Source organism: Flavitalea flava, assembly GCF_054461575.1.
The window spans coordinates 692,058-749,728 of record NZ_JBTLQH010000001.1; the positions used below are offsets into that span (position 1 = coordinate 692,058).

A 57,671-nucleotide genomic window follows, 5' to 3' on the forward strand; every position below is an offset into this window, starting at 1 on the left:
GCTGGTTTATTAGGATTAAGCAAATTCCAAGTGACGGATTTCTATGTCGGTATACATTATTTTGTTCCAAAAAAGATCAAAACACCAAACATTTTACTAATACATTTAAATGCACTTTTATGAAAACAAAATCGATCATCCTTATGTCAACAATATTGGCGGGGCTTACATTTGCCGGCAACTGGTCAGCTGATACATCAAAAGCTAAAATTATGTTTAGTGTAAAAGGGCCTTTTGGAACAGTTCATGGAAGTTTTTCCGGGTTGAAGACGACCATCCAATTTAATGAAAAAGATTTAACGGGTAGTTCTATTTCGGCGAGCATTGAGGCAACAACAGTAAGCACGGGGATAGGTTTGCGTAACAGTGATCTTCGCAAAAAAGAAGAATGGTTGAATGCCGAAAAATTTCCTCAGATTAGTTTTCATTCTAAAAAAATTGAAAAAAAAGCCACTGGTTATTCAGCCCTGGGTGACTTAACGCTGAAAGGGATCACCAAGCCCATAGAAATTCCTTTTTCTTTTAGCGCTGATGGAGCTTCCGGTCTTTTTAAAGGACAATTTACCATTAATCGGCACGATTATAACCTGGGCAAATCGGGTGGATCTGTGGGAGAAATCATAACCATTAACCTACAGGTACCTGTGACGAAAAAAGGCTAAGCATTTCCCTCTTTCGTCATGACTATCTAATGCAATGTCACGGAAACAGTATTCAAGTTTTACCTGGAATAATTAAATATAATTGTGGTAGCCTGACCAGCCGATCACTCGGGAGACCCCTTGGGCATTTTTTACATCTGGTTCCTTCTTTTATTATGACATATTTCAAATCATTTAAATAGATTCTTCACAAAAGAAAGCCTTCAGATTACGCTGAAGGCTTTTCTTCTCCTCTATTAAAACCAAAATATACCTGCCATTAGTAATTTTTTTTATTCCTATTTTTTTACTTTCATTTTTGCACCTGCAACTCTCCTTTTTTTAGCATTATTGTTTTCCGATCTTTCTTTGTTAAAAATCTATAGTTGTCTAAGTTTTACTTCTGCATCAATACGAATTATTGGTTGAATGGTTGTATTTCATTTTATCGGTCTTTTCCTGCCTTTGGCTCCCGTAATAATTAACCTGCATTATTCCATTTTTTTCATTTTCATTTTTTTCGTTTTTCCATTCATGTACATACAATCTCCTTCTTTCAGCATCATGGTTTTACCATTTTTCATTTTACAAGTACCGTCTTTCATCACCATGGTGCCATTCGTCATAGTCATGTCATGATCCATAACCATTGTTTTTCCGGCTTTCATTTCCATCATCTTCCCGTCCTTCATCATCACGCAATCTTTCATTTTGTGGGACATCGTGTCCATTTTGTTGTCCTGCGCAAAAATTCCGGCACTTAGTAGTAAGGAAACAATAAAAATTTGAATCTTTTTCATAACATGAATTTATAGATCAGCCAAATAGATAACTGGCGACCCAAGTTATTAAAATAAAAAATTACAGTTTGATAAAGGGTCCGGCAATAGTCTTCTCAAAAAATGAAAGGTAGGCGCCTTACTTCCCATTAAATTCCCGGATTGGGGAAGGTTTTCCTTGGAACATCGTTAAATGCTGTTTAAAGGATGTAATAAATTATATATTCCTTCTTATAACATAAATTATTATGCCATGACGAGGGAAATACTCTTATTCATAGACTAACCCAAAATGATTAACAATTTTGCAGAATCAAATAATATTTTTAATCCGACTACATCAAACGACTGGAGAGGTTAGGGGAATTCGTTTTTTATCTGTGTCACCCAGATTATGGGATGGGCGGAAAGAATTGAAAGGACAAGTTAGGCGGTTTTTTTAAGATTATTTTGAAGGTCGAAGATAAAGGAAGAACGTCTGAGTGATTTTTGTCGATCTCTTACCAGTCACCCGCAATTCCTCCAGAAAGTAGAAAAGCACCGAATAATATTATATAAATTAATTAATTATATATATTTATAATAAACTATGTGTAAGGAGGCACCCACTAATATTCAATATAATTTTAGTATATTTAGTGACTTTATAAAATTATGCTATCACCCAAAAAAAAAGATAAGGTTCCTTCAACCTTTGCTCAGGATTTCCCCGTTGTAGGAATAGGAGGATCAGCAGGAGGGCTTGAAGCCTTCAAAAGGTTCCTGAAGGCTATCCCTGAATATACTGGAATGGCGTATGTACTTGTTCAGCATTTGAACCCTTCGCATGACAGCCTTTTACCTGATATTCTTTCCAGGGTAACGAATATACCCGTTTACGAGATTACAGATAATATTAATCTTGCTCCGGACATAATCTATATCATTCCAGAAAATAAAATTCTTACTGCGGTGGATGGGGTTCTTAAGCTCGCTCCCCGTAATAAAACAATAGCCAATCATGCCATTGATGTTTTCTTTATTTCCCTGGCTGAAGTCCATCGGAGTTTTGCGGTGGGTGTAGTGCTTTCAGGTATTGGTTCCGATGGAACATTAGGATTAAAGGCCATTAAGGAGCATGGTGGAATTACCTATGTGCAGGATCAGGAATCGGCGGCTTATGGAGACATGCCACAAAGTGCAATCAATGCCGGATTGGTTGACTTTGTTTTGCCTCCGGAAAAAATAACGGAACATTTACTGCAAATTAAAAATAACTTCAGAATCGCCGATACACAGGTTCCTGAAGAAAATGTAAATAAAGACGAAGAGTTCATATTCAGGCAAATTCTTTCGCTGCTTCGTCAGAGAAACGGGGTTGATTTCTCCTATTACAAACAACCTACCATTCGAAGGCGTATTGCAAGAAGAATTGGATTGCGCAAAAGCGAAAACCTTACAAGTTATTTAAAACTGCTAAGAAGCGATTTATCCGAACAAGATGCCCTATTTAAAGATGTACTTATTCCTGTTACTTCTTTCTTCCGTGACCCGAAAACTTTTAAAATAATATGTGAAAGTGTTTTGCCGGAGCTTTTCAAAAATACCTCTAGTACTGAACCCATTCGAATTTGGGTTGCAGGTTGCTCTACGGGAGAAGAAGCCTATTCTATCGCTATTTGCTTGCACGAATATTTAGGAGACAGGTTCTCAGGAAATCAAATTCAAATTTTTGCTACAGATATATCCGAGAATGCTATTGCGAAGGCGAGAGCAGGCATTTACACTAAAGGAGATGTACTATCCCTTTCAGAAGCACGGTTAATAAAGTATTTTACAAAAACCAATGGCAGTTATCAGATTAATAAAGTGATTCGGGATAAGTGTGTTTTTGCAGTCCAGAATTTCTTAAAAGACCCTCCATTTCCCCGGCTGGATTTGATAAGCTGTCGAAATGTGCTTATTTATATGGATTCATTTTTGCAGAAGAAAGCACTTACCACCTTCCATTATGCTCTTAAGGAAAATAGATTTCTTTTACTGGGCAAATCTGAGACCATTGGCGTTGTTTCGGAATTATATGCGCCAATATTCAAACATGAAAAAATTTATTCCCGAAAACCGGTGACCGGACGATATATTTTTTCTGAAGATGAAAGTGAAAAAGTGACGGTCGCTGGAAAAATAAAATCGACTTCAAAGCCTGAAATATTGATTTCCGATTTTCGAAAGAATGCCGAAAGTGTTTTACTGTCTAAATACACTCCTGCCGCTGTGATCGTGAATGAACAAATGGATATCGTTCATATTCATAGAACTGTAGCTCCCTTTCTTGAACCTTCACCAGGAAAGCCTACTTTCAACCTCCTTAAAATGGCCCATGAAGGATTAGGTTTCGAATTGCGTAATGCGTTGCACAAAGCGAAGGAGGGTAATGTCACAGTTATTAAAGAAGGAATTCCTATTAAGAGTAATGGAAAGCCAACTTCCGTTACCATTGAAATTATTCCCCTTAGGAACATTCCTGAGCCACATTTTTTAATTCTTTTTCGTGAGTTTACTCTTCCCAATGTTGAAGAGGTTATTGAACCAGGAGGAGATGAGTCACCAGCTCAACTAAAATTGAAGGAAGCCCTGCAGCGAATTCAAGATTTAGAAAAGGAAATGGCCCAAACACGGGAAGACATGCGCAGTATCACCGAAGAACAGGAAGCAAGCAATGAGGAATTGCAAAGTGCGAATGAAGAACTGCTTAGTAGTGGTGAAGAATTGCAAAGCCTAAATGAGGAGATGGAAACATCCAAGGAAGAGTTGCAATCTACTAACGAAGAATTAATTATTGTAAATCAGGAATTATTAGACAAGCAGGACCAACTGTATGCAGAACGCCTTTATTCTGAAAGCATTGTAGCTACGATTCGGGGGCCACTGCTGGTTCTTGATAAAGCGTTGCGCATAAAATCAGCTAACCCTGCTTTTTATAAACAATTTAATATTTCCGAGCGGGAAACTGAAGGGAAGCTACTCTATGAATTACAAAATCATCAATGGGATGATAATGTATTGCGGGCACTTTTGGAAAAGGTGCTTCCTCAACGAACTCACTTAAACGACTTTGAAATTATTCTTCCATTTTATCCACAGGGTGAGCGAACGATGCTTTTAAACGCAAGGCAAATTCATAATGAAAGAAATAAGGCACCCTTAATCCTATTGGCTATTGAAGATATTACGGAAAGAAAAACAGCAGAAAAAAAACTTGAATTAGCTTTCGAAGAAGTAAAGGAAAAAAATATAAAAATTAATAAGCAGACAGAAGATAGTGCCAAACATTTTCGTTTTATTGCTGAAGCAATGCCGCAGAAAGTTTGGACTGCTGAGGAGAATGGAAACATGGACTATTTTAATAATCAGTGGCTGGAATATACACATCGGAGCTTTGAGGAATTGAAGGGCTGGGGATGGAAGGGGATCATCCATCCAGAAGATTGGGAGGCCAATTTGAAAATATGGCAACACTCCATTAATACTGGCGATGATTTTCAATTGGAACATCGATTGCTCCGACATGACGGAGTATACCGCTGGCATTTAAGCCGTGGTTTACCACAACGGGATGGAAATGGAAAATTAATGATGTGGATAGGAACCAACACCGACATTAATGAACAGAAAGTGAAAGAACAGACCAAGGATGAATTTATTAGCATTGCAAGCCATGAAATGAAAACCCCTCTTTCTATTGCTAAAGCCTATCTTCAATTGCTTGAACGGTGCCTTGACAAGAACGATAATGATTCAAATATCTATATAAAGAAGGCGAGTGAATCAGTTAATAGACTTAATAATCTGATAAATGAATTATTAGATGTTAGTAAAATTCAATATGGTAAATTAAATTATAATATTACTACTTTTAATTTCAATGATTTACTGGACAGTACCATTGAAAACATGCAATATTCTTCCCCACAGCATCCCATAATAAAAACAGGCCAGGTAAAGCAGGAAGTTAAAGGAGATAAGGACAGATTAGGGCAAGTGGTGATTAATCTGGTATCTAATGCCATTAAGTACTCGCCGCTGGGAGAAAAGGTATTTATACATGTAATGGAAAATAAGGACGAGATTCTAGTATCGATAAAAGATAGTGGGGTAGGGATTTCCAAGCAAAATATTGGGAAAATATTTGATAAGTATTATAGAGTAGAAGACCATGCCAACCAATCTCAGGGTTTAGGTATCGGTTTATTTATTTCCTTCGAAATCATACAACGGCATCATGGTAAAATTTGGGTAGAAAGTGACCTGGGAAAAGGGAGTATCTTTTATTTCTCATTACCAGTATGAAGAACTTGGATACCTTAAAGTGAGCATGTTTTCAGTGCTTTTTTATGCAATAATTTTAAAATGAGTAAAACCATTATAATTTATGATGATGATCAGGAGATGTTATTGCTTTGCCGGGCAATTTTAAAGGAAACCAAATATTTAATAGAAACCATTTCAACTTGTGGTAATATTTTAAGGGACATTGATATCATTAAACCTCATATTATTTTGATGGATCTATGGATACCTCAGACTGGAGGAGAGAAGGCCACTGTTCTTGTAAAGGGGAATCCAAAAACCAGGCATATTCCAATTATTTTATTTTCCGTTAATGCGGAAATAAAGGAGATTTCTATTAGATCCAAAGCTGACGGATATATAGAAAAGCCATTTGACATTGCCTCATTTAAAGAAGTTATTGAAAGATATATTTTGTAAAAAATGATTATGGAACCGAAATTCATTGTTGTTGTTGGTACTTCAGCAGGAGGAATGAATGCGTTGATAGAATTAGTCGCGCAATTTAAAGAAGACCTGGAAGTGTCCGTCTTTATTGTCATGCACTTATCAAGAGCCAGTATCAGCGATTTTCTTTTTCATCGCCTCCAACCTCATACTGCCTTAAAATGTGAAGTACCAAAGGATGGAGCAAGGATAGAAAAGGGACATATTTATGTGGCAGCACCTAATCAACATTTATTGGTAAAAAGAGACACTATTATTCTTGGAAGAGGCCCGGAAGAAAACCGGTGGAGACCTTCCATTGATGTATTGTTTCGATCCGCTGCTGCTTCCTATAACACAAAAGTTATTGGGATAGTACTAACAGGTTCCCTGGATGACGGAACAACAGGTATGTTAGCTATTAAAAGAAGTGGGGGCGTTTCTATTGTTCAAGATCCCAATGAAGCGGAATATCCGGACATGCCTTTATCGGTCCTCAATAACATGGAAGTTGATTATTGCGTTCCTCTTACAAAAATCGGAAATATCATTTATGAAATAGCTAAAATAGAGCCCAATGAGATTCAGGCTCCTTCGGATGTTATTATTGAATCCGACATTGCTGAAAGAGTAGTGGTTAATTATGAAAATGTTCGGAAAATCGGGGAAAAAAGCATTTACGCTTGTCCTGACTGCGGGGGCGGATTATGGGCAATCAATAAACAAACAGGGAAAACTGACCGTTATCGATGCCATATCGGGCATTCCTATTCAGAAAACGATTTGATAATCAAACAGGGTCAAATATTGGAAACGACTTTATGGACAGCTTTACGAATTATGGAAGAGCGAAGAAATTTGCTGAAAAAAATGCAGGAGGATAGTCAAAAAAAAGGGTTAATTAAAATGGCCGCAACCTTTCAGGAAAAAGGGGAAGGCATACAATTTCATGTTGATAAAATGAAAGAAATACTGTACGCGACACAAGACACTCTGTAAAAATATTTCCATACATATACAGGAAGGCAGCTCGATTTTATAAATTCCTTCTCGTCCACCGACAATCTTTCAAGTATATCCATTGGAATAAAATTTAAAAAGGTTAAAATTCTGAATTTAAAATTTAGAATATCTTGATTTTAAACTGACAAAATTTTAATTGAACAACTATGTCAGAAATGGATTTTCAAAAGATTCATGTGTCATTTATGTGTCAATTGGGGTGGGAGAAAGCGGGGGAAGAGAGCTCAAAAAGGACACGAAAAAAAGTAATAAGCACTTAAAAAACAATGACTTATAAGAGGATACTTGTGTCCAGGAATGGATTACCTCCGGGCTCCGCCCTTCGGTGATCCTCAGTGGTTGGTCTTACCCAAAGGCCCCCGCGCCTTCGGCGCTCAGGTTTTTGCATTTGTACACTTAGGAGAGTAAATTCTCCACGTTCCCAAATGCAAAAACCCCGACTTTCGTCGGGGCCTTTGTGCCCAGGAATGGATTCGAACCATCACATAGTTTCCTACGCTGCGACCTGAACACAGTGCGTCTACCAATTTCGCCACCTGGGCATTTTATCTGATCCGGGAACCCGTCTGCCGAAGCAGGAAGGGTGTCCTTTCTCATTCAGGGCTGCAAATATAGCAAAAGATAAAATTGAACCCCAATAAAAGTTAAAAAATTATTCCGGAAGTTTTTCGATGGGCAGTTCTGCCGGAGATACAGTGGGTTTTCTCCCTTGCCAGCCGATCATCAGTACGCCAGCGATAACCAGTACGGTTCCTGCAACCTGCTCGGCAAATATGGGGTCACCCAGGATAAAATGGGCCTGAAGAATGGTGGAGACAGGGCCGATACTGGTGACGATAGCCGCATTATTAGGTCCTATCCGTTTCATCCCCGCCGAAAGCATAAAGGAGGGGATAACCGTAGCCAGCAATGCCAGGAGAATGGCATAGATCCAAAGACCGTTGGAGGTCAGGGAAAGGTGATAGTCTCCCCTGTAAGTTCCGCGGATAAAAAAGTGGAGCAGGATTCCTCCTGTCGCGACCAGCATACTATACGTGGTGAATTTGGAGGCTCCCAGCACAGGGATCATCCTGCCTGCCCCGGCCAGGTAAATGGCGTAGGTAATGGCGCAAAGAAAGATCAGCAGACTTCCCCAGAAAAAATGGGGATTGCCGGTGTCTACTCTTAATTCCCCGAAATAAGCGATCCCGATCCCCACATAGGTCAATAACAGGGCCCAGATCTGGATTTTATTGATACGCTCCTTAAATAGAACGGAATTGATCAAAACAGCAAGACTGGGATAAATAAAGAGGATCAGTCGTTCCAAGCCCGCTGAAATATATTGTAACCCCAAAAAGTCAAAATAACTGCTCAGGTAATAACCCAATATGCCCATTAATACTACGCCACCCCATTGCCGTCGGTTCATAGTGACATTCCCTTCTTTCCGAAAGCTCCAAAAGGCCGCCGCCACATAAAACGGCAGCGAAAATAACATCCGCAGCGTAAGCAGGGTCAGGGGATCGGTCGAAGTTGCGTGGAATGCCTTTTTGATGATGATGGCCTTGGTAGAAAAAAGGATCGCTCCTGTAAAAGATATGAGGAAACCTTGCAGCATTATATTTTTCCGGACAACAGGTTTTGGCATATATAATCAGGCAAAGGCTATCATAAAAAATTACAGGAGCGACTATAGTGTTGCGACAATTTTATACTATCCTTTTTTCAAACCGCTACGTTAAAATCGCGCAAGGCGTCATTCAGGCTGGTTTTCAGATCGGTACTCGGTTTCCGTTTGCCGATGATCAGGGCACAGCTCACATTATAATCCCCTGCCGGGAATTTTTTCAGATAACTGCCGGGGATCACTACGCTTCTTGCCGGGACCCTTCCTTTATATTCGATGGGCTCCGGTCCGCTAACGTCGATAATTTTGGTGGATTGGGTCAGTACTACATTCGCACCCAGCACTACTTCTTTCTCCAGCATCACTCCCTCGACTACAATGCTGCGGCTGCCCAGAAAACACCCGTCTTCGATAATGACAGGGGAAGCCTGGAGAGGTTCCAATACCCCGCCGATACCAACCCCGCCGCTCAGATGCACCCCCTTGCCGATCTGGGCACAACTTCCCACCGTGGCCCAGGTGTCCACCATGGTTCCTTCATCCACATAGGCCCCGATATTCACATAGCTGGGCATCAGGACGACATTTTTGGCCAGGAAAGCTCCGTACCTGGCCACAGCATGCGGCACTGCACGAACTCCCAGATCCTTATAGTTTTTCTTTAATAACATCTTATCGTAAAATTCAAAAGGAGCAAGATCCCAGGTCTGCATGGGCTGTATCCCGAAATACAGGAGAATGGCCTGTTTGACCCATTCATTGACCTGCCATCCGCCTTCGGAAGGGGCAGCCACCCGCAAACGGCCTTTGTCGACTTCCTCGATTACCGTCCTCACCGCATCCGCATACCGGGCATCCTTTACCAGCTCCCGGTTGCCCCAGGCCTCTGCAATCAGTTGTTTTAATTCCATGTCTTTTTTTGGCAAACTTACTACATGAACCTCAATTGCCTGTATTTTTGATCATGGAACCGAACAAGGAGACCCCTGATTTTCAAATGGATATTGAACAGAGTTTAAAGGTATTACAGGCCGGCGGTCTCCTGCTTTATCCCACCGATACCATTTGGGGGATTGGCTGTGACGCCACCAATGCGGAAGCTGTCAGTAAAGTATATGCTCTTAAACAACGCAAGGAAGCCAAAAGCCTTATCGTACTGATGGCCGACGAACGGGACATAATAAAATATACGAGCCAGCCCGATCTGCGCATCTTCGATTTCCTGCACACCGTTCAGAAACCTACGACCGTAATTTATGATGGTCCGGTCGGCATAGCGGATAACCTGGTAAATACGGACGGCACGATCGGCATACGCCTGGTGAGCGAACCCTTCTGCAAACACCTTATCAAACGATTTCGCAAACCCATCGTTTCGACTTCTGCTAATCTTTCCGGACAACCCGCTCCCGCCTTTTTCGACGCCATAGATCCTGAGATTCGTCAGAAAGTGGATTATGTCGTGCAATACCGCCAGGACGACCGGTCTCCCAAAGAACCCTCTGCCATTGTAAAATGGAACAAGGATGCAACGATAACCGTCATCAGGTCGTAAAGAGCTATGAGCAGCTTGGAGATGTCAGGAACAGGCACGAAGGCTATGTTATCCTAAATTGCTCATTTTAATGTAGGTTTGCAACCAGATAAAAATCAACGTGCAAAAATTCCTGGTCATACAAACGGCGTTTATTGGTGATGTGGTTTTAGCAACCGCCATCATTGAAAAATTGCACGCTTTTTTTCCGGATGCGCAAATAGATTTTCTCCTGCGTAAGGGAAATGAAGATTTGTTGAAAGGACATCCTTTTCTACATGAAACATTGATTTGGGATAAAAAGAAAGGCAAACTCCGGAATTTATGGAAAATGGGCGGGCGCATCCGCCGGACAAAATATGATAAGGTGATCAACGTGCAAAGGTTTGCCGCTACCGGTTTGCTGACGGCTTTTTCCGGAGCAAAACAAACCATCGGTTTTGACAAAAATCCCCTCAGCTGGTTGTTCACGAAAAAGGTAGCCCATATCGTTAGTTATAATCCGGGGAATACTACCAATAACCATCCCGCCCACGAAATAGAGCGTAACCAGCAATTGATCAGCGGGTTTACGGATCTGGTCCCGGTCAAACCAAGATTATATCCATCGGCTGCCGATTATGACAAAGTGCTGGAGTATCGCCGGGGCACCTATATTACCGTATCGCCGGCATCGGTCTGGTTCACCAAACAATACCCCAAAGAAAAATGGGTCAGTTTTATAGATAAGGTGGATCCCGGAACCGGGGTTTATCTGCTGGGGGCGCCTTCGGATAAAGAACTCACGGAGTTTATCCGTTCCGGTACCAGCCATCCTTCCATAACCGACCTGAGTGGTCGGCTTTCTTTTCTTCAGTCGGCAGCATTGATGGAAGGCTCGGTGATGAATTATGTCAACGATTCGGCTCCCATGCATTTTGCGTCTTCGGTCAACGCGCCGGTAACGGCCGTATACTGTTCGACTATCCCGGCCTTTGGTTTCGGCCCCCTGTCGGATCTTAGTCGTATTGTGGAAATCAAAGAACCGCTGGATTGCAGACCCTGTGGCCTTCATGGCTATAAAACCTGCCCGCTGGGGCATTTTCATTGCGCAACTAAAATTACGGACGAACAACTGCTGTCTGCTATGGAGGATTTCCTACATTTGCCCTTGGTAACCTAAAAAATTTCGGCCTGTACCATATATGGATATCAATTGCTCAGAGAAAGAATTGAAGGTATTCGAAAAGATCGCTCAGGCTGCAGCCGGATTGGGGGTGCCCTGTTTTTTGATCGGTGGGTTCGTTCGTGACAAACTCATCGGACGTGCTACCAAAGATGCGGATATCGTATGTGTGGGAGATGGTATTGAACTGGCCCGGAAAGTGGCGGAAGCCTTTCATCCAAGGCCATCCGTAGCCTTCTTTAAAAATTTTGGTACGGCGCAGATAAAAGTGGAAGATTGGGAATTGGAATTTGTAGGTGCCCGGAAAGAGAGCTATCGGCAGGATTCCCGCAAACCTACGGTCGCCGAAGGTACCATCGAAGACGATCAGCTCCGCCGGGATTTTACCATCAATGCGATGGCGATCAGTCTGAATGAAGGAGATTACGGAAGATTGATCGATCCGTTCGATGGAAGATTGGATTTGGAGCAAAAATTGATCCGTACACCCCTGGACCCGCTTTCGACCTTCAGTGACGATCCGTTGCGGATGATGAGGGCTATCCGTTTTGCCACGCAACTTGATTTCACTATTTCGGAGCCGACCTTCCAGGCGATTATGGAAGACGCCCCCAGGATATCCATCGTTTCGCAGGAGAGGATCACCGATGAACTGAATAAGATCATTCTGAGTCCAAAACCCTCCATAGGTTTTGATCTTTTATATAAGAGCGGGCTGCTTGCTCTCATTTTTCCGCAAATGGTCGAACTGGCCGGTGCGGAATATATTGATGGCATGGGGCATAAAGATAATTTTTATCATACCCTGCAGGTGCTGGATAATATCAGCCGGAATACCGATGACCTGTGGCTGCGCTGGGCCGCTATTTTGCATGATATAGCCAAACCGGCTACCAAAAAGTTTGAAAAAGACCACGGATGGACTTTCCATGGTCACGAAGTGGTAGGCGGAAGAATGGTGCCCGGGATCTTTGCCCGGCTCAAATTGCCGCAAAACGATAAAATGAGGTTCGTACGGAAATTGGTAGAATTGCATTTGCGCCCTATCGGCCTGACCAAAGAAAATATTACTGACTCGGCCATCCGCCGTTTGCTGTTCGATGCAGGCGACGATATCGAGGCGCTGATGACCTTATGCAATGCCGATATAACCTCGAAGAACAAACAAAAGGTCCGACGTTTTCTGGAGAATTTTGAGATGGTGCGGTCCCGGCTGAAAGAAGTGGAGGAAAAGGACCGTATCCGTAACTGGCAGCCGCCGATAACGGGAGAAATGATCATGGAAATATTCGGATTACCACCCGGAAGAGTAGTGGGGGATTTGAAGACGGCTATCCGGGAAGCGATCCTGGATGGTGAGATCGAAAATAACTATGAGGCCGCTCATAAATATATGATGAAAAAAGCCGCCGATCTGAATCTGGGACCCTTGAAGTAAACCATGCATTAACCAGTGAAGCAGAATTGGTGAATTTGTGTATCTTGTGAACTCTAAATTGCATATTAGTCATGGCGATATTGAAATTCAGGGTCTATTTTGAAGAAGACGATAGCATTTACCGGGATGTGGCCATTAAGCACACCCAGAACTTCCTGCAATTGCATGAAGCGATTCTTAAGTCATATGAGTTTGACTATAAGCATCAGGCAACTTTTTTTCGGAGTAACGACAATTGGCAGCGGGGTAGGGAGATTTCCCTGGAGAAATATGATAAATCCTACAAAGTAGACCCTCTGATCATGGAAGCCACGACCATCGGCTCCGAGATCCGGGATCCAAACCAGAAATTCGTCTATTTGTATGATTTCGTAAAGAACTGGGGTTTTCTGGTGGAGCTGATCAACGTTTCCAAAGAAGAGAGTGGCAAACTGACCTATCCAACGATGGTAAAATCCGAAGGCATTCCGCCTTCCCAATATGGGACTAAGGGATTGGTTGGTGACAAACTCACTGAAATCGAGGAAAAATATGATCTGACCAGGGGCACCGTAGGTTTTGGGGTAAAGGAGCAGGACGGAACGGATGCACCGGCTGAAGAAACAAGTGAGGAGGAAACAGAGGAAGAAACAGGTGACGAACCGCTAACAGAACTGTAGCGCTCTTAACAAGTTGGACAAACAGAATGTCATAATTATATTGGGGCCAACGGCTGTGGGCAAAACTGCTGCAGCCATCAGGCTGGCCCGGGAACTGCACACCGAAATCATCTCCGCAGATTCCCGTCAATGTTTTACAGAATTAACCATTGGTGTGGCCAAACCCTCTCCGGAGGATTTGGCGGCTGTTCATCATTATTTTATCAATTCCCATTCCGTACAGGAAAAGGTGAATGCAGCCTTATTCGAAGAACTCTCCCTGAAATGGACAGCGTCTATTTTCCAAAAACAACCGGCAGCCGTCATGGTCGGAGGAACCGGTCTCTATATCAATGCGTTCTGTGAAGGGCTGGATGAAATGCCTGTTATCGATCCTGGTATCCGGGCAGGTATTCTGGATCTCTATGAGCGGGATGGTATAAAGGCCCTTCAGGAACAGATGGAACAGCATGATCCTGGTTTTTACCGCACCGGGGAGATCCTGAACCCCAGGCGACTGATGCGGGCCCTGGAAGTAAAATTATCAACAGGAAGATCTATTCTTTCCTTCCGTACCCGGGAAAAAAAGGAAAGACCCTTCCATATCAAAAAGATCGGTCTGACCCTTCCAAAAGAGCAATTGCATCAGCGGATCCATGACCGGGTGGATCAGATGATGGAACAGGGGCTGCTGGAAGAAGTAAAAAATTTAATTCCCTACCGGGACTATAATGCCTTACGGACCGTCGGTTACAGTGAACTGTTCGATTACCTGGATGGCAGGTTCTCCCTGGACCTCGCCGTCGAAACGATCAAAAAGAATACCCGTCATTATGCCAAACGTCAAATGACCTGGTTCAGGAAGGACCCCTCCATTATATGGCTCGACGCCAACGATCCCGACCTACTCCTGAAAGAATTAACCCTTTCATAATATTGTCATAACACAGATTCGTCCAACTTTTGCGAATAAATAATCTTGCCTTTGACAACGCATTTGCACAAGTTGACAGCCAGGGAATTCGGGAGTGATTTTTTATGGGGGGTGGCAATGGCCGCCGCGCAAAACGAAGGCGCTTATAACAGTTATGGCAGAGGGCTGTCCATCTGGGACAATTTTTCCCGCCGGCAGGGAAAAATAAAAGGAGCGGGCAAACCTTCCATAGCCTGTGATTTTTACCATCGATATAAGGATGATCTGTTACTTACCAGGGCGCTTGGTTTCAAGGTCTTTCGGTTTTCTATTTCCTGGTCCCGGATCTTGCCGGAGGGCATCGGCCGGGTGAATAAAGAGGGCATCGCTTTTTACCACCGGGTGATCGCCGAATGCCTGCAACTGGGGCTAATACCATATGTAACACTTTATCATTGGGATCTTCCGGCAGCTTTGGAAAAAGAAGGAGGATGGGCCAGTCATTTAATGCTGAAATGGTTTAGCCGTTATGTCACCCTTTGCGCAGAAGAATTCGGTCCCGTAGTTAAGAACTGGATAGTGCTGAACGAGCCTTTTGGTTTTACCAGCCTGGGTTATATGTTGGGCAAACATGCCCCTGGCAGGATAGGGATGACCCCTTTTATGTCCGCTGTCCATCACGCAGCCCTGGCGCAGGCCGAAGGCGGCCGCATTCTCCGGCTGTTGGTAAAGGATGCGCATATAGGAACCAGTTTTTCCTGTTCTGAGGTTATAGCCCATACGAATTCTCCGGAAGATCTGGCTGCTGCCAAACGGTTGGACATCCTGCTAAACCGGTTGTTTATCGAACCGGCCTTGGGCAGGGGATATCCTCGTGAAGATTTTAAATTCCTGGAAAAATTGGAACTGCATAATAAAAGCTGGAAGTATACGGAGCGGATGACCTTCAATTTCGATTTTATCGGGATCCAGAATTATTTTCCTGTAGTGGTCAGGCATAACTCCCTGATACCAATCGTGCAGGCTTCGGAGGTAAAAGCCGTTACCCGGAAAGTGCCCCATACGGCCATGGGATGGGAGATCAATCCGGATAGCTTTTACCGGATTCTCAAACGTTTTTGGTTATACGGCGGAGTGAAGGAAATAATCGTCAGCGAAAGCGGTTCTGCATTTAAGGACGAACTGATTAATGGGATAATTGATGATGCCGAGCGGATCGATTATTTTCAGCAATACCTCTATGCCATGCTAAGGGCAAAAAAAGAAGGGGTGAATATAAAAGGTTATTTCGCCTGGACCCTTATGGACAATTTTGAATGGTCCGAAGGGTATAAGGCCCGTTTTGGACTGATCCATGTGGACTTTAATACGCAATTACGGACGATAAAAAATTCCGGATACTGGTTTAGAGACTGGTTAAACGGTAAAAAATAGTTTAATAAAAACTTAACAAAGTTTTTGTAATTTATTAAGAAGTTATATAACTTAGCCTAAATTTAGTAGAACTAACTGTAGGTTAAGTACAAACTATGCTTGAGAAAAGGTTATCTCATAAAAGTAGCGTTCTAAAACACCTCTATTTTGCAGGATCTCTTTCCTGCGCCGAACTGAGCGACCAGCTCGGCAAAAGCCTTCCTTTTACAACCAGCCTTTTAAATGACCTGATGGATGAGGGAACCGTGGTGGAAAGCGGCCATGCGCCTTCAACAGGCGGACGCCGGCCCATAAAATTTTCCCTCCGGGAAGATATCATGTACATCGTATCGGTGGCCATGGACCAGTTCATAACCCGGATCGTAGTGGTCAACATGCAGAACAAACAGGTAACGGAAATAGAAAAATTCGAACTTCCCTTATCGAAGAGTTCTGATGGACTTGCCTTGCTGGCCGAAAAAATCGACCAGGTCATTCAGGCCTCCGGAATTCCTAAAGAAAAAATAGCCGGGATTGGAATTGGGATGCCTGGTTTTGTAGATGCCATTTTAGGGCTCAATTATTCCTTTCTGGAATTAACCAGTGGTTCTATCACCGAATATATAGAGAGCAGGGTAAAATTGCCCGTATTTATCGATAATGATTCCAGTTTGATTGCCCTTGCAGAACTTAGATTTGGCGCGGCCCGTAATAAAAGAACGGCCATGGTGATCAATATTGGCTGGGGAATAGGTCTGGGTTTGATCCTGAATTCGGAGTTATTCAGGGGCGAAAACGGTTTTGCCGGCGAATTCAGCCATTTGCCGCTGTTCCTGAACGGAAAATTGTGCAGTTGCGGAAAAAGAGGTTGCCTGGAAACGGAGTCCTCCTTGTTGGTCGTGTTGGAAAAGGCAAGGGAAGGCCTCAGGACCGGAAGACAAACTATAATAAAGGAGTTATCCACGGAACATTTCGAACAGGCCATAGGAACCGTCATTGCTGCGGCTGGTAACGGCGACCAGTTCTCCATTGAGTTATTATCCGAAGCGGGGTATAATATCGGCAGGGGTGTGGCCGTCCTGATTCATCTCCTTAATCCTAAGCTGGTTATCCTGAGCGGAAGAGGGGCTTCACCAGGTATAATCTGGCAGACTCCGATTCAACAGGCCCTTAACGATCATTGTATTCCCCGGCTTGCCGCGAATACCAGCATACGAATATCGGAACTGGGGTATACCGGCGAAATTATCGGTGCAGCAGCCCTTGTCATGGAAAATATTGATCAGTTTACCAGAAGGAAATTCTGCTAAACGGTTGGCCTTTGCAGCGTTAGGATGGGAATGGTTGCCTTGTATTAAGATAATTGATAATGCAACGAACATGGTTAAATTCGCATCAGGTCTTTTCACAAAACTAAACTGAAATAACATGAGCACTCCTTTTCTGACCAGTATAATTTATCCGCCTTAGGTTGATAATTAAAGGACCGCCTCCAATTTGCACTTGGCTGCGGTCCGAATCGTTCAAATAACCCGATTTAAGAATTAATTTAAACTTTCCAAATCTATGCATTTGTCTGCAAATCCGTGCAGTGAGGCCGAGCGCTGCACGAAAAAAGTAGTTATTACTCCTTATTTAACTTTTACTAACAAGGAGACCTTTCTAAAACTTTCTCTTATCGTATTTCTTCTGGGGGGTAGCCATGCGCTTCTGGCAGCTAACCCCGGCTTCATTAATCCGGCGAAGGCAGTCTTTTCTCCTGCTGTTAATCCTTCTGCTTTCGCCGATACCGTTATCCGGGGCAAAGTAGTCGACGAAAAAGGCGAGGCCCTGGCCGGTGTAACCGTAAGGGTCAAGGGACGCAATAAGGTCACGCTTACGGACCCCTCCGGTAATTTCTCTCTTTCGGTACCCGAAAGAAAGGTGGTCCTGGTCATTTCTTATGTTGGCTTTTCTAGCCAGGAGCTGTCGGCTGATGCGGGAACTACTTCCAATGTGGTCCTGAAATCGGGATCTAAAAGCATGGACGAAGTGGTCGTCACCGGGTTTGGCGTTAGAAAAGAAAGCCGCAAGCTCAGCTATTCCGTTTCAACCGTTAAAGGAGATGAAATTGCGCATACCAATACGCCTAATCCCATTAATGCTTTGCAGGGGAAGGTCCCGGGCTTATACATGAGCAATGTGGCAGGCGGTCCGCAGACTTCCAGCAGGATCTTGCTTCGTGGTATTTCCGATATTTCCCCCGGCGCGAATAACCAGCCTTTGTTCGTTATTGACGGAGTCCTGTTGCAACCGGATATCACCAATACCGGCGCTCAATATGGTAATGACCAGGATTTCGGTAATCAATTGAAGAACCTCAATGCAGACGATATCGAATCGATCTCCGTATTAAAAGGTTCTTCCGCCACTTCCTTATATGGTTCCGCTGCACAGAACGGGGTAATTCTCGTTACTACTAAAAAGGGTGTGACCAGGAGAGGATTAGGTGTTTCCATTACCCAGCAAATGACCATGGAACATCCTTATGGCGGTGCGGATTTTCAAAATGAATTCGGTGCAGGCGCCAATCCGGCCTATTTTAATGCCAATGACATCACCTCCAATGTAATCGACGACGGAGGGAAGGCAAGTGCTTCCGGATTAGTAAGTTTTGGTCATAAATTCGACGGTACTATGGTTACGGATATCGATGGCCGTAATGTACCCTGGGTGGCTCATCCCCATAATTACCTGGATGTTTATCGTAACGGCCTGACTTCGAATACCAATGTGGCGTTGGATGGCGGCAATGAGACCAGCACTTTCCGCGTATCCTGGTCCGGGATGTCGGCCAAGGCCATCACGCCGACCAACCAGTTCGACAGGAATAATTTTAATTTCAAGGCAACCCATAAAGTAGGGAAAATATTGGATATCGATGCCGGTATCAATTATTCCTTCAGCAATACGAATAACCCACAAGCGCAGAACAGCAGTTCCCGCAGTTTGTTTAACGCTTTCGTCTACCAGGTTCCGCGCAGTTATGATGCCGCCTATTACAAGACACATTTTACAGACCCGGTGGATGGAGGATTGAACATTACCGAAAGTAACAAATACGGCAATGCCGGTAATGGTTATAGTTTGAGTTATTTCCTCTACAAACTATACTATTGGAACAATAGTTTGAACGAAAATTCTCTTCGGGCAAATATAGATATCACGGTTCATATTACTCCCTGGCTGAGGTTCCTGATGAGGGGCAACTTGTTTAATACGTATAGTACGCAGGAACAAAAATATTGGGGAGACGGGAAGGGCTTTACAGGAAATGTAGGGCTGAGCGATGATTTCTCCAATCAATACCAGAAGGATAAGTTTAATAACAAAAGTTATCGTGTGCAGGGCTTGCTGACCGCAGACAGAAAGCTGGGCAGGGATTTCGATGCGACATTCAGTGTCGGTGGCGAGATCTTTAATAAAGGTACCGATGGCGAATACGCGCATATCACGGGTTTGCAGTCTCCCGGCCTTTTTACCCTGGGGAACTATGCCGATTATGCGAAGACCAGCTTTGGTCAGTATGATGGTAATAAATACCGGAATACTTCTTTTTATGCGTTTGGCGACATAGGTTATAAAGATCAGGTATATCTGAACTTCAGCGAAAGGATGGAGTATTCCTCTTCCCTCGTTTTCCCGAATGGAACGGGTAACAATATTTACCAGTATCCCGGTGTAGGACTTTCCTGGCTGATGCATAAAACCTTAAATCTGCCTTCTTATATTTCCTATGCAAAACTCAGAGGTTCTTTTGCCAATACAGGTAAGGATATTCTTCCCTGGATCATTGCCAGCAATTTTAATGCATATAGTTATATCGGATCCTATGCCAACAATGGTAACGTCCTGAATCAATATGGTTTTGCCAGCAACCAGATCATCGATCAGAACCTGAAGCCGCAAAGGACAGCAGAGTTTGAAGCTGGTCTTGACCTTAAGTTCCTTAAAAACCGTATCAATCTGGATGCAACTGTTTTCAGCAAAACAACGAGCGAACAAATTGCCACAAAATCGCTTGACAATGCCTCAGGCGCTGGTTCTTTCTATACCAATATCGGTAAACTGCGTAACCGGGGTATTGAGATCGGTTTGAACGTGGTTCCGGTCAGAACAAAGGATTTTGAATGGAGCTCTACCATCAATTTCACCAAATATGCCAATAAGATCCTTTCTTATGCATCTACGCAGCCCTATATAGCGCTGGAAAGCCAGTATTTTACGGAAGTGAGAGCTTATGTAGGTTCTGCTTATGGCGATATCTATTCCAATAATTCCTTTACTCCATTCCAGGCCTTTGACGGCAGCGGAAATAAAACGGCGGATGCCAATAATGGCAAACCGGTGATCTATAACTCCGGAGGAACCTGGAGATACCAGCCGGTACGTTTTGCCGGAGGTAATTATAGCAGTGCTGCAAGAAAATTAGGGAACATTAATCCTGACTTTTTATGGAGCTGGTCCAACACCTTCAGCTACAAAAATTTCTTTGCTGGTTATATGATCGACGGCCGGGTAGGTGGCAAACAATTGTCCTTCACCTACAAATATGGTACGGGAATCGGAGCCTTAAAATCATCCTTATCTGGAAGGGATAAGGAACATGGCGGAGTTTCCTATACAGGACCTGATGCAAATGGAATCCAGGGCACCTGGAATGACGGGATAATTATGGACGGTGTTTTTGGTCAGGGCCAATCCACCGTGGTTAACGGTTCGACAGTTGATCTGAGTGGCCTGACCTTCAAGGATGCGGTATCAAAAGGTTATGTTAACCCGGTACCTGCTTCTCAGTATTATTATCAGGCTTATGGCAGCTGGAGCCGGGGTATTGCCGATCTGAGCACTTTTGATAATACCTGGGTTTCTTTAAGGGAAGTCAGCATCGGTTATAATATGCCCCGATCGATCACTCAAAAGATCAGGATCGAGAATCTGCGTTTAAGCCTTGTTGGCAGAAACCTCCTTTACATTTACAATGGGATGCCAGCGCATGTGAATCCGGAAAGTATTTTTAACAACCGTGCCAGTTCAGCTTTCGATTTTGGAGCTGGCCCAACTACCCGAAGCCTGGGTGTAAGCCTTAACGCTAATTTCTAAACAGCAAAAATGAAAAAAATTATGAGAAGTATATATTTCATTGGATGCTTGGGAATACTCAGCCTGTTCCAGCTATCCTGTACCAAATCAGACCTGGCTAAGATCAATACCAAACCCGGGGTTCTGCCCTTTGCTCCGCCGGAAGGATTGTTCCTGACTGCTACTCTTGTCACGCAGAGCAGCGTGGAATACTTTTATGACCTCAACCGGTTTATGTTTCCTATATCTCAGATTTTTACGAATAATGCAAAAGGGGTATCGGTTACTACGTTTACCGAATCGAGTCCGATAACTTACCGGTATAATAATTTTTTCGCGACATCCAATGATCCAAAGGTTCCAACCGGGATCGGTAATTATTTAACGGATGCCGAAAGACAATTTGATACTTTGCCTGCGGCTTATCAGGGGGCAAGACTATCCTGGAAACCAATCTTTCATATACTCAAGGCTTATTACGGGTTTTATGTTTCCGATGTATACGGCACTATTGCCTATAGCCAGGCATTTAAGGCAAAGGACGGTCTCACCCGCCCGGTTTACGATCCTCAGCAAGCCTTGTTCGATACGCTGGACAATCAATTAAAGTTGGCCGTTATAGATCTGAAAGCCGCATCAGCCGCTTCGGGTCAAACGCTTCTGGCTAATTATGATCTGTATTTTGGCGCTAAAAGTGATGAATTAACCAAATGGATAAGAGCTGCCAACTCCCTACGACTTAAAATAGCCATGCGTCTGATGAAAAGGGACCCGGCTAAATTGGCAGCGGTTGCCGCAGAAGTGATTGCGGATCCGGTAGGACTGATGTTCAGCAACGATGACAGCTGGCTCTTCCAGCCGAATAACACCTACACAGGTGGTTCAGGGGGTAACTGGGATCCATTCAGCAGCGGCGGCGGTGGAAAAGGAATAAAGGGAACAATTGATTTTATGTGGAATAATGCCGATCCCCGCATGCCTCTTTTTTATCAGCAAAATAATTATACTCAGGATAATATTAACGCTGCAATAGATTCAAACAAATTAGCTCCGGGTACCATTTCTCCGGCCCGTCGTTATGTGGGTTCCTATGCCAGCCCTGATGCGGCAAACGCAACAGTCAATAGCAGGCTGCAGTCAACGATCTTTGTAAAAGGTTCTCTGACACTGGATACCTTATCTTCTATCCAGGACAGGTTGATCTCCCCTGGAAACAGCAAGGGCACAGGAAATGGAACTGGCAGCGCTACCTTTATCCTGATTTCCTATGCCGATGTATGTTTCATGCGCGCAGAACTGGCGGCCCGTGGTATCACGTCGGATATTGCAGAAGATTGGTATAAGGCAGGTGTAACCGCATCCATTTCCATGTATGATAATATTGCAGCATTAGCGCAGGTTTATGATTATAAATCTGTTGATCCGGTTAAAATAACAGCTTACCTGGATTCTCCTGCCGTGAAATTTAATTCAGGCAAAGCTTTGGAGCAGATTACCACCCAGGCCTATATCAATTACTTTTTGCAGCCCAACGAAGCCTGGGCGCTCCTGAAAAGGACAGGTATGCCGAATGCATCCACCACCCTGGTGTATGAGACCTTTATGATCAACGGATCACCAGCACCTTATCCCCGGCGTGCAACGCTGAATATCCCTTCAGAAGCCGATGATAATTACGCGAATGAAAAAGCAGCTCTCGACGGTATGGTCGCAAATCCTGATTTCGGCGTGCCAGGTGACAATACCGGCAGAGTCTGGTGGGACAAGAAATAGTACACTGCGATACACATGAGATAATATAGGAAAGGGGAACTTTTCGCAACCCGTTCAGGAGACTCCCGGTAATTTACCGGGAGCCTCCTTTTCCTTTTAAAAGCCTAAATTAGTAACCTGGTTGGTATTTTAATTTTTATACGGATGAAACGGATATGTTATTTACTCTGCCTGGTCATCCCGGTGCTGGTCTTCGGCCAATCCTCCGGTCAATCTTCCGGCCAAATGGCCTGTGCACCGCCACCCCGTATCGGGTCATTAACCGGCCAACTGGCCGGTTTACAGCCTGCCAACCGTAGTATTCCCTCGCCTTCCTCCCTTACCCTGTCCGATCTGCACCATAAAAAGACCTCTCCCCGGCTAACCGGTGAACAGCAGTATTATGTCTTTGTATTCCTTTCTCCTGAATGCCCGCTTTGTCAGAACTATACCACCTTGTTGAACAAACTTTTTGACCGGTACGATGGTCAGATCGCCTTTTATGGGATCATTCCCGGTAAAAGCTATACTGCTGAGGTAGTGGAAAAATTCAGAACGGACTATTCTGTAAAATTCGATCTTTTATTCGACCCTGCATTTCTGTTGACCCGCATGGTAAAAGCCACCACCACACCGGAAGTGTTTTTGATCAGTAAAAAGAACGAGATTATTTATTCCGGATTGATTGATAATTGGGCAGCCTCTCTGGGAGTAAAAAGAACAGTGGTCACCGAACATTATCTGGCTGAAGGGATCGATTCCTCGCTTCGCCATTTATCGTTAAAAACTAAAATGACCCGACCTGTCGGTTGCCTGATCAATAACTATTGAACCTGTTATGAAAAAAAATAATTCTCCTTTCCATCATTTACCTTTCTTTACTTACTCCTTTGCCCGCCTGCTTTTGCTGACCGGGTTTCTTTGGTTGGCGACCCTTGTAAAAACGCAAGCTGTGAACGCTCAGAACCCTGCCTATACCTACAATGATATTGCTCCCCTTATTGAAGCTAAATGTGCTGTCTGTCATCATCCCGGTACAAGCGCGCCTTTTGACCTGCTGACTTATGAAGATGTTGCCAAACGTTCTTCTTTCATCAGGCGTGTCATTAACGAACGGTTCATGCCGCCATGGAAAGCCGATCCGCATTATGTATCCTTTCGCAATGAACGGATATTGACCACGGAAGAGATCCAAAAGATCACCCAATGGGTGGATGCGGGCGCTCCCCGGGGAAATGCGCCAAAGACTCCGGCAAACAAAACTCCTTTTATCGCAGGTACCCGTTTCAACCGGGCTCCCGATCTGATCCTGTCCCTCAGGAAAGCATTCTTGGTAAAGGGTGATCGCCAGGAACGTTTCCTGGTCTTTCGGATTCCGTATGAAGTAGATGAGGAGAAAAATGTGGAAGCGATTGAATTTACTTCGGACAATTACAAACTGCTTCATCACGCCAACTTTGGATTTCATCAGACCTATTCTTCTTCCAGTCACCTGGAAATTCCGGATAGCGTCGATCTGATCAATGATCCGGGAAAATATGCCAATTATAATTTGTTATCCGGCCGACTGGTCTATTATTCAGGATGGATACCCGGCACTACTTATGAGTCTTATCCTAAAAATATGGGCTGGGTATTGCCCAAACGAGGAATGGTGCTGCTCTATATGCATTATGCGCCCACTTCCGTTGATGCCAGTGTGAATGGAGAGATCCACCTTTTTTTCCGGAAGGAGCCCATTGAAAGAACGATCAGCGTGGTCAATATCGGTACAGGAGGAAAAGGGGATATTACTCCGCCCCTGCTTATCCCACCCGATTCCGTAATGACGGTAAAGGCCACGATACTAACCAGGGTAGATCAATCTCTGTTGTTTGCCTGGCCCCATATGCATTTGTTGGGCAAATCCTTTAAGGCCTATGCTGTTACTCCTTTAAAAGATACAATACCCCTGATCTTCATTCCCTCCTGGGATTTTAACTGGCAGGATATTTATCAATACCGGAATTTGTTGAAGGTACCCGCCTCTTCGGTGATTACGATAGAAGCCACTTATGATAATACCCGGAATAATCCGCGCAATCCTTTTAATCCTCCGAGGACAATCACTTCCGATCAGCATGCGATCATGAAGACTACCGATGAAATGCTTAACCTTTTACTGATCTATGTACCTTATCAGGCCGGAGACGAAAAGTTACCCCTGGAATAAGAAGTAACAGACCTGGATTATCCGTTCCTATTTGGAACCCAGGTCGGGCCGCATAAAAAGGATTTCCGACCAGCTATGATCCAGATGATCCCTGATACTTTGCATATAGGATTCATAGGACCCGGTTCCGTTCTCCGTTTCATACCGGTCCTTAAAGGGTTTGCGAAATCCTTTTTCCCGCTCCATTAACCCCTGTTTGTAGCGGGTGACCAATAGGTATTGCGAAGGCCCGGAGGAACTGGAGGCATAGACAGCTACGGATTGGTTACCGGATGTCCATACTTTTTTTATCTGTTTGATCAGGTCTTCGACTTTATCTCCCCAACCTGGTTTGGGAAATACATGGGTGATGGCGATTTTATCCGCATAGTCCGTTAACTGGACCGTACTTAATTCTTCCTGGTACTCCGCATAGGTGGCCGAATACCTTTCGGTAAGCGTAGGCGCTACATTCTTCACCCAATCATTCATATGTTCAACCCCGAGATTTCCCCTTTTGTCAATTTGGTCCCAGCTATTTGGGCCCTCATTGATCTGGTAGCCTCCGGCATCCGGTCCGGACTGAATTTGTAAAACCCTCCATTTCCAATCCCCGGTATGATATTTTTGGGCATGATTGGACAGGGCTTTTTCAAACTCCAGCATTTTATCCATTTTGGGAAAATACCTTTCAGCACTCACGACATTTTTCACCTGGCTAAGTCCCGTTAATGGAAGCAATAACCAGATAATAAGAAGCTTTCTCATTTTTTACTATTTTAAACAATGAAGAAATAAAGAATCCAGGTATATCGGTCAGATAAGGATCAACCTAAGGATATGCGTAAGGATAGGTAGTGTGTGTGGCTTTGTTTCGGAGGGATGACGCTACTTTAAGGTAGACATAATGCACCCATAACCCTTTAATGTAAAGTAATGGAGAAAGATTGGGCCCAAGTGGGGTGTGACTGAATGAGAAACGTTTCTTACCAGAGGGCATGAGATTAGCTGGAACAGGAATATGTATAGGAGACGGAAAAATAAATAGGGGAAGGAATAAATCCAAACCTAAGATACATTTAGTTTTTTAATAATACAAATTTAAATAAGAAACCCCTGGTTCCATACCGGCCTCGCGCAGATTATACAGAACCAGGGGCTATTGCGAACAGTAATAAATAGAGTTGCCTGGAAATCGTTTATCTGAAATTTCGCAGTAAGGCGTTATTAAAGGTTTTTATGCTCCAGTTACCCGGGACGATGATACGACGAAGGGTAAATAACGGATCATTCGGATCTTTTTTGTCCGCCAGTTGGAAGGCAGCGATAAACCCTCTTTTCTTCAATTCAGGAATAGCCTGTGGGTTCCACAATCCGAAAGGATAGGCAAAATAACGGATTGGCGTTCCGGTGATCGCTTCGAGCTGTTTGGTTGGCTTATCGATTTGGATCGCCCAATCATTCCCCTGGTATTTTTTCACGTTGTGATGATCCCAGGTATGGCTGCCAATCACGTTCCCTGCAGTATATAATTCTTTAACCTGTTCTTTGGTCATATAATGCGGAAGCCTGTTCAGGGAAACCGTCATAATAAAGAAAACGGCTTTGAACCCCAGTTTTTTTAATTCCGGAAAGGCTACCGTATATTGATCTTCATCAGTATCGTCGAAGGTGAGCATCACCGGTTTTTCGGGAAGGGATGCGCCGGTAGTCAGATAGGCGTACAACTGATCGGGCAAAATAGTATGATAGCCGCTATCCTTCAACATTTTTAATTGCCCCTTCAGGATGGCGGGAGGAATAATATAATCTCTTGCCGTTTTTGAATCGGTAGGTTTCCAATCCCGAACCTGGTGGTAACAGAGAATGGGAACTTCCTTACGGGCAAAAATAACGGAAGGCGGAGGAACCTTTCCCCCTGGCAGAGGAGAGGGCGGTTGAGCGGTCGTGTCAGCAGCAGCGGAGGATGAATCCGGAGAGGTTGCCGTTGCTGCTGTTTTTTTCGAATCAGCACTGGATCCGCAGGCCGTAAAAACAAAGAATAGAGTAGCGAGGCATGTACCCCCTAATCCCCTGAAGGGGGAATGGGATGGCGACAACCGAAAATTGGCAAATGAAAAGTTCATGTTAATTTATGAGTTTCTATAGTTGGTAAATTCTTACATTTAAATTTTCAAGGATTACATTCCCCTTCAGTGGGTTAGGAGGATCATTCCTGCAATTTCTTCCAGGAAACGCTTATCCACTTCATCGAACTCATTCAACCGTTCACTATCGACGTCCAGGACACCGGCTACTTTTCCTGCATGAAAAAAGGGAACCACGATCTCGGATTTTGACGAACTGCTGCAGGCAATATGCCCGGGAAAAGCTTCCACATCCGGAACGATAATAGTTTGGGCTTTTTCCCAGCTGGTACCACAGACGCCTTTTCCTTTATAGATCCGCGTACAGGCGACAGGTCCCTGGAAAGGGCCTACGACCAATTGCTCTTTATTCTGCCCGTCCTCCTGCTCTATGGTCCGGACAAGATAAAATCCCACCCAAAGCCAGCCGAATTGTTCTTTCAGTGCTGCTGCGATATTGGCCAGATTGGCAACCAGGTCGGTTTCTCCTTCAACCAGACCTTTGATCTGGGGAAGGAGGGAGGTATACCTTTCGGTTTTGCTACCCGTGATAATATGCAGGTCTTCGGACATCGCGCAAAGGTAAGTATTCCGGAAAAGGATTAAGGACTAAAAAATAAAAATCCATCCCAACTCTTTCTTAACTTACAACAACTTATTACCTTAACTTATTGCCATTTTCATTGAGAATATTACTAGTATATGCCAAGATTTACCATTGATCCGGACATTGCGAGGGCCAAAACTCCTGATACAGGATTTTATAAGGATCCGTTACTGTTCGAGCTGGCAAAGGAACAGTTATTTGCCCCTTCCTGGCAATTCATAGGCCATCGGGAGCTGGTGGACGGACCGGGAGAAGTTTATCCGTTCACCCTGCTTGAAAATTACCTGGATGAACCCTTGATGCTGGCAAGCGACAAGGACAAGGTTGTGCGGGTACTGTCCAATGTTTGTACGCACCGGGGAAATATTATTGCCGGAGAACCTTGTAAGGTCAGCCATCTCCGCTGCCGCTATCATGGCCGGTTATTTCAGCTGGACGGGAAATTCCAGTCCATGCCCGAATTCAGGGAAGTAAAGGATTTTCCGAGCAGGGACGATGATCTTAAACAATTACCCCTGGTCCAATGGGGGAAATGGCTTTTCACAACACTGGGTAATTCGGGAAGCGGCATTTTGGGAAGTGGAACATCCGCTGATGATAGGTTAACGAACGGACCAAACGATTTTCTCAAAGACATGATGGAAAGGATGCATTGGCTTCCTTTGGATAAATTTGTCTTTCGCCCTGACCTGTCCCGGGATTTTACCGTTAAAGCCAATTGGGCGCTTTATTGCGAGAACTACCTGGAGGGATTCCATATTCCGTTCGTACATGCCGGTCTGAATGCAGTCATAGATTTTGGTAATTATACTACCGAATTGTTCAGCTATTCCAATCTGCAGCTGGGCATTGCCAAGGATGGGGAGGATTGTTTTGATCTGCCCGCCTCTTCGCCCGATCATGGCAAAAAAGTAGCTGCTTATTATTTTTTTATTTTCCCAAATATGATGTTTAACTTTTATCCCTGGGGCCTTTCCGTTAATATCGTGAAACCGCAGGGAATTCAGGAAACGAAGGTTTCTTTCCTGACCTATGTGTCGGATGAATCTAAATATAACAAAGGGGCAGGTTCCGGGTTGGATGAAGTCGAGCATGAAGATGAGGAAGTGGTGGAAGCGGTCCAGAAAGGGATTCTTTCCCGATTTTACCGTCATGGCCGATACTCGGTAACCCGTGAGCAGGGCACCCATCATTTTCACCGGATCATGGCGGAATTGATGAAGTAAAACCCCGTATTTTTCTGTTCGTTGTTTCTGTTCTTTGCTTTTGTTCGTTGCTTTTGTTTTCTTCTTAAACCTTATACCTATACCATGCTCAAACATGCCTTGATCCTATTGATCTTTTGCCCATTCCTAAGTCCGTTAACTTCCGTTCATTTCTCTTCCGTTCATTACCCTCCCTTTCATTCTCCTGCTACCCATTCACCCTCCAGCCATTCTTTCTCCAGCCATTACTCATCCGTCAATTACTCTGTTCTGTCATCGGAAAATGTATTGCAGGATACCCTTTATTTACTACGGCCTGACCGGGTCTTTGATGGGGAACAAATGCGGGAAGGCTGGGAGGTACTTATTCACGACCATGTCATTGAAGCGGCCGGTCCGGTAGAAAGTATTAAAATACCATCCGGGACGATCATTATAGAACTGAAAGGAACAACCTTATTGCCCGGTCTGATAGAAGGGCATAGTCATTTATTCCTGCATCCTTATAATGAAGTATCCTGGGATGACCAGGTATTAAAGGAGTCGAGAGCGGAGCGGGTGGCAAGGGCAACCGTTCATGCCAGGAAAACCTTGTTGGCGGGTTTCACGACGACCCGGGATTTAGGTACCGAAGGGTCGGGTTACGACGATGTGGGACTAAAGGAAGCGATCGAAAAAGGAATTATTCCCGGCCCTCATATGCTCGTTGCTACCCGGGCCATCGTCGCAACAGGGAGTTATGGCCCTAAAGAACTAAGTTATGATATTCCCGTTCTCAGGGGCGCTGCGGAAGCCGATGGGACGGATGCGCTGATAAGAGAAGCGAGGACGCAGATTGGGAAAGGGGCTGATCTGGTAAAAGTTTATGCCGATTATCGCTGGGGTCTGAATAAACAAACTGCACCCACATTCACCGAGGAAGAATTGAAGGAGCTGGTGAATGTGGCCGGGAGTAGTGGGAGGCCGGTAGTTGTGCATGCTTCCTCCGCTGAAGGAATGCGTCGGGCAATCCGGGCGGGTGTTTCTACCATCGAACATGGTGATGACGGTACCCCTGAACTTTTCAGGGCGATGAAAGAAAAAGGGATTGCGTTTTGCCCGACATTGGCGGCAGGTGATGCAATACTGCAATACCGGGGATGGAAAAAAGGTATTGACCAGGACCCTCCGGCTATTGCAAAAAAAAGAAAAACATTTCAGGATGCCCTGGCTTCCGGGGTGACCATTTGTATGGGAGGAGATGTCGGGGTGTATGCGCACGGAGACAATGCCCGTGAAATGGAGGCCATGGTCGAATATGGTATGAAACCTATCGATGTACTCCGGTCGGCTACCTCAGTCAATGCGGATGTATTTAAGATCGGGGACCGGGTTGGCCGGATAAGGGCCGGTCTGTTGGCTGACCTGGTGATTGTCGAAGGGAATCCGTCAACAGACATTTCCCGGGTGCGTAAGGTTAAATGGGTGATGAAAGAAGGGGTAATTTATAACCCCTGATCCCGGGTAGGCATATAGTCCTTGATGGACTTGGTGTCCTTGATGGAATGAATTCTTTTTATCCCTTTGTCAGCTTTGTGATTAAGGCGGCATGCTGTGGAAATTGGCGGTTTAGGGAGTCCCGTTCTGCCAATTCAAAATCGGCAAAATCAAAACCCGGGGCAACGGTACAACCGACCAGGGCGTATTCGCTACCCTCCGCAGGGACAGAGGCAAACCAGCTGCCGGCCCGGATCATGGTCTGAAACTGTTCACCTTTTTCAATGTCGCTGCCTAAGCGGTGGATCGCCAGGGTTCCATCTTGTTTGATTTCAAAAATAAGGAGCGGGTCTCCATAATAAAAATGCCATCCTTCATCCGAGGCAATGCGATGAAAGGCGGAGAATTGCCCTTTTCCCAATAAAAAATAAATGCTGGTGGAAATATTTCTTTCTCCCTTGAAAACAGCAGGCAGCGATCCTTTAGGGATCGTTACTGTTGAACGATAGACTTCCCGGAATGCGCCTCCCTCAATATGTTGGGTAAGCGCTAACTTATCTATCCAATAGTCTGCTGTTGGGCGCATAGCCTGTCAGGGTTCAATGTGGACACGGGTGGCATAGTTGGAAGACAGCGAATCCTTAATATAAGCGGTATCCTTTATAGCGGCAGGGAATTGAAAATAAAGTTTGAAATACGATGAATCTTTTTGATCCATTTTAACAGCCAGCTGAAAACCCAGTAATTGGTTATAGCGGCGAAGAGCCCTGCTTTTTCTGTCCGTTTCCAGGATAACCCATTTATACAAATGCTGACCGGTTGCGGGCAAAGGCGTATTGGCGGTTAAACTATCCGGTTTCCGGGAAACGCCGGAATCAGGCCTTTGTGAAGTAGCCGGTGTGGCAGCGGACCTTGAGGTATCTGTTTTTGGTGTATCTGCTATGACCGTGGCCGTGTTTTCAGGAGTTGGTTCAATAAATGTATTCCGTTTGTACAGGTGGTATCCCCCCCAGCCGATGGCCACAAGGACTGCAATAGCAAGGGTCACCAGTACTATTTGCCGGGCATTATTCGTCTTGGGGGCATGGCTGCGCTGTTCATATTCATGGTCCGGCTCATCAAAAGTTGGTTTTTTCTTCTCGACCCTTTCTTTTTTCTCCTGGCTGGGTTCTTCCAGACGGGTAGTACTATATTCTCCTGGGGTAAATTCGAATTTTCCGCTGTTTACTTTTACCAGCGTTCCGATTCCTTCCAGGTAAAAGACCTTTCCGATATTAAGCAATTGTTTGCCGGTGGTGAGGAAAAAATCCAGGTCCGCGGCAGCGAGAGGTTTCATTTTTCCGGTATGCTCCTTAATGAACTGTACCAGGGCGTCATCGGCGGTATGGATGACCGTATTCTTGAAGGTGATTCCCGTTGCCGGAATTTGCGGATTTTTGTCGGAAATTTCAGGGATAACGGCCGCAGGATCTAATACAAAACTTCCGATTCCAGGCAGATCCAGCTTTTTATTCTGATATAGGAACAGCGATAATAGTTGAGGTAGCTTCAAATCGAATGGATTTTGAGATGGGCTAAAGATAAAAAAACTTCCCGTAAAATACAGTAAATGATAAATAGTTCTGTTTGCACGACTTAATTTGCAGATTAAATCGGATTATGGTCGTTTAAATAAAAAATCATGCTTACCCCGGAAGAGAAAGCCTTTCTACAATATTGGAAGGAGAATCGTGATCGTCAGAAAAAAATATTCCGGCAGTTCCTGGTGGGTATTCCAATAGGCTTGCTTTTTGTCATTCCCATCGCCATTAATCTTTTTTCAGGATGGGATAAGCGGGCGGAAATGGAGGCCAACAGCCCGCGGTTTAACCCGCTGGTGCTGCTTATTGCGCTTTTATGTATTGTATGCTTTACTGCCATTTTTTACCGGCAGCACAGGTGGGATCAATATGAGCAGCGATACCTGGAATTAAAGGCCAGGCAATCTCAGGAACTTGCGCAGGATACCAAAGAGAATAAGGATACCAACGAGAATAATGCAAAAAATGAATTGGCAACAGGGGATATAACGAACGGGAAGGAAACAAATCCTGGTAGGGCCGATGAAGAAAAAACAAAAGAAGAATAAAAAAATAATCTTTTTTTAATTTCCCTTGCAGCAATTCAGATTGAAGGGTTGTCTATTTGCTAGGGAACTATATTGCGAAAAATAATTTCATGAGGAATTTAGTGTGTGGGTTAATATTTGTTTCCTTTTATTTTGCAGCTTGTTCGAAGAAGAGTTGTGATTACAAAGACGATGGAATTATAGCGCCAATAGTTGAACAACAGGCAGTTAAACATTATTTAGATTCTTTAGGTATAATTGCAGCTCTTCATCCCAGAGGTTTTTATTATAAAGTACTGACGCCTGGTGAAGGAGTGCCGCCCGGAGAATGTTCAGAAATCACCTTATCCTATAAAGGAAAGTTAACAAACGAGACGGTTTTTGCTCAACAAAGCAGTTTTGTCACCAAATTGGCAAACCTGATTGATGGATGGCAGCAAGGAGTACCGCTTATCAGGAAGGGAGGAGACATTCAACTTTTCATTCCTCCTTCACTTGGTTATGGCGGGCAATCTCAAAAAGATGCAACTACCGGTAATATCGTTATCCCATCGTTTTCCATCCTGATTTTTTATATTCATCTGCTTGATGTGCAGTAACCATGAACTACCTGCTAACAGCCCTGGGTTTCTCTCAGGGCTTTTTTTTTGGCAAGTAGGGTATTTAGAAAATTTACCCCACTTGCCAAAAAAGTTTAATAATGAGCCTTCGGCTAATGGACCCGTGGTCCATTCTGTTTTGCCCATGCCCGGGGCTCTCGGTTTAAACTTGTCGCCCCGGGCATTCGGGCAAAAAAATCAAGGGCGTCGCGCCCTAACGGAGCGAAGCGAACGTTACGAACGAGTTTTGAACAGTGTTCAAAACGAAGTTCAGGTTTCCCTTGGGAATCCCCTTTGAAAATGACATTTACTTTTCAAAAACCCTTTATAAAGTCATATCCTTATCCGTTCAATTACCATTCCTTCCACCCCTTTTTCCCTCTATCCTTAAAGGAAGGTTGGCAAATTTTCAACATATTGAAAATTAAGTAGTTGCAAAAAGTTCAACCTTCCTTCAAAAAAAAACATATATACCCCCTTGGCCCTCATAACGTATTGATTTACAATGAAACCTTCAATTTCCCGCAAAAAGACGATCGCTTCTTTGTAATTTCGCTCTAACAAAAATTGTCAACAACTTGCCACACGAAGCCATTTCCATATTCGATATGTTCAAAATAGGGGTGGGCCCATCCAGTTCGCATACCCTGGGTCCCTGGAGAGCCGCTCAGCGTTTCATAGCCTCCATGCAGGACAAACATAACCTTCCCGGTCTGCAATCAGTAAAGGTCTTATTATATGGTTCCCTTGCCAAAACGGGAAAGGGACACGGAACGGATATTGCGATTCAGCTGGGGCTGGCTGGAGAAGATCCTGTTACCTTCGACATTGGTAAAATTGGCAGCGCCATCCAGTCCATTGCTGACCAAAAGAAGTTACGAATTAATGGGTTAAAAGAAATCGATTTTGATCCGCAGACGGATATCGTTTTCCTTTTTAAGGAATCTTTGCCCTTTCACCCCAATGCTATGACTTTTCTGGCTACCATGAATAGCGGGGAACAATGGGCGGAGACCTGGTATTCCATCGGAGGCGGTTTTGTCCGGAAAGAGGAAGAAGAACAAGGAGGAAATTCCTCGGTTCAATTGCCTTTTCCCATCGACACCAATTCCGATCTGCTCCATTGGTGCCGGAAAACGGGTATGAGTATAAGTGAGGTAGTTATGGAAAATGAAGGCGCCTGGCGCACCGAAAAACAAACACTTGACGGTATCCTTACTATTTGGCGGGTCATGCAGGAATGTATTTACCGGGGATGCCATGCAGAAGGAATGTTACCTGGTGGCCTTCATGTTACCCGCAGAGCGGCAGCTCTGAATAAAAAACTCACAGGTGACAGGGCCTATAACAATTTTGAGTCCTGGGTCAGAGCCATCCGGGAAGGAGGAAACGATTTTAAATATACCCTGGATTGGGTCAGTTGTTTTGCCCTGGCGGTAAATGAGGAGAACGCTTCGTTCGGCAGGGTCGTAACAGCCCCCACAAATGGAGCAGCAGGGGTAATTCCGGCCGTATTGCAATATTATGTCATATTCTGTGACGGATTTAAGGAGGAAAAGATCATTCAATTCCTGCTGACGGCTTCAGAAATAGGAAGCATTTTTAAAAAAGGAGCTACCATTTCTGCGGCGATGGGAGGATGCCAGGCGGAGATCGGTGTTTCTTCTGCCATGGCAGCAGCGGCCCTGACTGAATGTATGGGTGGATCCCAGCGTCAGGCCATGATGGCGGCAGAAATTGCCATGGAACATCACCTGGGGCTTACCTGTGACCCGATAGGGGGGCTTGTACAGATCCCTTGTATCGAAAGGAATACAATGGGAGCCATCAAAGCGATCACTGCCTCCCAGCTAGCCTTGCAGAGTACCCCGGATTTTGCCAAAGTGTCCCTGGATGCGGTAATCAACACCATGTGGAATACGGCCCAGGACATGAATAGTAAATATAAAGAGACCTCGGATGGAGGGCTGGCCGTCCAGATCCCGCTTGGTCTTAGTGAATGCTGACAAATCGGACAAAAACTGTATCACTAACGGACATTTTCCACCAGAAATCATCTACAAGTTGTTGTAAATTAATCATTTAATTAAGTGGCAATGATTTTGATCCAGGACAAGTTGAACTGATCTGTCCAAATTATGCATTATACAACCATAGAAGAGCTGCTCCTGGATGATGGTTTTCTGGCCTGGTATCATAAATCGGATGAAGAGCAGGAAAGGAAATGGAAAGAATGGATTACCGCTAACGAACCAAATCTTTTGCTGGCGCAAGAGGCTTCCGGATTCCTGGATGGTTTACATGTCCTGGAATTGGCTGAACGAGCCAAAGGCAACGCCCCCACCCCAAATCAGGTCGATGAACTATTTCGCCATATTCTACGGGAGATCGATAGCGGCATACTTAATTCAGAGAAGGATCCAGATCCATACTGTTTATATCCACATCCTTAAAATTTCTCACTTCATTATAAAGAGTATCCCTTTCTACCGGTTCCCGGTGGACCTGTTTGATCAGGGTAACCAATTGAGCGGTGGAAAGGCTGGGCGTCTGTTCTTCGCTTCCGGCCATCGAGTAGATTTTTGTGGTATCGTCGATGGTTCCGTCCAGATCGTTTACGCCGAAGGATAAGGTCAATTGGGCATTTTGTCTTCCCAGCATCGGCCAATAGGCTTTCAGGTGCGGGAAATTGTCCATATACAAACGGGCCACTGCATAAAGTTTCATGTCTTCCACCACAGAAGATTCCGGAACATGGCTCATATCGTTGCCTTTATTGCGGAATTTCAGGGGAATAAAGGTGTTGAAGCCACCGGTCCTGTCCTGGAGGCTGCGCAAACGTTCCATATGATCGATACGGTGATGGTATTGTTCGACATGGCCGTACAGCATGGTGGCATTGGTATGCATGCCTTCCCGGTGAGCCGCCTCATGGATCCGGAGCCAGCCTTCGCCATCGACCTTATCTGCGGATATGATATTTCGTACATCCGGGTGAAATATTTCCGCTCCGCCGCCGGGGAGGGAATCCAGACCCGCAGCATGCAATTTTTTCATACCTTCTTCCACGGTTAGTTTGCCTTTACGGAACATGTAATCCAGTTCCACAGCGGTAAAACCTTTGATATGAAGACCGGGGCGATGTGTTTTTATTTTTTGGAGCAATTCAACAAAAAATTCCAGGTTCATTTTTGGATGGACGCCACCGACAATGTGAACTTCCGTGACAGGTTTGCCGTCATAGCTCTTTACGATATTCAGCATTTGTTCCTGGCTCAGTTCCCAACCTTCATCCCGGTGGGCGTACAGGCGGGAATACGAACAGAACTGACAGGTAAATACACACACATTCGTTGGCTCTATATGGAAATTGCGGTTGAAATAAGTTTTATCGCCGTGCAATCTTTCCCGCACATAATTGGCCAGCGTGCCTAAATAGGGGAGTCCGCCTCTTTCAAAAAGTTCCAGCCCGTCTTCAGGGGTCAGTCTTTCCTTCCTGAGAATCTTTTCGCCTATCCGCTGTAATTCTTTATCCGTTGTTTTTAGGATCGTTTCTACCTGTATTGCTGAGCTCATAGTGCTTCCTTTGAGGGTACAAAGTTACAAAAAACCATTATCTTACCTATTAAACCAAAAAAGCCCGCGTGACTATCAAATTTCGTCTTATCCTGATGAATTTTCTGGAATTTTTTGTATGGGGATCCTGGTTGATCTCCTTGGGCGGATATATGTTCAATACACTCCATTTTACGGGTATCCAGGTGGGCAGCGTTTATGGTACGATGGGTATAGCCTCGCTGTTTATGCCCGGTTTACTGGGAGTTGTGGCGGACAGGTGGGTAAATGCCGAGAGGCTGCTGGGGGCATGTCATCTTCTTGGGGCGGCATTATTGTTATGGGCCTCGACAGTTGCCGATTATCCAACTCTTTACACGATCATGCTGCTCAATGCCATGTTTTATATGCCGACGATAGCCCTGAATAATACGGTATCCTATATTGTTTTGGAGAAAAAGGGCTTCAATATAATAAAAGACTTCCCGCCAATCCGGGTCTGGGGAACTGTTGGTTTTATCTGTGCGATGTGGCTGGTTGATATTTCCGGCTGGACAAGCAGCCGGCTGCAGTTGTATGTTAGCGCGGGGGCCGGTTTGCTATTGGGCATCTATGCTTTTACCCTGCCATCCTGTACTCCGGTGCCGACAGGGGAAAAGAAAAGCTTTGCTTCTTCTCTTGGTTTGGATGCCTTTGTTCTGTTCAAAAAAAGGAAAATGGCCATTTTTTTTCTTTTTGCCATGTTCCTGGGGGTTGCCTTGCAAATCACCAATGCCTTCGGTCTCCCCTTTATTAATGACTTCTCCAAGACTTATTCGGGCTCCTTTGCTGTAAATCATCCTAATCTGTTAACTTCTATTTCCCAGATATCCGAAACCTTGTTCATTTTGGCCATTCCCTTTTTTCTGAACCGGTTTGGGATAAAAAAAGTAATGCTGATAAGTATATGCGCCTGGGTCTTCCGGTTTGGATTATTCGGAATCGGAAATCCCGGGAGCGGACTGATCTTCCTGGTTCTTTCCATGATCGTTTATGGGATGGCCTTTGATTTTTTTAATATTTCCGGGTCCTTATTCATTGAAAAAGAAGCGCCGATCACGATCAGAGCCAGTGCCCAGGGGCTATTTATGATCATGACCAATGGATTGGGGGCCTTTTTAGGAGGAGCCTTCAGCGGATGGGTTATCGATCATTTTACGCAAGATGGGATCAGGGACTGGCAAAGCATATGGTTTGTTTTTGCCGGCTATGCACTCATACTGGGTCTTATTTTTCCTTTTGCGTTTGCTTATAAACATATTCCCGGAGCGATGGAAAGAACGGGAAATATGGGAAAGCCATTTCCTTAAAGGTTATTTGGTTGGTCAGCCTTTTTTTCAGACTTGTTCTTTTATCCTTTTGTAGAATTTTCGCAGGACCAGCTTTGACCGGAGATAATTAGGAATGGCAAAAGTGACATATTTAATATTACCGAAACCTGCCATGGTAATATTCATATATACATTTTGATTTTCCAGCAGGATGAGGATCTCCTTATCGATCGTAAAGGACTTGGGCGCGTTGGTGATCAGGATGATCTTTTCGCTGCAATTATGTCTTTGTATCCCCGGAAATCTCCGGAGCAGCAATCCAATGATCTCCGTTTGGTTTTTACGTAATTCCGTTCCTTCGGTTTTGACGAGTTTGTTAATCAGCATCATGCTGATTATAATGAACAGAATGGGGAGTATGGCCAGTAAGGCAGCCAGTTTGGTGCTGTTTAACAGCAGGTAAATAAAAAGCAATAAACTAATGATAAGCAGGAGTATTCCCAACAAATGGCTTTCTCCGAAAATAATCAGCCTTTGCATCAGGGTACCCTTGTATATCAGCCTCCTTTTTTGTATACTTCTTTCAAAATCAATATGCGCATTCATAGTAAAGGCAAGGAATAGTTAGGTTCGGCCAAACTACAAAATAGTTTGCTAATTACATAATGAAAGGGCCGGGATTTTTACTGTTCTTCCCGTGCTTCCAATCTTCGGATTCTGTTATAAGCCTCAGGATCAGTTTGTGCCATCTTTTTCAAAACATCTTTCAAGGCTGGGCCGGCCCCCAGCCGTTTGGCAAAAAGATCCTGTTCATATACCCTGTACCGGCGATTGACCCCCCACAAACGGGAGAACAGCCAATCTGCCAGGGTAAACAACAGGACAAAAACCAGACAGGCAATAATATAGCGAAACAGGTGGAAATAGAACAACAGCAAACAGGCAAAAGAAATTCCTATAAGACCGAATATTTTTCCTTTGCGTAAAAGAATACGAAATAAACCTGGTCCTTTTTTCAGTATCCGGCATAATTCCCTGGGCGGTACCGTGGCACAGGTAAAAGCCATCTCTGCCAGGGCATCACCGGATTGCAGGTGGCCCAGGTCATGGGCGAGCAAGGCGGTTAATTCCGCTTCTGGCAGCTCCTGCAACATGCCTTTGGTTACTATAATCGTGTTTGGTCCGACGGCAGAAGAACGAACCCTGGTTTCATCGCGAATCAAAAACCGGAATTTTTTCACCCTGATCGTTTTTTCCGGTAACTGGATAAGACCATTCAGGCAGTTCTGTAATTTTTGTTCTTCCTCCCGGATCGGTTTTCTCACCTTTTCGAAAAAAAGACCCGGGTCCGGTAAAGACCAGAAGACCCGGGGAGCCAAAAAACAAAATAGATTCCATATCAGGATACCCGAAAAAATAAACGCATCAGAAAAAGGGGCTGGGTAACAGGCAAATACCTGCATCACCAAAAAAAGAAGAGTGACGCTCAGCGTAGCGAAAAGTACTGGCAGTATAAACGGAAATAAGTTGCGCATCATCGTTGGGTGAAGGGTGAAAAATGCAAAGAGCGCAAATGTAGAAACGGAATAAATCCGGCAGACTGGATGTGGAAAAAAAGGATGTGAATAAGAAGCATGTGTATAAAAAAGGAACTGTATAAAAGATTGTGTATAAAAAAAGCTGCCTCAACCTAAAAGTTGAGGCAGCCTTTTTGACCTTTTATGAAACGTTATCCCTGTAAAGGGAAGAAGTTGTTATATATGTGCTTCGATCTTCTTTACGAAATTGGATTTCGGTTGGGCGCCCACCAGTTTATCGACCACTTTACCATCCTTTATAAAAAGAATAGCGGGTATGCTGGTAACACCATAATTGATGGACAATTGAGGGTTATGGTCTACATTGACTTTACCGATGTTTACTTTTCCATCATATTCTTTGGACAGTTCTTCTATGACGGGTCCGATTGCGCGACAAGGTCCACACCATTCAGCCCAAAAATCTACTACTGTCAATTTATCGGAAGAGATCACTTTTTCCTGAAAATTAGTGTCTGTTAATTCTAAAGCCATAATTCGTGTTTTTATGTTTTGATGAACTTAATTTTGTTATACAAAGATCAACCTAGTTTTTCAATTAATTGGTCGTGGGCGCGACAATCGGATAATCCATTTTCCGATTCTTTCCACTTCTTTTTCTTATCGATTCATTATCAATGTTTTCCAGAGGTTTTATCTGATGTTGCCTCCTATATGTTCCCCCCTGATAGAACAAATTAGCTTCCAATCCATTTCAAGACCTGATTCCTGAAGCTTTGTCCGGTTTTGCGTTTAAACGGTGACTACCTGTACGCCCAGATCAGGCATTTTCTCCAGGAAAGCGGTCATTTCGTCATTCATTTCAAAACCGAGCGCCATCGTATACATACTGACTTTGCAATTGGCCTTTGGTTCCGTGATATTGAACTTTATAGATGTCTTTCCGGGGAATTTTTTAACATTCTGTTCTATAAAACCGACAAATTCTTCATTGACGAAACGGGCTTCCATGTCAAGGATGATCTGTTTGGTCATAAAGGGTTTGATGCTTTCCAGCAGCATCATTTTATCTATCTTGAATTCGAATTCTGCTTTATTGAAACGGGATTTAAAACTTCCACTGATAAATAGGTTCTTCCCCTTTTCGAGGTAATTGGAATACCGGGCATAATCCTCGCTCCAGAGCATGAATTCGGATTTGCCGGAATAATCTTCGATAACTAAGGTGCCAAATTGTTTACCTGTTTTGCTGACCCGATGCTGGGCATCTGTAACTAATCCTGCCAGTCGGAAAGGTTTGCCCGGGTTGGCTGTCGTATTAATCGCATCCTTCACCTCATTGAATTCTCCCAACTGGGTGATCCCGTAATGCAGGATCTCGAATTTAAAATGATCCAGGGGATGACCGCTCATGAACATGCCGGTGACCTCTTTTTCATTGTTCAGCAATTCGGTCAGGCTCCAGGCCTCGCAGGTCGGAATTTTTGGTGTCGCGATATCCGGCATGACCAGATCGCCGAACAGGCTATTGGTATTCTGGGTAGAGTTCGTTTGATAAACGTTCCCGAATTTGATAATTTTTTCCAGGCCGGTGGCCGTATCGCCCGGGGGCATATGAAAATATTGAGCCCGGTGAAATTCTTTAAAACAATCAAAACCTCCGGCATAGGCGAGGCTTTCCAGTGTCTTTTTATTGACTGTGCGCTGATTGATTCGTTTGATCAGATCGAACATGGAGGTATAGGGACCGTTTTTTGTCCTTTCTTCGATAATTCCTTCCACGGCAGCCTCACCGACTCCCTTTAATCCTCCCAGTCCGACCCGCACTTCTCCGTGCTGGTTAACGGCAAACCCTTTTTTGGATTCATTGATATCGGGACCCAGTACTTTTAACCCCATTCGTTTACACTCTTCCATAAAGAAGGTGATCTTTTCGATAGCGCCTGCATGGTTCAGTACCGCTGCCATATACTCCGAAGGGTAGTGGGCTTTTAAATAGGCAGTCTGGTAGGCCACATAGGCATAACAGGTGGAATGCGATTTGTTAAATGCGTATTGAGCGAAGGCTTCCCAGTCCGTCCATACTTTTTCCAGTTTGTCAGCAGCCAGTCCCTTGGCGGTGGCGCCCTTGATGAACTGACCTTTCATCTTATCCAGGATATACTTCTGTTTTTTACCCATGGCCTTACGCAGCACGTCCGCATCTCCCTTGCTGAAGCCGGCCAGCTTTTGGGCCAGCAACATGACCTGTTCCTGATAAACGGTAATACCATAGGTGTCCCCCAGGTATTCTTCCATCTCGGCCAGGTCAAAGACAATAGGTTCTCTGCCGTGTTTGCGATCGATATAATTAGGGATATAGGCGATAGGTCCGGGACGGTACAAGGCGTTCATCGCGATCAGGTCATCGAATTTATCCGGTTTCAGATCACGGAGATACTTTTGCATCCCGGGACTTTCGAACTGGAACGTGCCAATCGTTTCCGCTTTCTGATATAGCTCGAAGGTCTTGACATCATCGAGCGGAATCAGATCTATATCTATTTCGACACCATGATTTTCTTTGATCAGCTCCAGGCCGGTCTTCAGGATATTCAGTGTCTTTAACCCAAGGAAGTCCATCTTGATAACGCCGGCTTCTTCGATCACGCTCCCTTCGATCTGGGTAACCAGCAAATCCGAATCCTTAGCCGTGCAAACGGGAAGGATGGTCATCAGGTCATCGGGGGCGATGATGATTCCCGCAGCGTGGATACCCGTATTCCGGACGGAACCTTCGAGACGTTCCGCCTCATGCAGCACCCTGCTGCGGATATCGTCCCCCCGGTAGATCTCCCGGATCTTTTTGACGTTCTCCATGTCATCAGGCCCTACACCGTCTTTTTCTTCCAGGGATTTTTCCCCTTCTTTGGGTGTCAGGGGAGCATGAAGCACCCGTTTCAGTTCGATCCCCGGTCTGTCAGGGACTAATTTCGCCAGGGCATTGGATTCCGGCAGGGGAAGATCCAGGGCCCTGGCCACATCCTTTATGCTCATTTTGGCGGCCATCGTACCATAGGTTACGATCTGGGCCACCTGGTTCTTGCCATATTTTTTTACGACGTAATCAATAACCCGCTGACGGCCTTCATCGTCGAAGTCCGTATCGATATCCGGCATGGACTTACGGTCAGGGTTCAGAAAACGTTCGAAGAGCAATTTATACTTGATCGGATCGATATTCGTGATGCCGATACAATAGGCGACCACGCTTCCCGCCGCCGATCCGCGGCCGGGTCCGATAAAAACGCCCATATCGCGACCGGCTTTGATGAAGTCGCTCACAATAAGGAAGTAGCCGGCAAAACCCATTGTCCGGATCGTGAATAATTCGAAATCCAGCCTTTCCTGTATTTCCGTGTTGAGATCCGAATAGCGAAGCCTGGCGCCTTCGAACGTGAGATGTTTCAGGTATTCCCATTGGTCCAGGTTACTTTCGTTATGGATCTGGAATTCCTTGGGAATAGGGAAATTAGGAAGAAGGATATCCTTTTTCAGATTCAGCACTTCCACTTTATCGGCGACCAGGTTGGTATTGTCGATGGCCTCCGGGATATCCTTAAAGAGGGTGGACATTTCGTCTGTCGTCTTAAAATAGAACTGGTCGTTCGGAAATTTAAAACGGCGGTTCTTGGTATTGCCATCGTCATTGGCAAAATCATCGTAACCCGGTGTACTTTGTTTTTCACCGGTGTTGATACAAAGGAGAATATCGTGTGCATTATAATCGTCCCGGTCGGTATAATGACTATCGTTGGTGGCGATTACAGGAACATTATATTTCCTGGCGAATTTCAGCAGGGTCTGATTGATGATCTCCTGTTCCTTGATATTATGCCGTTGCAGTTCAATGATATAATCATCCCCGAAAATATCCAGCCACCATTTGAATTCTTTTTCAGCTGCTTCTTCGTTTCCCGCTAAAATGGTTTGTGGAACATAGGCGCCGATGCAGCAGGTGGTTGCGATCAGCCCTTCATGGTATTTTTCGATCAGTTCCTTATCGATACGGGGATATTTGCTGTATATCCCTTCCAGGTAACCCAGCGAAGTCAGTTTGATGATATTCTGGTATCCAACCTTATTTTTGGCGAGCAGCACCTGGTGATAACGTTTGTCACGCTGCTCTTTGGTAAAGATCTTGCGGTGACGGTCGGCGACGACATAAAATTCGCAGCCAACGATGGGTTTTACCTTCAGGGTACCATCATCGTTCTTGTGTTTATAGGCTTCGGCAACGAATTCAAAGGCACCGAACATATTACCGTGGTCGGTGATGGCCAGAGCGGGCATGCCGTCTTTAACCGCTTTTTTATAAAGGGACTGGATGGATGCTGCTCCGTCCAGGAGCGAAAATTGGGTATGGGTATGTAAATGGGAGAACTTCGGCATAAGAACCTGCAATTAAGGAACAAACTTCATCTATGACAAACACATTTTTTCCACATTTGTTTGATTTCCATGCTAGTCCCGGCCCTCAGGCGGAATAAAGGGGAAATAAATTTTTATTTCCTTTTCCGGCCATTTGGCCGTATATTTGTGACAAATGTCCGAATATGTCTCCATTTCTTAATCGCTCCGTGGATTTGCTGGGCATGACCGGTTCCCGGGGTTTCACCCGGATCCAGAGCAATACCGATTTTATACCGGTCATCCGCGATGGTGTGCCCAAAAGAGCACTGGATCATTTAATGAAGATCACCGGCATTACCGCCGTCGAGATCGAGCAGATCATCAAGACCTCCGGAAGGACCCTCAGACGGTATACGGCCACCCAGAAGCTCAATCCCGAACAATCGGAAAGGGTCATTGAACTGGCCAGACTTTACAGCAGGGGAGAAGAGGTGTTCGGCAGTATCGATACTTTTAAAGAATGGATGGATCACACCATTATCGCTCTGGCCAATCAAAAACCAAAAACATATTTGGATACTTCCCTGGGGATCGATCTGCTGATGGATGAATTAGGCCGGATCGAGAATGGGATATTAGCGTGACGGGGAGAGCCGACTCACTTTTTTTATGAAAGTATACCGTATCAGCAAATGCAGATTTATAGATGACCTCAAAGGAACGGGAGCAGCAGGGTATCCAGGCCGTTGGCATAGCAGAGGCACCTATATCCTGTACACGGCGGGCTGCGCTTCGCTGGCCTTATTGGAGACGGTGGTGCATATTTCCACTATTTTGGTATCGGATTTTTGTATGATCTGCCTGGAGATACCCGAAGATAAAATCATCACGATGACCGAGGCCGATCTGCCAGCAGATTGGAAAATCAACCCCTCTCCGGATAACCTGAAAACAATTGGTGACCAGTTCATCAGGGAAAATAAATACGTCGCTTTGCGGCTCCCTTCCGCCGTTATGCCGGAAGAGAATAATTATTTGCTGAATCCCAATCACCCGGATTTTGATCTGGTAAAAGAAGTTTACCAGCGCAGGATTTCTGTGGATGAGAGACTATTAAAAAAATAACTCCGACTAACTAAATAGGTAATTTATATCATCTTCGCTTAACGACTTCACAAAACCTTCGTCTTCCGAGACCAGGTCATCGGCCAGTTGTTTTTTACGTTGTTGCAGGCTGATGATCTTTTCTTCAATAGTGTCTTTGCAGATCATTTTATAGGCAAATACATTTTTAGTCTGTCCGATACGATGAGTCCGGTCGATAGCCTGTTGCTGTACGGCAGTATTCCACCAGGGATCGACCAGGAACACATAACTGGCGGCAGTCAGGTTAAGACCGGCATTACCGGCTTTCAGGCTGATCAGGAAAACATTGGTTTTATCTTCCGGTTCCTGGAACAGGGCCACCATCTCGGCGCGTTTATGAGGCGGCGTCTGACCATCGAAATGATAAAAGGAAATGCCCTGATTCCGGCAGGCCCCTGCGAGCAGGTCCAGCATACTGGTGAACTGGGAAAAGACAAGGACCTTCTGGTCTTTCAGATTGTTAGTCAATTCATAGATCAGCAGATCGGTTTTTACAGAGTCCGTACAGGTCTGTTCTTCAGACGGAAGAAGGAGGGGGGAGTTGCAGACCTGGCGTAATTTCAGCATGCCCTGCAGAACGGCCAGTTTGCTTTTATTCAAACCTTCTTTTTTGATATTCAGGAAAAGACTGGACCGGATATTCTCTTTAATGCTGTCGTAAAGGTCTTTCTGGGCAGCGTTCATATCGCACCACATCACCATTTCGGTCTTGGGGGGCAGATCACCGGCCACCTGTTCCTTGGTCCGGCGAAGGATAAAGGGCGCTGTCAGTTTTTGCAGATCGCGGATCTTATCAGGGTCATTATCCCGGTCGATGGCGTCGGCATATTCACGTTTGAAGAACTCGCGGCTGCCGAATAAACCCGGAAGAAGAAAATCGATCTGCGCATACAGATCGAACGTATTGTTCATGACCGGGGTACCGCTTAGGGCGATCCGTGTACCTGCTTGTAAACGGCTGACGGCGCGGGTAATCTGGGCGGCCGGGTTTTTGATATTATGACTTTCATCGAGCACTACTGCTCCGAATGGAATTTCACTTAACAGATCGATATCCGAACGAACGGTACCATAACTGGTAATGATAATATGGTAATCGCCTTTTTCCAGGTCTTCGATATTGCGGCCCGGACCGTGGAATACCAGGCTCGATATGGAAGGGGCGAATTTTTGTAATTCTTCCTGCCAGTTATAGATCAGTGATGAAGGGCATACGATCAGATGCCTGGCCGCGGCGGAGCCATACCCTTGCGCGGAAGAGGCCTGTGAAGAGGCTTGGGAAGAAGATGGCAAAGAAGCCTGAGAAGAATCCTGTGAACCCTGCGAAGAGGCTTGCGAATGATAAGCCAGGAAACAAATCGTTTGCAGGGTTTTGCCAAGACCCATATCATCGGCCAGGCATGCACCTGCACCGGCTTCGGACAATAAAAGCAGCCATTCGAAGCCTTTTTGCTGATAAGGGCGCAAAGTGGCGGCAACGAGTGCCGGGACTGCATAGAGCGGTGTCGATTCTTGCTGCCAGTGTTTCCATTTTTCCAGCCAGGTTTTTGACAACAGGGGCCGAAGGGTATCTTTGCGATTATCTACAGGCGCAGTTGTTTTCGAAACAGCAAGGGATTCTGAAGTCCCTGAGCTTTTCCAGGCTTCCTGGTCGCTGAAGGCCAGCCAGCGGGGGGAAATCAATTCATCCTTCGTTATTTTTCCATGCCGGATCAGTACGCCATATTGCTGCAGCCATTCCTCGTGCAGGATACCCAGCGATCCGTCTTTTAATAACATGGCGCGTCCGCCGCCGCGGAGCATTTTTTGCAATTCGGTCAATAGGACGGATTCCCCGCCGAACGAAACAGACATGCGCAAGGTTGCAGAATGGTGGTCTTCCGCCAGTAAGGTTATCTCCGTGACGATTTTATGAGGCGAGTACCGGAAATGTTGCAGCATATCCATACCCACCAATTGAATATTCAATTCCAGGAGACGGTGATAAACTTTCAGGAACCATTGTTTTTTCTGCGCTTCGGCAAAGGACAAATAATAATAGCCATTCAGTTGCCGGGAAAAAGTGGAATGAAGTGATTCCAGCAATTCCCGGTGGGTCGTTTCAGCCTCCTGGTCCCTTTCCACTACATATGTGGCTCCCTGCCGGATAATCTCCTGTTTGTCCTTCCACGGGCCTTCGATGAGGAACCCGTCGTAAAGCCACTGCGGGGTCAATACAAGAAATGATTTACTGATCTCGCTTAACAATACCCTGTTGACCGGCGCTACCCGAATGCCTGTTTTGGCGAGCAGATCATTACGATCAACCGTATAATCCTGTTCCAGACGGGCAAGCACATGCTGGGCAAGGGCCTCTGGTTGGCGGCTGTATTGCTGGGGATCATTGTCCCTGAGCCATTCCAGGGTTTGGTAGTCTTTAAAGGAAAGTAAAAAATATTCATTGCCGCTTTCCAACAGGAAATGGTAACGGGTAAACCCATCCAGCGGATAGGCTGATCCGTTCAACGTAACGAACGTTTCGAGATAAAAGACGTTGTTTTCTTTTTTCAGTTCGAAATGCAATTGCGGCTTGAATCCGCTGAAGGTACAGGGTGCGGTGCGGTAATTGCCTTTAAAACCCGGAAGTTTATGATACCATTTTACCAGGGAGGCAAAGGGTTTGATCCGTTCCAGCAGTTCATGTAATTTGCGGGTCATTGCGCTTTTGTAATATGGCTCGAAGGGAAGACCGGACCGTTGGGCTGAATATTTTTTCTGGATCTCGTCTTCGATCCATTTCATGCCCGCTTTATTGAACCACATCAACGACTCCGTGGCCGGTTTAGGCAAATGGGAATAGTTCTTTTTTAATTCTGCGCCATCCAGCGGAAACATGTCGAAACGGAATCCTACCGGCCCTTTACTATTCCCGGGTGGTTTGGAAATATGCAGGGATTCCAGAAGGATAGGATCCTCAGGTATACGGTGTGGAGACAATAACAATACGATCTTGGTTGCATTTTGCGAAGATGCCATAGAAACTTTAAATGGGTAAAATTAGGTGGGCGCAAATATACTGAAACCTTTCCCGGCTCCAACCTGAATAATGACATCACCGATCAACCCGCCGAAGGACTTCCAACACCCAAAACAGACAATAATGACAAATTGGCAACGTTTTTGTGGAGTTATCCCTACCTTTGTAATAGTGCCAATATTCTATTACCAGACCCTCAGTCATCAAACCTGGGGTCGGGGTTAAGTGGAAAATATGTTAAAAAATCTCATATTCATATTGTCACTGGTTTTCCTGGCAACCAGTTGTAACACGTTGCGGTCCTCTTCATCGAGGGCATCTTCCTCTTCTTCAACGGTTAGTTCATCAGCTTCGCCCGCTTCCGGTTCGTCGATCCAATTCATTAATAATATTTCCATCAAGCCGGAAGGCCAGCAAGGCAAAACCATTAATACGGTTGGAACTACTTCCGTTTACAACAGTGCAGGAGAGAAAAATACTTCCGGTTCCCTGGAAAAGTTTTCCAACCTGCAATTCAAATATGCGATCCTGGAAGATGCCGGGGTAGAGGAAATGAAGAACCAGCGGTTGCTGGATTTTATGGAAGAATGGTATGGCACCCGTTATCATTATGGAGGGACCTCCAAAGAGGGTATCGATTGTTCCGCTTTTGCTTACTCCCTTATGACAGCCGTATATGGCCTGGGCACACTGCCCCGGACGGCTAAAGAGCAATATGCCGCCACCAAAAGGATCCGCAGGGATGAATTACAGGAAGGAGATCTGGTTTTTTTTCACACCCTTGGCAAACACAGGGCTGTTACTCACGTAGGCGTATATCTTCGTAATAATAAATTCGTTCATGCTTCCATATCCGGTGTGATGATCAGCGATATGAACGAAGGATACTATAACAAACGGTTTATCGGAGCAGGAAGAATGGGCGATCAGGTGCCTGTGCCTATTCCGGTTTTACCAGCTCAGGCTTCCCCGGGGCAGGTTTCCAATTAAGCATCTGAATTATATGCTGCTTCTATGCTTATTTCTTCATTCCCAATCTTTTCTTTATCGTCTTCCATACCGGGATAATATCATCGGATAACCGTAATGCGAGTACTCCTCCGCCGAACAGACCAATAAATGCTATACTTCTGGTAAAGAGCCCCGGATAACCGGAAAGGCCGGCGAAAAAGGCATGACAGATAAAATAAGTCGCCACGCCTAACAATAAAGTGTATAATGATTTTTGCGAAAAAGGCTGCATGCCGAATTTCCGGTAAAGGAACACGTACCGCGTAGCATTATAAACACCGAAAGAAAAAAGATCGGCAATGGCAGGGCCGATAGCTCCCATTTCCTTAGCCAGGAAATAATTTAAGGGAAGAGTGAGAGCCAGCAGGATCATACCGGTGACAAAATCAAAACGCCAGAAGGTCGATGTACCGATGATATGGCTGTTCAGCCCGGTCCCCATGTCCACTATCCGGGTCAGGCCGATAAACAGAAAAATATATTGGGCATCCAGGTATTCTCTTTTTAAAGGGACGGTGAGAACGGCATCGGTAAAATTGATCCAGATCAGGACAAACATGCCTACGGAAAAGATCAGTTGATTAATGGAGGAACTGTGATAGATACGGTTGATCTTTACATAATCCTTATCCTTCCATGCCTGGGATAAAGGGCCGACCGAGGCTGCAATAATAACCCGCTGGGGCGCCTGCATCAGGCTGCCAATGAACTGAGCCAGGGTATATACTCCTGCAAAGGCCAGACCGTTGGGCACGACGGCGGCGATAACGATCTGGGCAAAAAAAGAGGAGACGGTAAACACCAAACTGCCGCTCCAGACCAACAACGCCAAAGTCCTTATCCTGGAAAGGAATTTTTTGGTTACCCGGCTGGGGGAAAATGAAAAATGTAATTGGCCTGTTTTTACCAGGATGGTCAGAATGATCAGGGCCAGCAACAGGTAAGAAAAGGCATAGATCTTAATAAAGGTATCGAAACCTGCGAGTATTCCCGTCAGGGAAAGCAGGATTAGCAAGGTAATGAATACCCTGAAAAGAACTTCCCGGAGAAAGGTCGTAAGTACTGATTTTTTCAGCTGCCAGGCGAAGGCTTCCAGCAGGGAATACAAGGTCAGCCCAAGACCGAATGGAAAAATCCAGTAATAATACCTGACCAGGTCGGCGGAATTGGCGCCGAATTTTCGGATAGCCAGATCTTTAATGATCAAACCTGCACAGATCACTCCGATGAAACCCAGGATACTGTTCAAAAGAGCCCAGGTCATCATATCATTCTTCTCCGGCGGCAGGTTGTCTTTGTAATAGGGATAAAACTTGTATATATAGGCCTGCATACCCAGATTCGCGAAGGAATACATGATATTGGCTATTGCCCCGAAAAGTGAAATAAGCCCATATTGACTGGCGGTAAAACCGCCATGTTCCCTGGTTAAAAGGATCGTATTCAAAAAGCCTAAGGCAAAACCCAGATAAACGATAGCCGAAGAAATGATACTTTGCCGCCTGATGGTGCTCATGGGCGTAAAATTAACCCAGTTTTTTTACCGTGACATAAAAATTACGGTCAACCGTTAGTGACTTTCCGGTCGGGTTGGGTAAGGTCTGCCATTTTTCGTCTGGCGTGATCCATTGGCTATTTTTTCCGGGATAGTTCTCCTGACCCGAAGGTCCCGGATCGCTGAAATATACCTTTAGCGGCATATCGAAACCTTTAACGCAATTTGTCCAGCGATAACTAAGACATTTTTTGCGGTCCACCTTATATTGGAAGACGGGTATGTTCGTAGTCCGCAGGTATTGATCGAATACTTTGGAAAGATCCTTATGGGCAAATTGACTGATATATCGTTCAATTTGCTCCGTAGTTACTGTTTGATGGTAAAAGGTAGCATTTAATTCATGTAAGAGATCCCGGAAGGCAGAATCATTCCCGATTATTTGCCTGATCGAATGCAGCATATTTCCACCCTTATAATACATGTCTCCCGAACCTTCATTATTCACGCCGTATGCGCCGATGATCGGTTTGTCATTGCGGATATTTTTGCGGGTGCCTATACAATAATCATTGCCGGCTTCCACTCCATACAGACAGGTAGTATATAAGGTTTCCGAATAATTGGTAAAACTCTCGTGCACCCACATATCCGCAAGATCCTTCGTGGTAATATTATTGGCAAACCATTCATGTCCGCTTTCATGGACGATAATGAAATCCCATTTCAAACCCCAACCGCTTCCGGATAGATCACGTCCCAGGTAGCCATTCTCAAAATGATTGCCATAGGCGACCGCACTTTGGTGCTCCATTCCTAAATGAGGAGCCTCCACCAATTTATAACTGTCCTCATAAAAAGGGTATGGGCCCATCCAGGACTCAAAACAATGCAGCATGGTATCGGCTTGTTTGAATTGTTGGCGTGCTTTTTCCAGGTCATAGTCCAGAACCCAGTAATCGCAATCCAGTTTACCTTTCAGACCGGCAAAGTCTTCATGCCAATGCGTGTATTTTCCGATATAGGGAATAATATTATAATTGTTGATCGGGTTCACGACGGACCAGGTATAGGTAGCCGTTCCATCCTGGTTTTCCTTTTTTCCCGTCAGTCTGCCATTCCCAACGGCTACCAGGCTGTCCGGTACCGTAATACGTAAAGATGCGCCGCTGTCGGGCTCGTCGCTCTGATGGTCCTTACATGGATACCACACGCTTGCGCCCAGCCCCTGACAGGCGACGCTCATCCAGGGCCGGCCGAGTTTATCTTTGGTGAAGATCCAGCCTCCATCCCAGGGTGGGCGTACGGCAACACGGGGGTGGCCTCCGAAATTCACCACCAGGGTTCCGGTATCTCCCTTTGGGATCGGTTGGGGAAAATGCACATGGAAGGCATTTCCCTCTCTTATGAAATTCAATGGTATATTGCGCCAGTGTATGGATTGGATCAGCATGGGTTCCTGCAGATCGAGCTGAAGGGTCTCCCCTGATCCGAGCGCCTGGAACCTGATTTCGGTTACGCCTGTAATGAATTTTTTTTCATAATCCGGAGTGACCCGGATATCGTACCGTAACACATTCCACCAGGCCCTTTCCGGAGTAATTGATCCTCTCAGGGTGTCTGCATGGGTAAATTCATTATCTTTTTGCGCGAAGCAGAACGGAAAGATAAAAAAGGAGAGCCCCAGGGCCAGTAGACTTATGCGGATCATTATATATTTTTAAATATTAGCAATTATCAGGATACAAAAATGAAGATAAATAAACATTTTACAATCCCATTCATAAAATCAGGCTCTTTCTTCGCGGTTTGCAGCTTTCTTCTCTCAGCTTGTTCAAGCCCTTCCTCCCACCAGGGGAAAACCGTTTTTAAATATAACGAAACGGATGGAATGGCCACTCTGGATCCTGCTTTTGCCAAGAACCGCGCCATCATGTGGCCTGTCCATCAATTATACAATACACTGGTCGGGACGGACAAGGATCTTCATATCGTTCCATCCCTGGCAAAAAGCTGGGAACTTTCGACAGACAAACGTACCTGGATTTTTCATTTGCGTGACGATGTATTTTTCCACGATAATCCCGCTTTTCCGGGTGGTAAAGGAAGAAAAATGAAGGCCGCGGATGTGGTTTATAGCTTCTCCCGTATAATCGACAGGCAAACGGCCAGCAGCGGAGCCTGGATCTTTAATAGCCGGATAGACTCCACAGACGCCTTCAGGGCATTGGACGATACAACTTTTCAGCTAAAGCTGATCAGCCCTTTTAATCCGATCCTGGGTGTCCTGAGCATGCAATATTGTTCCATCGTTCCGCAGGAGGCTGTTTACTTATATGGCAAGGATTTTCGCAATCATCCGTGCGGGACCGGACCTTTCCGGTTTAAATCCTGGGAGGAAGGGCAGGCCCTTATTTTGGTGAAGAATGAGCACTATTTCGAGAAAGACAGTAACGGCCAGCGTCTTCCTTACCTGGATGCGGTCAAGGTGAGTTTTTTCGATAATAAAGCGACCGAGTTTTTATTATTCAGGCAGGGACAGCTTGATTTTGTCAATGAGATCGATGCCTCTTTTAAAGATGAAGTATTGAGCAAAAAAGGCGAATTAAAGGCTCAATGGAAAGGCAAGATCCGTTTGTCTGTGCATCCCTACCTCAATACGGAATACCTGGGGATTCTTGTTGATACGGCCAATGAATTATTGCGTCACTCCCCCTTAAGGCAAAGAGCGGTCCGACAAGCAATCAATTATGGTTTTGACCGCCGCAAAATGATGTTATATCTGCGCAATTCGCTGGGGACGGCAGCGGAAAGTGGTTTTGTGCCGGCCGGTCTCCCTTCCTTCGACTCTTCCCTGGTCAGGGGCTATCACTTTGATCCGGCAAAGGCAAGGAAACTGCTTGCCTTTGCCGGGTTCCCCGATGGCAAGCCCTTACCCCCCATTAAATTATTAACGGTAGCGATCTATGCCGATTTTGCCAGCTTCATTGCCAGAGAACTGGAAGAACTGGGATTTACCATAAATGTCGAGGTGGTTCAAAAAAGTTTATTGCTGGAACAAACTGCCCGCTCGCAGGCCCTCTTTTTCAGGGGAAGCTGGATCGCCGACTATCCGGATGCCGAAAATTACCTGAGCGTTTTTTATTCCAAAAATCCTGCGCCTCCGAATTATACAAGGTATAACAATCCGGCTTTTGATCGATTGTATGAGAAAGCCCTGCTGGAGGATAACGATTCCCTGAAAACAGGTTTGTACCGACAAATGGATCAGATGGTCATCGATGATGCCCCTGTCGTTCCGTTGTGGTATGACGAAGTGATCCGGCTTGTCAATCCCTGGGTAAAAGGACTGGAGCCCAATGCCCTTAATCTGTTGGAACTGCGGCAAGTCCGCCTGGATTAGGGGTTTATTTTTTGGGCTTCAATTTATCCTTGAACACCTTTTCGAATTTTTCCACCTTGGGACGGATCACGATAGAACAGTAAGGCTGTGAGCCATGGGTATTAAAATAATTCTGGTGATAATCCCCGGCCGGGTAGAACTTGGTAAAGGCCGTTATTTCCGTAACGATGGGTTTGTCATAGGCTTTACTCTTATTCAGCTCCTCTTTATAGTGTTCGGCCTTCAGTTTTTGTTCTTCGTTGTGGTAGAAAATGGCGCTGCGGTATTGGGTACCTACGTCGTTACCTTGTCTGTTCAGCGTGGTTGGATCGTGCGCTTCCCAGAAAACTTCCAGCAGTTCGTCATAGGTGATGATGGCCGGATCGTAAGTGATCTGGATACATTCGGCATGCCCGGTCGTGCCGGTACAGACTTGTTCATAGGAGGGATTGGAGACTTGTCCTCCCGAAAACCCGGAAACGGTTTTTATTACCCCTTTTAGCTCCTGGAAAACGGCTTCCGTACACCAATAACATCCGGTTGCAAAAGTTGCTGTCTCTGTTTTTTTCCCGTTCGGAATAATCTCTTCATGCATATTGTCGACAGTTGGTTTAACAGATGGCTCGCAGGAAGCCGACAATAAGGCCAACGATGCGAATACCGATAAAATGGTCATAGTTCTGTTCATTTTTTTGAATAATATTTTTTGCTACCCTTCAAATGCTGCATTTCTCATCAAATGCCGCCACTCTTCCATTCCTCCGGCAAGGTATTGCTCCCGCGAAACTATTAATGTACGTTATATGACAATCCTAAGGATTTAAATGTTTGTTAACAGCTCCGGTTTATCGGCAATTGTGACAAATACAGGGGGGCTGTTTCAGGAATTATCAGGTATCCTTACTGCCGGATGGCTGCGCCGATAGTGATCGGAAGGTTCATTCCGTGTTGATTTTCAGGATCTTTCCCCGCCAGGTGGAAACAGTGACCATGGCCCGGTGGGTGGAAAAGATCGATAGCCATGTAGTCGCCGGTTAGGTACAGACATTGGATTGGCGTACCTTTGCTGCTCTTTAAAAAATAAATCTTTCAGGAGCTCGGGTATGAGAATTTTTCCGGAATCGGCGTTAACACAATTGGAATTTGATAAAATAAAAGCCCTTTTGGCTGCATTGGCAAATACGGAGTATGCCCGTACCAAGGCTGCGGATCTGCGTATACATACCCGGAAGGAATTTATCGAACTGGAATTACGGCAGGCGCATGAATATAAAATGATACTGCAGAACGGACAGTATTTTCCGAATGATCATACCCTGAACCTGGCCCGGGAATTGAAATTATTGGGGATTCCCGGAGCGGTGCTGGCTGGCGACCAGTTCCTTCAGATCCGTAAACTGGCAGAAAGCATACAGAGCATTTTCCGGTGGTTCGATCCCGAAAGGAAGGTCGCTAATCCGGCCCTGGTCAGGGTCATTCAGCATACCCAATACGAAAAAAGTATCATGGGCAGGATCGATGAGGTCCTTGATGAAACGGGGATCGTAAGGGACAATGCATCCGAAGAACTGGCTAACATCCGTCTAAGCCTGTTCCGCAAACGAAATGAACTGAGACGTTTGTTTGACAGGGTCCTTTCCAAACTGGCCAAATCCGGTTATGTAGCGGATATCGAGGAATCTTTCCTGAATGGCAGGAGAGTGGTGGCCATCTTTGCCGAACACAAAAGGCAGGTTAAGGGCATTTTGCATGGGGAAAGCGATACCCGGCGGACTTCCTTTGTCGAACCGGAAGAGACCATTGAACTAAATAACGATGTGTTTTCACTCGAGCATGCGGAAAGTAAGGAAGTATACAGGATCCTCCGGGAACTGACCGCCCAGTTATCCGTACATGCCCCATTATTGATGCAGTGGCATGACATCCTCGGGGAATTCGATTTTATCAGGGCGAAGGCCAGACTGGGCATTGACATGAACGCCAGTTTTCCCCTGCTGGTCGATAAAGCGCATGTGCTTCTCCGGCAGGCCTATCATCCATTGTTATATCTGTATAACCGGAAAAATCAGAAGCCTACTATCCCCACTAATATTTCCCTGAACGAAAAGGAAAGGCTGCTGGTCATATCGGGGCCGAATGCAGGAGGAAAGACCGTAACGCTGAAGACGGTCGGCTTGCTGCAACTGATGATCCAGAGCGGTCTGCTGATCCCTGTTCATCCTGATTCCGAACTGGGAATCTTCAGGCAGCTCATGATCCATATAGGGGATACCCAAAGCCTGGAGTTCGAATTGAGTACGTATAGTTCTCATTTGAAGAACATGAAATACTTCATGGAAAATGCCAATGGGAAGACCCTGTTCTTCATCGACGAATTGGGTAGCGGCAGCGATCCAAACCTGGGAGGGGCTTTTGCAGAGGTCATCCTGGAAGAACTCGTAAAAAAGCATTCCATCGGGATCGTTACCACCCATTACCTGAATCTGAAGGTAATGGCCAATAAGACGCCAGGAGTCATCAACGGAGCCATGGCTTTCGATGAAGCCAATTTACAACCCCTGTACAAACTGATCATCGGCAAACCCGGCAGCTCTTATACATTTTCCATTGCCGAACGGATCGGGCTGGAGCAACGGCTCATCCAGCGGGCCAGAACATTGGTAGACGAAGATCATTTTCGCCTCGACAAACTTTTGAACAGTACGGAACAGGACCTGAGGGATCTGGAGATCAGGGAAAAGGAACTGAACAAATTGGTCAGGGAAAATGAGCGGCTGAAAAAGGAAATGGAGACGGTCATTCACCGAGAGAAACACCAGCAGCAGGTGGAATTGGAAAAACATAAGAACAAGATCACCGAAGAGCGGATAACCTATCTTAAGGAAATGGAACGCAAACTACGGCAGGTTATCTTCGATTGGAGGAAGACGGAAGATAAAGGTGAGGTGATCCGGCAGATGCAGGTACTTCTGTTTCAGCAGCAGGCAAAACAGGGGAATGAAAAAGTAAAAAAGAAGTTCGATGCCAAATATGAGGAACTCGGTGGCGATGTACAGATAGGAGATAAGGTGATGATGATAAAAAATCACCAGGTAGGGAATGTCAAAGAGATCCGGGGGAAAAAAGCGGTGGTCCAGGTAAGGTTGGTGCCTATTACCGTCGACTTGTCCGATTTGATCGTAGTACGCGACAAACCCCAGGAAGAAGAAGAGAATTGATTGATTTTAGTGTAAACTTTTAGATCGGAAACTTGTTCATATCGTGAAATCAAATGATTCATTAAATGCCTGATCTCTATATCATCGCTGGCTGTAATGGAGCAGGCAAAACAACCGCCAGTTATACGATTCTTCCAGAGATGTTGAATTGCCGTGAGTTTGTAAATGCGGACAGTATTGCGGCGGGACTTTCTCCCTTTAATGTCGATAGCGTTGCTTTTGAGGCAGGCCGGATTATGTTGAATCGTATTCATGAATTACTGGACGATAAGGCCGATTTTGCCTTCGAAACAACCCTGGCAACGCGCAGTTATGTCTCTTTGATAAAAAAAGCACAGGAAAAGGGCTATAATGTAATCCTTCTTTTCTTTTGGCTAAATTCTCCGGCATTTGCCAAAGAAAGAGTCGCCAAACGTGTGCGGAAGGGTGGCCATCATATTCCCGATGATATCATTGAACGCAGATATTACAGAGGGATTTATAATTTGATAAATTTATACATCCCGGTTTGTAATT

The 57,671-nt window shown here is 45.1% G+C and carries 46 protein-coding genes and 1 tRNA gene (2 of these 47 cut by a window edge); 28 read left to right on the top strand and 19 right to left on the bottom strand.

Annotated elements, in window-relative coordinates; translation table 11 throughout:
- A protein-coding gene (locus ACX0G9_RS02335; protein WP_459063234.1) for a DUF5723 family protein crosses the window boundary here: on the top strand, positions 1–662 show its 3' portion. Its footprint begins 544 nt before the window's first position; the window shows 662 of its 1,206 coding nt (coding positions 545–1,206); its start codon lies off the left edge, out of view; its stop codon occupies positions 660–662.
- Positions 663–1,132: 470 nt separating this feature from the next.
- On the opposite strand, the gene ACX0G9_RS02340 is transcribed toward ACX0G9_RS02335, so the two are convergent.
- Positions 1,133–1,441 (bottom strand): DUF6799 domain-containing protein, encoded by a 309-nt coding sequence (locus ACX0G9_RS02340; protein ID WP_459063235.1) that lies wholly within the window; start codon positions 1,439–1,441, stop codon positions 1,133–1,135.
- Positions 1,442–2,074: 633 nt separating this feature from the next.
- Here ACX0G9_RS02340 and ACX0G9_RS02345 point away from each other — a divergent pair.
- The 3 genes from ACX0G9_RS02345 to ACX0G9_RS02355 are packed head-to-tail and all read left to right on the top strand — an operon-like array spanning position 2,075 to position 7,174.
- A complete protein-coding gene (locus ACX0G9_RS02345) occupies positions 2,075–5,749 on the top strand; it encodes a chemotaxis protein CheB (protein WP_459063236.1) in 3,675 nt (1,224 codons plus the stop codon).
- A gap of 60 nt (positions 5,750–5,809) precedes the next feature.
- On the top strand, positions 5,810–6,169 hold the full coding sequence (locus ACX0G9_RS02350; protein ID WP_459063237.1) for a response regulator: 360 nt from the start codon (positions 5,810–5,812) through the stop codon (positions 6,167–6,169).
- A gap of 9 nt (positions 6,170–6,178) precedes the next feature.
- Positions 6,179–7,174, top strand: a complete 996-nt coding sequence (locus ACX0G9_RS02355; RefSeq protein WP_459063238.1) for a chemotaxis protein CheB — start codon at positions 6,179–6,181, stop codon at positions 7,172–7,174.
- Positions 7,175–7,656: 482 nt separating this feature from the next.
- On the opposite strand, the gene ACX0G9_RS02360 is transcribed toward ACX0G9_RS02355, so the two are convergent.
- From ACX0G9_RS02360 to ACX0G9_RS02370, 3 genes are all read right to left on the bottom strand, one after another.
- Positions 7,657–7,740 (bottom strand) — tRNA-Leu (locus ACX0G9_RS02360).
- A gap of 110 nt (positions 7,741–7,850) precedes the next feature.
- Positions 7,851–8,828, bottom strand: a complete 978-nt coding sequence (locus ACX0G9_RS02365) for a DMT family transporter (RefSeq protein ID WP_459063239.1) — start codon at positions 8,826–8,828, stop codon at positions 7,851–7,853.
- Between the two features lie 77 nt (positions 8,829–8,905).
- Positions 8,906–9,718, bottom strand: coding sequence for a 2,3,4,5-tetrahydropyridine-2,6-dicarboxylate N-succinyltransferase (locus ACX0G9_RS02370; RefSeq protein WP_459063240.1), 813 nt, complete (start codon positions 9,716–9,718; stop codon positions 8,906–8,908).
- A gap of 53 nt (positions 9,719–9,771) precedes the next feature.
- Between ACX0G9_RS02370 and ACX0G9_RS02375 the strand changes: the two genes are divergently transcribed.
- The 11 genes from ACX0G9_RS02375 to ACX0G9_RS02425 all read left to right on the top strand — a co-directional run bounded on the left by ACX0G9_RS02375 (position 9,772) and on the right by ACX0G9_RS02425 (position 24,993).
- Positions 9,772–10,362, top strand: a complete 591-nt coding sequence (locus ACX0G9_RS02375) for an L-threonylcarbamoyladenylate synthase (protein WP_459063241.1) — start codon at positions 9,772–9,774, stop codon at positions 10,360–10,362.
- A 100-nt stretch (positions 10,363–10,462) separates the two neighbouring features.
- Entirely contained in the window at positions 10,463–11,503 is a 1,041-nt protein-coding gene (locus tag ACX0G9_RS02380; RefSeq protein ID WP_459063242.1) for a glycosyltransferase family 9 protein, read from the top strand.
- A gap of 22 nt (positions 11,504–11,525) precedes the next feature.
- Positions 11,526–12,944, top strand: a complete 1,419-nt coding sequence (locus tag ACX0G9_RS02385) for a CCA tRNA nucleotidyltransferase (RefSeq protein ID WP_459063243.1) — start codon at positions 11,526–11,528, stop codon at positions 12,942–12,944.
- A 71-nt stretch (positions 12,945–13,015) separates the two neighbouring features.
- Positions 13,016–13,603, top strand: a complete 588-nt coding sequence (locus ACX0G9_RS02390; protein WP_459063244.1) for an IS1096 element passenger TnpR family protein — start codon at positions 13,016–13,018, stop codon at positions 13,601–13,603.
- A gap of 13 nt (positions 13,604–13,616) precedes the next feature.
- A complete protein-coding gene (gene miaA / locus ACX0G9_RS02395; protein WP_459063245.1) occupies positions 13,617–14,516 on the top strand; it encodes a tRNA (adenosine(37)-N6)-dimethylallyltransferase MiaA in 900 nt (299 codons plus the stop codon).
- Between the two features lie 51 nt (positions 14,517–14,567).
- Positions 14,568–15,929, top strand: a complete 1,362-nt coding sequence (locus tag ACX0G9_RS02400; RefSeq protein ID WP_459063246.1) for a GH1 family beta-glucosidase — start codon at positions 14,568–14,570, stop codon at positions 15,927–15,929.
- A gap of 95 nt (positions 15,930–16,024) precedes the next feature.
- On the top strand, positions 16,025–17,218 hold the full coding sequence (locus ACX0G9_RS02405) for an ROK family protein (protein ID WP_459063247.1): 1,194 nt from the start codon (positions 16,025–16,027) through the stop codon (positions 17,216–17,218).
- 256 nt (positions 17,219–17,474) lie between these two features.
- Entirely contained in the window at positions 17,475–21,050 is a 3,576-nt protein-coding gene (locus ACX0G9_RS02410) for a SusC/RagA family TonB-linked outer membrane protein (protein WP_459063248.1), read from the top strand.
- 21 nt (positions 21,051–21,071) lie between these two features.
- Positions 21,072–22,802 carry a SusD/RagB family nutrient-binding outer membrane lipoprotein gene (locus ACX0G9_RS02415; RefSeq protein ID WP_459063249.1) on the top strand — a complete coding sequence of 577 codons (1,731 nt, stop codon included), beginning with the start codon at positions 21,072–21,074 and terminating at the stop codon, positions 22,800–22,802.
- 144 nt (positions 22,803–22,946) lie between these two features.
- Complete coding sequence (locus ACX0G9_RS02420) at positions 22,947–23,612, top strand: redoxin domain-containing protein (protein ID WP_459063250.1); 666 nt, start codon at positions 22,947–22,949, stop codon at positions 23,610–23,612.
- Between the two features lie 7 nt (positions 23,613–23,619).
- On the top strand, positions 23,620–24,993 hold the full coding sequence (locus ACX0G9_RS02425) for a cytochrome c (protein WP_459063251.1): 1,374 nt from the start codon (positions 23,620–23,622) through the stop codon (positions 24,991–24,993).
- Between the two features lie 27 nt (positions 24,994–25,020).
- On the opposite strand, the gene ACX0G9_RS02430 is transcribed toward ACX0G9_RS02425, so the two are convergent.
- From ACX0G9_RS02430 to ACX0G9_RS02440, 3 genes are all read right to left on the bottom strand, one after another.
- Positions 25,021–25,740, bottom strand: a complete 720-nt coding sequence (locus ACX0G9_RS02430) for a hypothetical protein (protein ID WP_459063252.1) — start codon at positions 25,738–25,740, stop codon at positions 25,021–25,023.
- A 431-nt stretch (positions 25,741–26,171) separates the two neighbouring features.
- Positions 26,172–27,098: a polysaccharide deacetylase family protein gene (locus ACX0G9_RS02435; RefSeq protein WP_459063253.1), complete on the bottom strand. Its 927-nt coding sequence runs from the start codon at positions 27,096–27,098 to the stop codon at positions 26,172–26,174.
- Between the two features lie 66 nt (positions 27,099–27,164).
- The gene (locus ACX0G9_RS02440) at positions 27,165–27,671 is read right to left on the bottom strand and encodes a GAF domain-containing protein (protein ID WP_459063254.1); all 507 of its coding nucleotides are present in this window, start codon (positions 27,669–27,671) and stop codon (positions 27,165–27,167) included.
- Between the two features lie 129 nt (positions 27,672–27,800).
- Between ACX0G9_RS02440 and ACX0G9_RS02445 the strand changes: the two genes are divergently transcribed.
- On the top strand, positions 27,801–28,931 hold the full coding sequence (locus ACX0G9_RS02445) for an aromatic ring-hydroxylating oxygenase subunit alpha (RefSeq protein ID WP_459063255.1): 1,131 nt from the start codon (positions 27,801–27,803) through the stop codon (positions 28,929–28,931).
- An 84-nt stretch (positions 28,932–29,015) separates the two neighbouring features.
- The gene (locus ACX0G9_RS02450; RefSeq protein ID WP_459063256.1) at positions 29,016–30,407 is read left to right on the top strand and encodes a metal-dependent hydrolase family protein; all 1,392 of its coding nucleotides are present in this window, start codon (positions 29,016–29,018) and stop codon (positions 30,405–30,407) included.
- Between the two features lie 58 nt (positions 30,408–30,465).
- Here ACX0G9_RS02450 and ACX0G9_RS02455 read toward each other — a convergent pair whose 3' ends face one another.
- Together ACX0G9_RS02455 and ACX0G9_RS02460 are read right to left on the bottom strand one after the other, a co-directional pair.
- On the bottom strand, positions 30,466–30,972 hold the full coding sequence (locus ACX0G9_RS02455) for a cupin domain-containing protein (protein ID WP_459063257.1): 507 nt from the start codon (positions 30,970–30,972) through the stop codon (positions 30,466–30,468).
- Between the two features lie 6 nt (positions 30,973–30,978).
- Positions 30,979–31,938: a hypothetical protein gene (locus ACX0G9_RS02460; protein WP_459063258.1), complete on the bottom strand. Its 960-nt coding sequence runs from the start codon at positions 31,936–31,938 to the stop codon at positions 30,979–30,981.
- Positions 31,939–32,067: 129 nt separating this feature from the next.
- Here ACX0G9_RS02460 and ACX0G9_RS02465 point away from each other — a divergent pair, with 129 nt between their 5' ends.
- From ACX0G9_RS02465 to ACX0G9_RS02480, 4 genes are all read left to right on the top strand, one after another.
- Complete coding sequence (locus ACX0G9_RS02465; RefSeq protein ID WP_459063259.1) at positions 32,068–32,514, top strand: hypothetical protein; 447 nt, start codon at positions 32,068–32,070, stop codon at positions 32,512–32,514.
- An 89-nt stretch (positions 32,515–32,603) separates the two neighbouring features.
- Positions 32,604–33,092 carry an FKBP-type peptidyl-prolyl cis-trans isomerase gene (locus ACX0G9_RS02470; RefSeq protein ID WP_459063260.1) on the top strand — a complete coding sequence of 163 codons (489 nt, stop codon included), beginning with the start codon at positions 32,604–32,606 and terminating at the stop codon, positions 33,090–33,092.
- 578 nt (positions 33,093–33,670) lie between these two features.
- The gene (locus tag ACX0G9_RS02475; RefSeq protein ID WP_459063261.1) at positions 33,671–35,098 is read left to right on the top strand and encodes an L-serine ammonia-lyase; all 1,428 of its coding nucleotides are present in this window, start codon (positions 33,671–33,673) and stop codon (positions 35,096–35,098) included.
- 132 nt (positions 35,099–35,230) lie between these two features.
- Positions 35,231–35,545 (top strand): hypothetical protein, encoded by a 315-nt coding sequence (locus ACX0G9_RS02480; RefSeq protein WP_459063262.1) that lies wholly within the window; start codon positions 35,231–35,233, stop codon positions 35,543–35,545.
- On the opposite strand, the gene mqnE is transcribed toward ACX0G9_RS02480, so the two are convergent.
- Positions 35,496–36,668, bottom strand: a complete 1,173-nt coding sequence (gene mqnE, locus ACX0G9_RS02485; RefSeq protein WP_459063263.1) for an aminofutalosine synthase MqnE — start codon at positions 36,666–36,668, stop codon at positions 35,496–35,498. The two genes, ACX0G9_RS02480 and mqnE, sit on opposite strands and share 50 nt — an antisense overlap.
- Positions 36,669–36,736: 68 nt before the next feature.
- On the opposite strand from mqnE, the gene ACX0G9_RS02490 reads away from it, so the two are divergent.
- Complete coding sequence (locus tag ACX0G9_RS02490; RefSeq protein ID WP_459063264.1) at positions 36,737–37,996, top strand: nucleoside permease; 1,260 nt, start codon at positions 36,737–36,739, stop codon at positions 37,994–37,996.
- Positions 37,997–38,023: 27 nt separating this feature from the next.
- On the opposite strand, the gene ACX0G9_RS02495 is transcribed toward ACX0G9_RS02490, so the two are convergent.
- The 4 genes from ACX0G9_RS02495 to dnaE form a co-directional block, all read right to left on the bottom strand.
- Complete coding sequence (locus ACX0G9_RS02495; protein WP_459063265.1) at positions 38,024–38,563, bottom strand: hypothetical protein; 540 nt, start codon at positions 38,561–38,563, stop codon at positions 38,024–38,026.
- 77 nt (positions 38,564–38,640) lie between these two features.
- A complete protein-coding gene (locus ACX0G9_RS02500) occupies positions 38,641–39,495 on the bottom strand; it encodes a M48 family metalloprotease (protein WP_459063266.1) in 855 nt (284 codons plus the stop codon).
- A gap of 216 nt (positions 39,496–39,711) precedes the next feature.
- Positions 39,712–40,029, bottom strand: a complete 318-nt coding sequence (gene trxA / locus ACX0G9_RS02505) for a thioredoxin (protein WP_459063267.1) — start codon at positions 40,027–40,029, stop codon at positions 39,712–39,714.
- Between the two features lie 258 nt (positions 40,030–40,287).
- Positions 40,288–43,926, bottom strand: coding sequence for a DNA polymerase III subunit alpha (gene dnaE, locus ACX0G9_RS02510; protein WP_459063268.1), 3,639 nt, complete (start codon positions 43,924–43,926; stop codon positions 40,288–40,290).
- Positions 43,927–44,090: 164 nt separating this feature from the next.
- Here dnaE and parS point away from each other — a divergent pair, with 164 nt between their 5' ends.
- Positions 44,091–44,531 (top strand): type II RES/Xre toxin-antitoxin system antitoxin, encoded by a 441-nt coding sequence (parS, locus tag ACX0G9_RS02515; RefSeq protein WP_459063269.1) that lies wholly within the window; start codon positions 44,091–44,093, stop codon positions 44,529–44,531.
- Between the two features lie 25 nt (positions 44,532–44,556).
- Positions 44,557–45,012, top strand: a complete 456-nt coding sequence (locus ACX0G9_RS02520; protein WP_459063270.1) for an RES family NAD+ phosphorylase — start codon at positions 44,557–44,559, stop codon at positions 45,010–45,012.
- A 6-nt stretch (positions 45,013–45,018) separates the two neighbouring features.
- Here ACX0G9_RS02520 and ACX0G9_RS02525 read toward each other — a convergent pair whose 3' ends face one another.
- Positions 45,019–48,048, bottom strand: a complete 3,030-nt coding sequence (locus tag ACX0G9_RS02525) for a DEAD/DEAH box helicase (protein ID WP_459063271.1) — start codon at positions 48,046–48,048, stop codon at positions 45,019–45,021.
- A 235-nt stretch (positions 48,049–48,283) separates the two neighbouring features.
- On the opposite strand from ACX0G9_RS02525, the gene ACX0G9_RS02530 reads away from it, so the two are divergent.
- Positions 48,284–49,039 carry a C40 family peptidase gene (locus tag ACX0G9_RS02530; RefSeq protein WP_459063272.1) on the top strand — a complete coding sequence of 252 codons (756 nt, stop codon included), beginning with the start codon at positions 48,284–48,286 and terminating at the stop codon, positions 49,037–49,039.
- 28 nt (positions 49,040–49,067) lie between these two features.
- Here the strand turns inward: ACX0G9_RS02530 and ACX0G9_RS02535 are convergent, their stop codons facing one another.
- Positions 49,068–50,576: a lipopolysaccharide biosynthesis protein gene (locus tag ACX0G9_RS02535; protein WP_459063273.1), complete on the bottom strand. Its 1,509-nt coding sequence runs from the start codon at positions 50,574–50,576 to the stop codon at positions 49,068–49,070.
- A gap of 10 nt (positions 50,577–50,586) precedes the next feature.
- Positions 50,587–52,266: a M1 family metallopeptidase gene (locus ACX0G9_RS02540; RefSeq protein ID WP_459063274.1), complete on the bottom strand. Its 1,680-nt coding sequence runs from the start codon at positions 52,264–52,266 to the stop codon at positions 50,587–50,589.
- A 180-nt stretch (positions 52,267–52,446) separates the two neighbouring features.
- On the opposite strand from ACX0G9_RS02540, the gene ACX0G9_RS02545 reads away from it, so the two are divergent.
- On the top strand, positions 52,447–53,958 hold the full coding sequence (locus tag ACX0G9_RS02545; RefSeq protein ID WP_459063275.1) for an ABC transporter substrate-binding protein: 1,512 nt from the start codon (positions 52,447–52,449) through the stop codon (positions 53,956–53,958).
- Between the two features lie 4 nt (positions 53,959–53,962).
- Here ACX0G9_RS02545 and msrA read toward each other — a convergent pair whose 3' ends face one another.
- Entirely contained in the window at positions 53,963–54,625 is a 663-nt protein-coding gene (msrA, locus tag ACX0G9_RS02550) for a peptide-methionine (S)-S-oxide reductase MsrA (protein WP_459063276.1), read from the bottom strand.
- Between the two features lie 212 nt (positions 54,626–54,837).
- A complete protein-coding gene (locus ACX0G9_RS02555) occupies positions 54,838–54,960 on the bottom strand; it encodes a hypothetical protein (RefSeq protein WP_459063277.1) in 123 nt (40 codons plus the stop codon).
- An 80-nt stretch (positions 54,961–55,040) separates the two neighbouring features.
- Here ACX0G9_RS02555 and ACX0G9_RS02560 point away from each other — a divergent pair, with 80 nt between their 5' ends.
- Both ACX0G9_RS02560 and ACX0G9_RS02565 read left to right on the top strand, forming a co-directional pair.
- A complete protein-coding gene (locus ACX0G9_RS02560; RefSeq protein ID WP_459063278.1) occupies positions 55,041–57,155 on the top strand; it encodes an endonuclease MutS2 in 2,115 nt (704 codons plus the stop codon).
- Positions 57,156–57,220: 65 nt separating this feature from the next.
- Positions 57,221–57,671 carry the 5' portion of a zeta toxin family protein gene (locus ACX0G9_RS02565; protein ID WP_459063279.1) on the top strand. 134 nt of this gene lie beyond the right edge of the window, so only the first 451 of its 585 coding nucleotides appear in the window; its start codon is at positions 57,221–57,223; its stop codon lies off the right edge, out of view.

Excerpts from the sequence above, each read along its gene's own strand:
- ACX0G9_RS02420 (WP_459063250.1), top strand. The coding sequence starts at position 22,947 with ATGAAACGGATATGTTATTTACTCTGCCTGGTCATCCCGGTGCTGGTC.
- ACX0G9_RS02495 (WP_459063265.1), bottom strand. The coding sequence starts at position 38,563 with ATGAATGCGCATATTGATTTTGAAAGAAGTATACAAAAAAGGAGGCTG.
- ACX0G9_RS02520 (WP_459063270.1), top strand. The coding sequence starts at position 44,557 with ATGAAAGTATACCGTATCAGCAAATGCAGATTTATAGATGACCTCAAA.
- msrA (WP_459063276.1), bottom strand. The coding sequence starts at position 54,625 with ATGAACAGAACTATGACCATTTTATCGGTATTCGCATCGTTGGCCTTA.
- trxA (WP_459063267.1), bottom strand. The coding sequence starts at position 40,029 with ATGGCTTTAGAATTAACAGACACTAATTTTCAGGAAAAAGTGATCTCT.
- ACX0G9_RS02355 (WP_459063238.1), top strand. The coding sequence starts at position 6,179 with ATGGAACCGAAATTCATTGTTGTTGTTGGTACTTCAGCAGGAGGAATG.
- ACX0G9_RS02340 (WP_459063235.1), bottom strand. The coding sequence starts at position 1,441 with ATGAAAAAGATTCAAATTTTTATTGTTTCCTTACTACTAAGTGCCGGA.
- ACX0G9_RS02545 (WP_459063275.1), top strand. The coding sequence starts at position 52,447 with ATGGCCACTCTGGATCCTGCTTTTGCCAAGAACCGCGCCATCATGTGG.
- ACX0G9_RS02535 (WP_459063273.1), bottom strand. The coding sequence starts at position 50,576 with ATGAGCACCATCAGGCGGCAAAGTATCATTTCTTCGGCTATCGTTTAT.
- ACX0G9_RS02430 (WP_459063252.1), bottom strand. The coding sequence starts at position 25,740 with ATGAGAAAGCTTCTTATTATCTGGTTATTGCTTCCATTAACGGGACTT.
- ACX0G9_RS02415 (WP_459063249.1), top strand. The coding sequence starts at position 21,072 with ATGAGAAGTATATATTTCATTGGATGCTTGGGAATACTCAGCCTGTTC.
- ACX0G9_RS02455 (WP_459063257.1), bottom strand. The coding sequence starts at position 30,972 with ATGCGCCCAACAGCAGACTATTGGATAGATAAGTTAGCGCTTACCCAA.
- ACX0G9_RS02540 (WP_459063274.1), bottom strand. The coding sequence starts at position 52,266 with ATGATCCGCATAAGTCTACTGGCCCTGGGGCTCTCCTTTTTTATCTTT.
- ACX0G9_RS02555 (WP_459063277.1), bottom strand. The coding sequence starts at position 54,960 with ATGGCTATCGATCTTTTCCACCCACCGGGCCATGGTCACTGTTTCCAC.
- ACX0G9_RS02410 (WP_459063248.1), top strand. The coding sequence starts at position 17,475 with ATGCATTTGTCTGCAAATCCGTGCAGTGAGGCCGAGCGCTGCACGAAA.
- ACX0G9_RS02435 (WP_459063253.1), bottom strand. The coding sequence starts at position 27,098 with ATGAACTTTTCATTTGCCAATTTTCGGTTGTCGCCATCCCATTCCCCC.
- ACX0G9_RS02350 (WP_459063237.1), top strand. The coding sequence starts at position 5,810 with ATGAGTAAAACCATTATAATTTATGATGATGATCAGGAGATGTTATTG.
- ACX0G9_RS02560 (WP_459063278.1), top strand. The coding sequence starts at position 55,041 with ATGAGAATTTTTCCGGAATCGGCGTTAACACAATTGGAATTTGATAAA.
- ACX0G9_RS02425 (WP_459063251.1), top strand. The coding sequence starts at position 23,620 with ATGAAAAAAAATAATTCTCCTTTCCATCATTTACCTTTCTTTACTTAC.
- ACX0G9_RS02450 (WP_459063256.1), top strand. The coding sequence starts at position 29,016 with ATGCTCAAACATGCCTTGATCCTATTGATCTTTTGCCCATTCCTAAGT.
- ACX0G9_RS02345 (WP_459063236.1), top strand. The coding sequence starts at position 2,075 with ATGCTATCACCCAAAAAAAAAGATAAGGTTCCTTCAACCTTTGCTCAG.
- ACX0G9_RS02525 (WP_459063271.1), bottom strand. The coding sequence starts at position 48,048 with ATGGCATCTTCGCAAAATGCAACCAAGATCGTATTGTTATTGTCTCCA.
- ACX0G9_RS02480 (WP_459063262.1), top strand. The coding sequence starts at position 35,231 with ATGCATTATACAACCATAGAAGAGCTGCTCCTGGATGATGGTTTTCTG.
- ACX0G9_RS02440 (WP_459063254.1), bottom strand. The coding sequence starts at position 27,671 with ATGTCCGAAGACCTGCATATTATCACGGGTAGCAAAACCGAAAGGTAT.
- ACX0G9_RS02465 (WP_459063259.1), top strand. The coding sequence starts at position 32,068 with ATGCTTACCCCGGAAGAGAAAGCCTTTCTACAATATTGGAAGGAGAAT.
- ACX0G9_RS02385 (WP_459063243.1), top strand. The coding sequence starts at position 11,526 with ATGGATATCAATTGCTCAGAGAAAGAATTGAAGGTATTCGAAAAGATC.
- ACX0G9_RS02370 (WP_459063240.1), bottom strand. The coding sequence starts at position 9,718 with ATGGAATTAAAACAACTGATTGCAGAGGCCTGGGGCAACCGGGAGCTG.
- ACX0G9_RS02445 (WP_459063255.1), top strand. The coding sequence starts at position 27,801 with ATGCCAAGATTTACCATTGATCCGGACATTGCGAGGGCCAAAACTCCT.
- ACX0G9_RS02390 (WP_459063244.1), top strand. The coding sequence starts at position 13,016 with ATGGCGATATTGAAATTCAGGGTCTATTTTGAAGAAGACGATAGCATT.
- ACX0G9_RS02500 (WP_459063266.1), bottom strand. The coding sequence starts at position 39,495 with ATGATGCGCAACTTATTTCCGTTTATACTGCCAGTACTTTTCGCTACG.
- parS (WP_459063269.1), top strand. The coding sequence starts at position 44,091 with ATGTCTCCATTTCTTAATCGCTCCGTGGATTTGCTGGGCATGACCGGT.
- dnaE (WP_459063268.1), bottom strand. The coding sequence starts at position 43,926 with ATGCCGAAGTTCTCCCATTTACATACCCATACCCAATTTTCGCTCCTG.
- ACX0G9_RS02375 (WP_459063241.1), top strand. The coding sequence starts at position 9,772 with ATGGAACCGAACAAGGAGACCCCTGATTTTCAAATGGATATTGAACAG.
- ACX0G9_RS02470 (WP_459063260.1), top strand. The coding sequence starts at position 32,604 with ATGAGGAATTTAGTGTGTGGGTTAATATTTGTTTCCTTTTATTTTGCA.
- mqnE (WP_459063263.1), bottom strand. The coding sequence starts at position 36,668 with ATGAGCTCAGCAATACAGGTAGAAACGATCCTAAAAACAACGGATAAA.
- ACX0G9_RS02365 (WP_459063239.1), bottom strand. The coding sequence starts at position 8,828 with ATGCCAAAACCTGTTGTCCGGAAAAATATAATGCTGCAAGGTTTCCTC.
- ACX0G9_RS02530 (WP_459063272.1), top strand. The coding sequence starts at position 48,284 with ATGTTAAAAAATCTCATATTCATATTGTCACTGGTTTTCCTGGCAACC.
- ACX0G9_RS02405 (WP_459063247.1), top strand. The coding sequence starts at position 16,025 with ATGCTTGAGAAAAGGTTATCTCATAAAAGTAGCGTTCTAAAACACCTC.